The sequence below is a fragment of the Marinimicrobium alkaliphilum genome (assembly GCF_003259155.1).
Classification (GTDB): domain Bacteria; phylum Pseudomonadota; class Gammaproteobacteria; order Pseudomonadales; family Cellvibrionaceae; genus Marinimicrobium_A; species Marinimicrobium_A alkaliphilum.
Map to the genome: position 1 here is coordinate 395934 of NZ_QGMQ01000002.1, position 49395 is coordinate 445328.

Sequence of the window (49395 nt, forward strand, 5' to 3'; positions counted from 1 at the left end):
CTCCTTGCGGGTATTCCGTCCCTGGATTTCCTGCAAAAACGCCAAATCCACATTGGCGCCGCGCAGCTGCTCGCGCATCTGGTGCAGCATAAAGCGCAGATTGCCCGCCGCAAAGCCTTTGTGGATGTTGTAAGTCAGCATTCGTATCAGCATAAGCGGAAACATACACCAGCCATCCGGGAAAATCTCCCCTTTATTTTCGGGCAAATGACCCTATTTAGTCCGGGATTCCGGGCGCGGGCGCCGCGCCGCAGGTGCGGCTTTCTCGCAACCCCGCTCCTGAGGTATAATCCCCGCCTTTTGGTTGGAGGGCTAAGGCCCGTCAACCGGGCCCGGGTGTGACCCATTGGCAATCAGTGTTTTGAGGATTCTGTGATGCCCATATATGAATATCAGTGTAGCGCCTGTGGCCACCAGCACGAGGCCCTTCAAAAGTTGAGTGACGAGCCCTTGGTGGACTGCCCCGCGTGCAGTGCGCCAGCGCTCACCAAACTGATCTCTGCGGCGGGCTTTCGCCTCAAGGGCGGTGGCTGGTACGAGACCGACTTTAAAGGCGGTGACAAGAAAAAGAACCTGTTTGGCGCTCAGGAGAAAAAGCCCGAAACCAAGACTGTTGGCGGCCATACCCACAAGGGTGGTGGCAGCTGCTCGGCCTGCTGAAGCAGGCCCAACCCTATAGACCGAACGATTGACGGGAAAACACTATGCGCAGTGATTACTGCGGCGCCTTGCGCGCCGACCACATCGACCAGGAAGTAACCCTTTGCGGCTGGGTTGACCGCCGCCGGGATCATGGCGGGGTGATTTTTATCGACCTGCGTGATCGCGAGGGTATTGTGCAGGTGGTGTTCGATCCGGACGGCAAGGACAACTTTGCCCTGGCCGACAAAGTGCGGGGCGAATATGTGTTGCAGGTCACCGGTCGGGTGCGCGCCCGGGATGCAGCCACCGTCAATCCCAATATGGCTACCGGCGCGATTGAAGTCTACGGCACCGGCCTGCAGATTCTGAACGAGGCGGAAACCATCCCCTTTCCCCTGGACGAACACTCCAAAGTGGGCGAGGACGTGCGCCTCAAGTACCGCTATCTGGACCTGCGCCGCAGCGAGATGCAGCACAACCTGCGGTTCCGCTCCAAGGTGACCAACGCGGTGCGCAACTACCTGGACGATAACGGCTTCCTGGATATCGAAACCCCGATTCTGACCCGCGCCACGCCCGAGGGCGCGCGCGACTACCTGGTGCCCTCGCGCACACACGATGGCAAGTTCTTTGCGCTGCCGCAGTCGCCCCAGCTGTTCAAGCAGCTGCTGATGGTGTCCGGTTTTGATCGCTACTACCAGATTGCCAAGTGCTTCCGCGACGAAGACCTGCGCGCTGATCGCCAGCCGGAATTCACCCAGATCGACATCGAAACCGCCTTTATGGATCAGGACGGCATCATGGCGGTCACCGAAGGCATGGTGCGCTCGGTCTTCAAAAGTGCCATGGACGTGGAGTTCGGCGACTTTCCGCGCATGAGTTACGCTGAGGCCATCGCCAAATACGGTTCCGACAAGCCCGATCTGCGCATCCCGCTGGAACTGGTGGACGTCAAGGACCTGATGACCGAAGTGGATTTCAAAGTCTTCTCCGGCCCGGCCAAGGATCCCAAAGGCCGCGTGACCGCCCTGAAGGTCCCGGGTGGCAACGAGAAACTGACCCGCAAACAGATCGACGACTACACCAAGTTCGTGGGCATCTACGGAGCCAAGGGCCTGGCCTATATCAAGGTCAACGACAAGAGCGATCTGGAAGAAGGCCTGCAGTCCCCGATTGTGAAATTCCTGCCCACCGAGGTGCGCGCCGCGATCCTCGATCGCCTGGACGCCCAAAACGGCGACCTGATCTTCTTCGGGGCAGACAAGCACCGGGTCGTCACCGAAGCCTTGGGCGCACTGCGCTGCAAACTGGGGGAAGACCTCGATCTCTACACCGCCGAGTGGGCGCCCTTGTGGGTGGTGGACTTCCCCATGTTCGAAGATGATGAACAGGGTGGCTGGGCCGCCTTGCACCACCCATTCACCGCGCCCAACTGCTCGCCGGACGCCCTCGAAGCCAACCCGGGCGAAGCCCTGTCCAAGGCCTACGATATGGTGCTCAACGGCACCGAGCTGGGTGGCGGCTCGATCCGTATCCACAACCAGGCGATGCAGCAGGCGGTATTCCGGCTGTTGGGTATCGAGGCCGAGGAGCAACGGGAGAAGTTCGGCTTCCTGCTCGACGCCCTCAAGTACGGCGCACCGCCCCACGGTGGTCTGGCCTTCGGCCTGGATCGCTTGATCATGCTGATGACCGGCGCCAGCTCGATCCGCGACGTGATCGCCTTCCCGAAAACCCAGACGGCGGCCTGTGTCATGACTGATGCACCGGGAGCGGTGGATGAGGTGCAGCTGCGCGACCTCAACATCCGCCTCCGGAAGAAGGAAAAGCCGGCCGCTGCTGAGTAGCCCGATTCGACAGCGGTAAGGCGTGTCGGGAGTGGCCCGCCGCGCGGGGCCGGGGTAAACCTTTCGGGACACGCAGCAAGTACATCCTTGTATGCTCGAGAGCCGCATCCCTGCGGCTCACGGTCCCGAAAGGTTTACCCCGGCTCCGCGCTCACGCCTCCACGTAGTAGAGACTTTGTGAAAGTGGTTACTTGAAAGTGAGCGGGCCGGCTTAGGGGGGGGGAGGAAAAGGTTGCCCCCCATCACACCACACAACTGCAGACGTTTTGTGGGTTGGTCACGACAACGTGAGGAGGCTGGCTTAGGGGGAGAAGGGTTTCAAGACCGTGAGCCGCAGGGATGCGGCTCTCGAGCGTACAGGGAAGTATTCACAGCGAGTCTTGAAACCCTTCTCCCCCTAAGTCGGCCGGACCCCAAAAACACGAGCAAAAATTCAGCAGACCCAACAATACGGAGGCCCGAGATGGCAGGTCATAGTAAATGGGCGAACATCAAACACCGTAAAGCCGCGCAAGACGCTAAGCGGGGCAAGATCTTCACCAAAATGATTCGCGAACTCACCGTCGCGGCCAAATCCAGCCCCAACCCGGAAGACAACCCGCGCCTGCGTACCGCCGTCGACAAAGCCCTGGGCGCGAACATGAAACGCGACACCATCGACAAAGCCATCGCCCGCGGCGCGGGCGCCGCCGATGCGGACAACTATGAAGAGGTCACCTACGAAGGCTACGGCAATGCCGGCGTTGCCGTCTTGGTCGAATGCATGACCGACAACAAAAACCGCACCGTCTCCGAAGTCCGTCACGCCTTCAGCAAACGCGGCGGCAACCTGGGCACCGACGGCTCGGTTGCCTACCTGTTCAGCCGTATCGGCCAGATCAGCTACCCGGCGGGCACCGACGAAAACCGGCTGATGGAGGCGGCCCTGGAAGCGGGCGCCGAAGACGTGGTGACCAACAGCGATGGCAGCTACGACGTTCAGACCGCGTTTGAAGACTACTTCGTGGTCAAAGATGGGTTGATTGCGGCCGGTTTCGAGCCGGAGAACGCCGAAATCACGATGAAACCCTCGACTCTCATCGAACTCGACAAGGCCGGTGCCGAAAACCTGCTCGCCCTGGTGGACATGCTCGAAGACCTGGACGACGTCCAGAATGTGTACACCAACGCCGATATTCCCGATGCAGTGATGGAAGAGCTCAACAGCTGATGTCCTCTGCCCCCTGTGCAGCACCGTCAGGCGGCGCTACACTGGCTGCTCATACAGGACATTGACCATGAAGCGAATATTGGGCATCGATCCGGGCTCACGTAAAACCGGGTTTGGCATCATTGACGTCAGCGGTGCCAGCACCCGCTACGTCACCAGTGGCGTGATCCGGGTGCCCGAGGGCAGTCTACCGGAGCGGCTCAAAGTGATTTTTGACGCCATTACCCAAATCTGCCTGCAGCACAGCCCTGACCAGGTGGCGGTGGAGCAGGTATTTATGGCCAAAAACGCCAGCTCGGCCCTCAAGCTGGGTCAGGCCCGGGGGGCGGCCATCACTGCCGCGGTCAATCAGTCCCTGCCAGTGGCCGAGTACGAGGCACGCAAGGTCAAGCAGTCGGTGGTGGGTACCGGGGCGGCGGACAAGCTCCAGGTGCAGCATATGGTCAAGGTGCTCCTGCGCTTGCCGGCCACGCCCCAGGAGGATGCGGCCGACGCCTTGGCGGTGGCTCTTTGCCACGCCAACACTCAGGAGCAACTGATCGGCCTCGCCGGTCGCGGCCAGTTTCGGCGCGGACGCATGGTGTAACGCGACTGTGCACGCCGTCCGTGCGTCAGCATCGGCAATCCTGTATATTTCGTCACACACCCATAGCCATTCACGACCCGCCAAGACGGACTCCCATGATCGGACGCCTGCACGGAACACTACTGGAAAAACAGCCGCCTTACTTGCTGATTGACGTCAACGGCGTCGGCTACGAAGTGCAGGCGCCCATGACCACCTTCTATCAGTTGCCCGCATTGGGCGAGACCGCCACCCTCTACACTCACCTGGCGGTGAGCGAGACCGCCCAACAGTTGTTCGGCTTCGCCCAGGAGCGCGACCGGCGCCTGTTTCGCACCCTGATCAAGGTCAGCGGTGTCGGCCCCAAACTGGCGGTGGCCATTCTTTCGGGCATGGAAACCGATGATATCGTGCGCTGCGTGCGCGATGACGACGTCAAGGCTCTGGTACGGGTGCCGGGCGTGGGCAAGAAGACTGCCGAGCGGCTGATGATTGAGCTCGGTGACCGGCTCAAACAATGGGAACTGCCGCGCCACGATCTGCTGACCCCGGATGTGGCACCGGCGCCCGGCAACCAGGACAAGGACAATCAGGCTGAGGCCGAGAGCGCCCTGATTGCCTTGGGCTACAAGCCCACCGAGGCCGCTAAAATGATCGCGGCCGCTGTCCGTCAGGACCCGGTGGCAGGCAGCGAGACGCTGATCCGCCTGGCCCTGCGCAGCATGGTTTCGGGCTGAGTCCGAACAACGATAACCGCCGTGAGCGAGCACCACTGCCATGATTGAAACTGACCGTCTGATTGCCGCCGCCCCCCAGGAGCGAGAAGAACAATTTGATCGGGCCATTCGCCCGAAAACCCTGGCTGAGTACGTCGGGCAGCCTACCGTGCGCGAGCAAATGGAGATTTTTATCGGCGCGGCCCGGCAGCGGGGCGATTCTCTCGATCATACCCTGGTGTTTGGCCCACCCGGATTGGGCAAAACCACCCTTGCCAATATCATCGCCGCCGAAATGAGGGTGTCGCTCAAAAGCACCTCCGGGCCGGTGCTGGAAAAGGCGGGCGACCTGGCCGCCATGATGACCAACCTCGAGGCCGGCGACGTGCTCTTTATCGACGAGATTCACCGGTTGAGCCCGGTGGTCGAAGAGATCCTCTATCCGGCGATGGAGGACTTTCAGCTCGACATCATGATCGGCGAGGGCCCGGCGGCGCGCTCCATCAAACTGGACTTGCCGCCCTTCACCCTGGTGGGCGCCACCACCCGCGCCGGGCTCCTGACCTCGCCATTGCGTGATCGCTTCGGTATCGTTCAGCGCCTGGAGTTTTATAACATTGCTGACCTGAGCCATATCGTGGCCCGCTCGGCGAGCCTGCTCGGGGTGGAGATGGAGTCCGGCGGCGCCGAGGAGGTGGCCCGGCGCTCGCGCGGCACGCCCCGGATTGCCAACCGTCTGCTGCGCCGTGTGCGCGATTACGCCGAAGTCAAAAGTGACGGCCGGATCACCACCGACATCGCCGACCGGGCCCTGAATATGCTCAATGTCGACGAGCGCGGTTTCGATCATATGGACCGACGGCTGCTGCTGACCCTGATGGAAAATTTTGGCGGGGGCCCGGTGGGTATTGAGAGCCTCTCGGCGGCGATCAGCGAAGAGCGCGGGACGATTGAGGATGTGATTGAGCCTTACCTGATCCAGCAGGGCTTCCTTGCGCGCACCCCGCGTGGACGCGTGGTTACTGACCATGCCTACGTACACTTTGGCCTGCCCGTGCCGGGCAGTGCCACGCCCGACAACTGATTGTCATCAAACGGGAACCGCTGTATGGCATTTTCGATCCCCGTGCGCGTTTACATTGAGGACACCGACGCGGGCGGTATTGTCTATTACGTCAATTACCTCAAGTATATGGAGCGGGCGCGGACAGAACTTCTGCGGGCTTTGGGGTATGATAAGCCCGCGATTTTGGAGGGTGGTCAACTGCTGGTGGTGCACTCGGCCCAGATCAGTTACCGGCGTCCCGCGCGGCTCGACGACGCACTTGGCGTAACCGCCGATGTCGCCCGGCTGGCGCGCACTTACGTAGAATTCGAGCAGCGTGTGTGGCGAGGGAACGATTTGTTATGCGAGGGTCTAATCCGCGTTGCCTGTGTCAGCGGAGAGCGGATGAAACCCAGCGCCATGCCCAAAGATTTGCACGAAAATGTGGCGCGTTGGTGCGAACAGCACCAGGAACAGACCGACTGACAAAAATTTACATGATTTAACGCCCGGGACCGGGCCAACTGACGAGAAGCTTACTGATATGTCTGACGTTCAGCATTCCATGTCGATTTGGGGATTGATCGCCGATGCCGGCGTACTGGTGCAACTGGTGATGCTGTCACTGTTGCTCGCCTCGGTGTTTTCCTGGGTGGTGATTGTCCAGCGGGGTATCTATCAAACGCGGGCCCGGTCGCAGTTCCTCGCCTTCGAGAAGCAATTTTGGTCCGGCGTCGACCTGGGCAACCTCTACCGCCAGGGCAATGGTCGGGTGATTGATGGGGCGGAGACTATCTTTCGTGCAGGCTTCAAGGAATTCACTCGCCTGCGACAGCAATCCGGTGCCGACTCGGATGCGGTCATGGACGGTAGCCAGCGGGCTATGCGCGTGGCTTTGGCGCGGGAAGAGGAAAAGCTGGAGTCCGGCCTCCCGTTTCTGGCCAGTGTCGGGTCGGTCAGCCCCTATGTGGGTTTGTTTGGTACCGTCTGGGGGATCATGAATGCGTTTCGTGGCCTTGCCAGTGTGCACCAGCCGACCTTGGCGGTGGTTGCCCCGGGTATCGCCGAGGCCCTGATTGCTACGGCCATGGGCCTGTTCGCCGCGATCCCCGCAGTGCTTGCTTTCAACCGCTACTCATCCCGTGCCGAGTCGTTGCTAGGTAACTATCAGACCTTTGCGGAAGAGTTTTCCTCGATTTTGCACCGCCAGGTGCATCACAAAAACGTGTCCTCATAGGCAAAAGGGTAGCGGTTTATGGCGGAGTTCAGGCCCAGAGGCAAGAAAAAACGCTTTATGTCAGACATCAATGTGGTTCCCTATATTGATGTCATGCTGGTGCTGTTGATTGTGTTTATGGTGACCGCACCCATGCTGATGCAGGGTGTGCGCGTCGATCTGCCGCAATCGGCGGCCGAGGCTATCGAAACCAATGAAGACGAAGAGCCGATTATTGTGTCAGTACGTGCTGATGGCACTTACTATCTGAATGTCGGTGGCGATCAGGAAGAGGAAAAGCCCCTGGCGGACATTACTGAAATGGTCAGCCGGGTGCTGCGTCAACAGCCTCAGACCCAGGTGCTGGTGTGGGGCGATCGCAATGTCAGCTACGGTGTGGTGGTAAGCCTGATGAGTGAACTCCAGGGCGCCGGTGCTCCCGCCGTAGGCTTGATCACGGAGCCGCCACAGTAACCATGGGCTGGATAAGAGCGAACTGGCTATCGGCGAACAGCTATACACTGCCTGTGGTGGTGAGCTTGGTGATGCACAGCTTTTTGGTCGTAGTGATGGCCTGGGGCTGGGAGCCTTCGACACCGGAAATACGTCAGGTGCAGACGCCCCGCTATATTCAGGCCACATTGGTGGAAATGAGTGCCAGCGCGCCTGAGCCGGCCCAGCAGGAACAGAGTAACGTCATTGATATGCGTGAGCGGCAACGGGAGCGGGAGCGCCAGGAAGCGGAGCGTCAACGCCAGCAGGAGGCCGAACGTCAGCGCCAGCAGCAGCGTGAACGGGAACAGCGTGAGCGCGAGCAACGAGAACGCGAAGCCCGTGAGCGGCGGGAGCGGGAGGCTCAGGCCCAAGCCCAGCGCGAGCGCGAAGAACGGGAGCGTCAGGAGCGTGAACGTCAGGCCCGCGAGGCCCGGGAGCGTGAGGCTCGGCAACGCCTCGACGACGCTATGGCGCGCGAGGAAGAGTTTCTTGATGCCCAGCGCGCCCAGACGCTGGCGCAGAGCTATGTCGGCCAGATTGCGGCGCGTATTGAACAAAACTGGAGTCGCCCGCCCTCGGCCCGGCGCGATATGGAAGTGGAATTGTTGATCCAACTGGTACCCACCGGGCGGGTTGTCAATGTTACGGTGACCCGCAGCAGTGGGGATGCGGCTTTTGACCGGTCCGCCGAGCAGGCGGTCAACCGTGTAGAGCGATTTACCGAGGTGCAGGATATGCCCACCGATCTATTCGAGCGTCAATTTCGCCAGCTGCGGCTGGTATTCAAACCAGAGGACTTACGCTTGTGAGACATATGCTTGTCAGACAGTTTGTTGTGGTCGCACTGCTGCTGTGGGGGGCGAGCGCCCAGGCGCAGTTGACCATTGAAATCACCCGTGGGGTTGATAACCCGACCCCCATCGCGATCGTGCCCATGGGCTGGAACGGTCCGGCTCTGGACGAAGATATCAGTGCGATTATCTCCGCCAACCTGTTGCGCAGTGGTCTGTTCGACCCGCTGTCGCGAAATGATATGCTCTCCTTTCCCACCAGCGGCTCAGACGTGCACTTTCGCGACTGGCGAGTACTGGGCACGGAATACCTGTTGGTGGGTAATATCGAGCAGCGCGGCGATCGCTATCATGTCAGTTTTGAGCTGTTTGACGTGCTTGGGCAGAGCCGATTGATGGCCCGTCAAACCATTGATGGTAGCGCTGGCCAGCTGCGCGATATCGCCCACACCATCAGTGATCGCATTTACGAGACCCTGACTGGCGTACGCGGTGCGTTCGCCACCGAGATCGTTTTCGTCGAGGCATTTCACGAAGAAGGCACGGCCGAGCCAAGCTTGTACCGTTTGATGCTCGCTGATGCCGACGGCGCACGGCCGCGTATGTTGCTGGAGTCGAGCGAGCCGATTCTTTCACCGGCGTGGTCGCCGGACGGGGAGCGCATCGCCTATGTGTCCTTCGAAACCAGTCGACCGGCCATTTTTGTGCAGGACCTGGCCACTGGCGAGCGGCAGCAGATTACCGACTTCCAGGGCCTCAACGGTGCCCCAGCCTGGTCGCCGGATGGCACCAAGCTCGCCATGGTGCTGTCCCGTGACGGAAATCCGGAGATTTACACCATTGATGTGCGCACGCGCGAGCTGACCCGGATCACCAACCATTTTGCAATTGATACCGAACCCAGCTGGACGCCGGACGGAAAAGGGATTATTTTTACCTCAAATCGCGGCGGCCGTCCCCAGATTTATCAGGTGACGCTTGCCAACGGGCGGGTTGAGCGCTTAACCTTCGAAGGTAACTTCAACGCCAGCGCGCGTCTGACTGCGGATGGCAAGCATATGGTCATGGTGCACCAGCGTGGCGGCGTGTTCCACATTGCCGTGCAGGACCTGGAAACCGGGGTCGTACGCATTTTGTCGGAGACCGACTGGGATGAATCCCCAACCATCGCCCCCAATGGTGCCATGCTGATGTACGCGACTCGACAGAACGGTAAGGGTATTCTGGCGGCGGTGTCACTCGATGCCGGAACCCGTTTCCGCCTGCCGTCCGAGCAGGGCGATGTCAGGGAACCGGCCTGGTCGCCGTATTTTGATTAGTAGTAAGCCGGGGGCCGAAAAGCGCCCGGCCAAGGTTTTTCTACTGAGTGCAACACAACAAACACAGTCCAACACATTATTGGAGTCGACACATGATGATTAAATTAATAAAACAGGGTTTGAGTCTGGCCGTGGTTCTGGCCTTTTTGGCGGGTTGTTCCAGCACCGATACCGTTGACGAAGATGCGGCGGCAGCGGCGGAAGCTGAGCGCAGCGGCGTGACTACCGGTACCAGTGGTCGTGAAGGTATGGGCAGTCGCAGTGACCGCGACGAGGAAGCCGAAAGTCTGGAACGCATCGTGTACTTTGACTTCGACCAAGCCGTACTCAAGCCGCAAACCCGTGCGCTGTTGCTGGCGCATGCCGAGCGTCTGCGCAATAACCCGGTGAATGTCCGTCTGGAAGGCCACACTGATGAGCGCGGTACCCGCGAATACAACATGGCCCTTGGCGAGCGTCGTGCCAACGCTGTGCGTGACTTCCTGGTACTGCAGGGTGTGCCGCGCAACTCCATCGAAGTGGTCAGCTATGGTGAAGAGCGCCCGCTGGCCTCAGGCAGCAACGAACGTGCTTGGGGACAAAACCGTCGCGTTGAAATCAAATACTAAACCACAGGTTTGATCATGGTTAAATATCTGCTTGCAGCGGCCGTTCTGGCCGCTGCGCCTGTACTTCAGGCCCAGGTGGAAGTTCGCGAATCCACGCCTCAGGGTGTGCGTGCCTCTTCGGGCGCGCAATCCGGGCAGCCGCAGTCAGGTCAAGGCAGCGGTGCAGGCGAAGCATCCTCCATGCTGTCGGAACTCTATTTTCAGCTGCAAACGCTGCAGCAGGAAGTGCTTGAGTTGCGCGGTCAGGTTGAAGAGCAGGCACACGAAATCCAGCGTCTCAAACAGCAGCGCATGGATGACTACATGGACCTGGACCGACGCCTGAGTGAGCTTAGCGGTGGCGGAGCGCTGCCCGGTGGCAGTGTGGGGGCGGGTCGCGCCGGTGGTGGCAGTCTCGACAGTGATGCCGAGGCGGAAGTTTACCGCGCTGCCTATGACCGCCTGCGTCAACGGGACCTCGACGGTGCCGCAGAGGCGTTCAAGTCACATCTTGAGCGCTTTCCGGATGGTGACTTTACCGGCAACAGCTACTACTGGCTGGGTGAAATCTATCTTCTGAAAGACGAGCTGGGTGATGCCCGCGATTGGTTCAGCCGGTTATTGGAAGACTTTCCGGATGACCGCAAGGTGCCCGACGCCAAGTATAAGCTGGCACGGGTGTATCATTTGCAAGGGGATGACAATCAAGCCCGACGCCTGATGCAGGAAGTTGCCGATAGTGGCAGTGACGCGGCGCGTCTTGCGCAGCAGTACCTGCAGGAAAATTTTTAGCCCGGCGTTAATGGGCTTAAAACAAAAAAATCCCGGCAGTCGCCGGGATTTTTTGTTTCTGCCTTCGGGTGTCCGGCTTCAATCCTTGACGATGCGATAACAGGGTACATACTCCTTGCCGGGGAATTTCATCCGGTTCTGTGCGACAAAGGCATTCAGCAGATCGTCCAGCGAGGCCATCATGGTCGAATCGCCCCGCAGCTCGAAGTGCCCGTGAGCCTCGATCGCTCGTATGCCTTCCTCTTTTACATTGCCCGCCACGATTCCCGAAAATGCCCGGCGCAAGTTGGCGGCGAGCAGGTGTGTTGCCTGATCGCGATGCAGTGGTAGGGCGTGCATATTCTCGTGAGTAGGGTTAAAGGGCTGCTGAAAGTCTGGCTCAATGTGTAGCTGCCAATTGAAATAATAGGCATCGTCGGTATCGCGCCGGTGTTGGCGGACTTTCTTCATGGTTTCGCTCATGATTGAGGCGACCCGGGCCGGATCGTCAATCGCGATAGTGTAGAGCTTTTGTGCTTCGGGGCCGAGGGTATCGGCAATGAAGGCATCGATCTGTTCGAAATAGTCGGCTGAGCCGGAGGGTCCGGTAAATACCACCGGCAGAGGGATGTCGCGATTACTCGGGTGCAGGAGAACGCCGAGGATGTACAGAATTTCCTCCGCCGTGCCTACGCCCCCGGGAAAGATCACAATGCCGTGGCCGACACGCACGAACGCCTCCAGGCGTTTTTCGATGTCGGGCATGATCGCCAGTTCGTTGACAATTGGGTTGGGCGATTCAGCCGCAATGATGCCCGGCTCGGAAATGCCTAGATAACGTCCTCGCGTGATACGCTGTTTGGCGTGGCCTACGGCGGCACCCTTCATGGGGCCCTTCATGGCGCCGGGGCCACAGCCGGTGCAGATATCCAGTCCTCGCAGACCCATTTGGTAGCCCACTTCCTTGGAGTAGTCGTATTCGACCTGGGATATCGAGTGACCGCCCCAGCACACCACCAGACTCGGTTCGGTGCCCGGACGCAGAATGCGGGCGTTGCGGAGCATATGGAAGACCGCATCGGTGATGCCATCGGTGGTGCTCAGGTCGAAGCGCGGGTTGTCGTGAATCTCGTCATTGGCGTAAACCACATCGCGCAGTACCGCGAACAGGTGTTCGTTGATACCGCGGATCATTTTGCCGTCGACAAAAGCGCTGGCCGGGGCGCCGGTCAGTTGTAGCTTGATGCCCCGTTCTTTCTGAAGAATTTTGATGTCGAAATCTTTGAAGCGCTCCAGCAACTCCTTGCCGTCATCAATATAGTTCCCGGCGTTCATCACTGCCAGCGCACAGCCTCGCAGCATCGGGTAAAGCCTCCCGGTGGCCACATCGAGCAGCCGGCCGATTTCTTCGCGCGTGAGCAGGTTGAGTTGCCCGACCGGGGATACGGTGGTGTCGATCGTCTCATAGGGTTCACAGCCATAGTGGCCACGCAGATGGGGGGGGATGGTTTGTAGCTTTTGATTCATAGGACCTCGCACTTCTACGGTTGACGGGGGCAGACGCCATTTTGGGGGCTCGCGCGTCGGGGGAACCTCCAAGGGTGTGTTACCCTTCGGTTTTGTTATCCAAGTATAGTCGAGTCACGTGCTCGAGGCGGGAGAGCTTATGAAATATTTACCTTGTGTAGAGATGGAAGCCGGCGCTGCCGGTGCGGTTGATAGTGCTGTGATCTGGTTACACGGCCTTGGGGCTGACGGCCACGATTTTGCACCGTTGGTGCCGCAGTTGCGCTTGCCCGAAGGCGTTCGCACCCGCTTTGTCTTTCCCCATGCGCCCAAGATGCCGGTGACCATCAACGGCGGTTATGTGATGCCCGCCTGGTACGATATTCTGGAAATGAGCATCGATCGTCGGGTTGACGTTGCGCAACTGAGCGCCTCTTCTGAGGCTGTTCAGGGGCTGATTCAGCGGGAGCTGGACGCGGGGGTGCGCAGCGAGCGTATTGTCCTCGCCGGTTTTTCCCAGGGGGGCGCAGTGGCCTACGAGGCCGGTCTGAGTTTTGACAAGCCGCTGGCGGGATTGCTGATCCTGTCCAGTTACCTCGCCACGCGCGACAGTATTGCGCTGCACGCGGCCAATCGGAAAACTCCCATCCTGATTGAGCACGGCACCCGCGATCCGGTGGTGCCGGAAGCGCTGGGGGCTGCGGCCTATGAATGGTTGCGAGAGAAGGGTTATGCCGTGCGCTATCAGACTTACCCCATGGAGCACGGGGTATGCCCACAGCAAGTGGGCGCCATCAGCGAGTGGTTACAAGAGCGCCTGAAGAAAGGTTAGGCGGCGTTTTGCCACCGATCACTCGGTGGCAAAACGCTGTTGCATGTAGCGGTCAAGGTGCGGCGTGTCTACCTCGTGCAGGCCCATGGGGACACCGGACATATCCGGCAAGTGGTGGGCGATACCTTTGTGACAGTCGATGCAGGTTTTTTCACCACTGGCCAGATAGGTGGAGTGCATGGCGCGCGCCCGGGGTGCTTGTAGGGTAAAGTCCATGGATTCAAACTCGTGGCAGTTACGGCATTCGAGTGAATCATTCGCTTTAAGGCGGCGCCATTCCCGCTCGGCCAGTTCCCGGCGTTTCGCCTCATACTTTTCATGGGTATTGATGGTGCCAAAGATCCAGCCCCACACTTCCTTTGAAGCCTCCATTTTGCGTGCAATTTTGAAGGTCCAGTCGTGCGGCACATGGCAGTCCGCACACTCGGCCCGCACGCCGGAGCGATTGGTGTAGTGGATGGTGGAAATCAGCTCCTGGTAGGGTTTGGACTGCATCTCGTGGCAACTGATACAGAACTCCTGGGTATTGGTCACCTCCAGGGCGGTGTTGAACCCGCCCCAGAACATGATACCCATGATAAAGCCACCCATACTCAGCACACCCATGCTGATGTAGGAAGCCGGGCGGTTAAAAACCTGCCAGTAGGTTTTCAGGAATTTCAGCATAGGTGACCTCGTTAATTGTCCTGGCTTTCCCGAAAGACGGCGTCGATACCCTTAAAGCGGTTGTCGCTGGCTGCGCGGGTGTCGTGTTGGGGTACGTGGCACTGGGTGCAGAAGTAGCGTCGCGGCGATACTGCGCCGAGCGCCTGACCTTCGCGGTTCCAGTAGTGGGTAATGCTCACCATGGGCGCACCGGTCTGGACGCTCTGGCTGCGGCTGTGGCACACCAGGCATTGGTTGAAGTTCTTATCCACCTGGTACTCCCGAATCGGGTGCGGGATCATCGGGGGTTGCTCCGGGTAATTGCGCGTCGCGCGGTGAATGCCCGCGCGCTCCCCTGCCAGTGGTGGTGCCGGGTTGTCCTGTAAAATGGTGCCGCCGCGGCGCAAGCCGTCCGGTGCTGGCGGATCGACCAGCTCATTGGCAACGAGCGCGGCCGGTAGTGCGAGCAAGAGTGGAATCAACAGTTTTTTCACGCCAGCCTCCTTATGCCAAGCTGATCAGTTCGAGTTTAACGGCACACTTTTTGTAATCAGTCTGCAGTGAGATAGGATCGGTAGCATCCAGTATCAACTTGTTCACCAGGCGATTGGCGTCAAAGAAGGGGATGTACACCAGGCCCTTGGGTGGTTTTACCCGACCCCGGGTTTCTACCCGAGCGCGCATGGTGCCGCGCCGGCTGGTGATGCGAATCTCGCTGCCGCGCCGGAAGCCTTGGGCCCGTGCGTCGTCGTGATGCATATATACCAATGCGTGAGGCACCGCCAGATTCAGTTCCTCCACCCGTTGAGTCATGGTGCCGGTGTGCCAGTGCTCCAGAACCCGGCCAGTGCTGAGCCAGTAGGGAAACTCTTCGTCGGGCACCTCCGCCGGTGGCTCGTAGGGCAGCGCAAAAATGATCGCCTTGTTGTCCGGCTTGCCGTAAAACTGGACGCCGGAGCCCTTCTCGACATAGGGGTCGTAGCCCTCGCGGAAGCGCCAGAGGGTTTCCTTGCCGTCCACCACCGGCCAGCGCAGGCCGCGCACCTGGTGATAGGTTTCAAAGGGCGCCAGGTCGTGGGCCTTACCTCGACCGAACTGGGCATACTCTTCAAACAGGCCCTTGTGCACGTAAAAGCCGAAGTGGTGGGATTCATCGTTACGGTAATCCTTATTCACCTCGGACAGCGGGAAGCGATCCACCTGACCGTTGGCAAACAGAATGTCGAACAGGGTTTTGTCCCGGAAGTCCGGGGCTTTTGCCAGCAGCTCTTCGGGCCAGACATCTTTTACACCAATGCGGCGCGACAGCTCCATCATCTGCCACAGGTCAGAGCGGGCATCGCCCGGTGGCGATACCAGTTGATGCCAGAATTGGGTGCGCCGTTCGGCATTGCCATAGGCGCCTTCTTTTTCCACCCACATGGCGGCGGGCAGAATCAGATCGGCGGCCTGGGCCGAGACGGTCGGGTAGACGTCAGACACCACCACAAAGGCTTTCGGGTTGCGCCAGCCGGGCATGATTTCCTGCATGATATTGGGGCCGGCCTGGACGTTGTTGTTGACCTGGGTCCAGTAAAAGCGCAGCACCCCATCTTTGAGTTTGCGGCTTTGCTCGACCGCAGAGAATCCGACTTTTGAGGGCACGGCGCCCTCGGGCAGCTTCCAGACTTTTTCCGCAAAGGCCCGATGCTCGGCATTGGTCACCAGCATATCGGCGGGCAGGCGGTGGGCAAAGGTGCCCACTTCCCGGGCTGAGCCACAGGCCGAGGGTTGCCCGGTGAGAGAGAAGGGGCTGTTGCCCGGCTCGCTGATTTTACCGGTCAGCAAATGCAGGTTGTAGACCATGTTGTTGGCCCACACACCGCGGGTGTGTTGGTTAAAGCCCATGGTCCAGAAGGACATGACCTTTTTGTTCGGGTTGGCATAAATCTCCGCCAGGTGGCGCAGACGCTGAGCCGGTACACCGGTTTCGCGTTCGGCGCGCTCGACGGTGTAGGGGCGCACAAACGCGGCGAACTCCTCAAAGCTGATATCGCTCCAGGTGTTGGCCTTGCCGGCACCGGTAGCACGCTGCTGGCGCGGGTCTTCCGGGCGCAGGCCATAGCCGATGTCATCCTGGCCTTTGGCGAAGCGGGTGTATTTGTTGACGAAGTCCTCGTTGACCTTGCCTTCCTGAATGATGTAGTTGGCAATGTAGTTGAGGATGATCAGGTCGGTGTGCGGTTTGAAGATCATGGGCACATCGGCGAGTTCGAAACTGCGGGTTTCGTAGGGCGACATGGCCACCACTTCGACGTGGTCGAAGGACAGGCGGCGGTCGGCCACGCGGCTCCAGAGCATGGGATGCATTTCGGCCATGTTGGCGCCCCAGAGAACGAAGGCGTCGGCGTGCTCGATGTCGTCATAGCATCCCATGGGTTCGTCGATGCCAAAGGTGCGCATAAAGCCCGCAACCGCCGAGGCCATGCAGTGACGGGCGTTGGGGTCGAGGTTGTTGCTCAGCAGCCCGGCTTTGAACAGTTTGCTGGCGGCGTAGGCCTCCCAGATGGTCCACTGGCCGGAGCCGAACATGGCGACGCTCTCCGGGCCGTCCTCCCGGATGGCTTCCTTGATCTTGTCGGCCATCAGATCGAGCGCGTGATCCCAGCTGACCTCGGTAAACTGGCCCTGCTTGTCGTACTTGCCGTCCTTCATCCGCAACAAGGGTTTGTGCAGACGGTCCGGGCCGTACATGATCTTTGACAGGAAATAGCCTTTGACGCAGTTCAGGCCCCGGTTGACCTCGCTTTGAACGTCGCCGTGAGTGGCGACCACATGGTCGTTCTTGGTGGCAACCATCACACCACAGCCCACGCCACAAAAACGGCAGGGGGCCTTGTCCCACTTCAGGGAGGCCAGCTCCCGGTTGGTGACAACGTTAGTGGCACTGGCGGGTAAGGGCAGACCGACGGCGGCAGCGGCGGCGGCGGCAGCGTTAGCCTTGGCAAAATCGCGGCGGGTGAGTTTCATGGTGCTCAAAGCTCCTCATCGAGTATTTCGTGGTAAACCAGCGCGGCGCTGATAACACCGGGTCGCTCGCCGGTTTGGTCGATGGCGTCGAGAATGGCCTGGGGGTCGGCACACTCCATAACAACCACCAACTTGCCTGCGGGGTCCTGTGCGTGAATTTCGGTGGCTGGACGGGCCAGCAACCAGGTTTTGGTGTCTTCAAAGGCCTCTGGCCGGACATGCACCACATAGCTGGCGACGTGCATGGAATGCGGGTCAATCTCGGCCGTGGCGATACGCGTGGGCATCATGGCGGTAGTCTCCTAATTGTGTGGCCGACTATACGCCGGGCGGGCCCATGACGAGCTGGTACATCCAGATGCTGAAGCCCATGCCAGCGACCAGGAAAAAGGTCAACAGCGGAAAAAGGAGAACGATGATAAAGAGAAACAGCCGCCACTCGCGGCGTTTCTGTAGTTGTTGTTCCGGGGTCAGGGAATTGCTCTCACTGGCCACACGTACCTCCCGTACTCATCGTGGTTTTGAGTTCTTATGGTAATGATGCGATCGACGTCATCGTTTGATATGTATCAAGCGTAGATTCGATACGTGGGTAAGGCTAGTGGACCATCGGGGGTACCGCCAAGGGGGTAGGGCGGATTTTTGATGCGGATCAAATAGTCAGAGAATTTCGGCAGGAAGGTCGAGATGCGCGACGTGGGCTGGCATGAATAATGCCAGCCCGGGGCGCCTGGTTAGCGGGGAGCCCAGACGCTGCACCAGCCTTTGGCGGCAACACTTTTGCCCGGGAAGAGGTTACAACCCACCCAGTCTTCCGAAAGGTCGCCTGAGGCGTGGATGCAGTTGTCGCAATACTGGCCTTCGACTTCGCTGGTTTCAATGTACTGAAGGGCCTGCGCCTGAGGGTCATCGGTGGCGAGACGGGGCTTATCGGCCGCCGCGTAACCCACTGGGATATTCACCAGCGGAATCAGTCCGGCGGTGGCTGTGGACAGTTTGAGAAAATCTCTGCGTTTCATGGCTAACTCCTCACGGGTTATAGGTCGGGTTGCTTGGTTTCATAATTATACGTTGAGCTTAACCCTTGGATGCCTAAAACGTCAAAAAACTGTCGTAATAAGAATCTTTATTATTTAGATTTATGGCTGAAATGTATGGTTGAGAGAGACCCACTGTCTAGCCGGTATTTTCTATCCAAGCTCAATAATCTGACTGCGAAAATCCAGAGACTTGAAGTCTTCCTGGATGTCTTCACCGAATTCCAGAATTGTTTCATCGTCCTCGTCATAGAACCAGTTTAGCGTGATGTGATTTCCGTCGGCGGCAGAGTTGTTAAGAGCTTCAAAAAAGCTGAACAGTAGTTTAGTACTGGAACTGTTAAAGTAACCCAAAGAAATGTTTACCGTGATTGCGGAGCCTCCGCATTCGGCGAGGTAGGCGCGGGTGGCATCAATGATGGGCTGGTAGAACGCTGACGCGTTTTCCGGATAGGATTCACCTTTGATGGCCAGGCTGTGCGCGGAAAAGTCAAACTCAACCTCAGGTGTGGTGGGTGAGGCAGGTATGCGGAGGTGATTCATGTTGACTCCTTGGATATCAAATGATGGCTTTTACACAAAAGAGTATTGATGTCGGGTCATCGGGGGCCGGGGTAAAGTAAAAATCGAGTGGGGCGCTGGCGTCACGGGCAATGGTCAGAAACCCCAATCCCGCGCCTTTGCTGTTGGTATCCGGATTCTGTTCCTGCCGCAGTGCTGCACGGTAAGCCTGCTTGATGTCTGTGAGTGTCATGTCGCGCAAGGGCAATAGCCGTTCGCGAAGACGCTCGATATCGCTGTGTTTTATGGGATTGGTTGATAACAGGGTATAGCCGTCTTCACTCAAATGAATGCACAGCGATCCTCGCCGGATTTCACCGTCAGTGATTTCGCTGGGTGTCAGTGAATCTGCCGAGTAGTGAACAATGTTTTGAGACATTTCAACAAAAGACGAGAATATTTTCTTCCGTTGGGTATTCGAAATGTCGGAGCCGGCCAGACGGCTGCGTATGGTTTCAGCCATTGCGGCAATCACATTTTGAGAAAAGTAACCGGAATAGTAGAACAGCACATTGGCTTCTTGTGCGCTGGCTTTGAAGTCGGACAGGACGTCAAGGGACATGGTGGATCCTCAAACGTGGATTCGAAAGCAAAAGAATGTCAGGTCATCACGGCGCAGCTCTTCACCCTGCCAGAGTGACAGCTGATCAAGCAGTGATTTGCTGAGTGCAGCAGGTGTCGCCTGGCGCTGGTTCTGGAGCAGTGTTCGTATTGGACGTTTTCCGAAGGCGATGTTCTTGCGGTCACCGATTTGGTCGATAAGACCATCGGTTGTGACCAGTACTAGCGTCTCTGGTGGGAGGAAAAGCCGTTGATTATGCCATTTAAAATTGTCAGGTGTGTCGACATGGCCGACGCCCATTCTGTCGCCTTTGAAGTGCAATACCTCCTCGGAATCCGGTGAGAGTGAAAACAGCGCGGCTTTTGCGCCTGCGACAGTGAGCGCTTGACTACGTCTGTCAAACCACATAAACGTCGCATCAAAACCGTCATCAGATTCAGGGGTTATGCCGTTTGTCGAGCATTGGCCGAGTTGCGACTTGATGCTCTGGTTGACCTCTGCCAGTAAGGCGGCAGGGTCCTCAGGGCCGAGCTTCTCCAGTGCCTGTCCAAGGCAAGAAGATGCAATCAATGTCATGAATGCGCCGGGGACCCCGTGGCCGGTACAATCGGCAATGGCCGCAAACCAGCCCTCGGCACGATTGACGAAGTGGTAAAAATCACCGCCGACGGTATCTCTGGGTTGCCACTCCAAGTGAGCAGTGGGCAGGCTTTCGCTAAGGGCCTGATCCGATGTCCGAAGCATGGCGCGCTGTATGACACTGGCATAGTCAATGCTGTGCATGATCTGGCGGTTTTTTTCAGCTTGTAGCTCGGCCACCAGATTCATGAGGTCCATCCCCGAGCCCAGGCCCAGATAAGTGTTGTCATCGGTAATAATGAAACCGTCAGACAGGGCCTTTTCACCGCTGGCAACTGCCTGGAAGGTCAACGCTTCAATTGACAGGCCTTGATCGACGATCAGGGGTTCGGCGTCCATAAAAAGCGTGCAGTTCTTTCGACCGTACACTTCTTTGTGGAAGGGCTTGGCAACCTGTGTAAGAAAGCGGTCCCGATTTATCAGGCCAACCGGAAGGCCATTATCTACGACAGGCAGGCTGGTGACTTTGGCGTGTTGGTCGAAGAGGGCCTGAACATCCTGGTTGGTCAGATCGGGAGACACCTGGAGCTGATGAGCACACAGGTCCCGTGCGGAGACCTGCGTGGGGCGGGGCATAGTCGTGCGTGATGCATCGAAAGCGATGGTCATAATGGCTTCCCATTGGTGTAGATTTTGGTGCCATTATCGGGGCTGCCTATGACCGCTTTATGACAGGTTAACCGCCAGTGACCGGTGGAAAAAAAGCGACTTCATCGCCCGGGTTTACCGGTGCCGTGCGATCCACCAGGCTGTGGTTGACCGCGCACAGGAGCGAAGGCGAAGACAGAGCCGACATCCAGCCGCTGTCCCGCTGCCGCAAGTGCGTGAGGACCTCCGTGACGGTGGTGGGTTCGGTGATATCCAGTATCAGCTGATCGGTATCCAGCTGTTCGCGCAGACTGGCAAAAAAACAGACGGTAATCATGGGTGTTAGCCTCGGGTCTCGCAGGCGTTACTGCGCGTCAGATGCGGTACAAAGTTGCACGGGCCCTGGCGGGAATCGAGCTGGCGCGAAAGGATCTTCTGCCAGCCCGTACGGCAGGCACCGGTAGAGCCGGGCAGGCAGGCGATCAGGGTGCGGTTGGCGAGCCCGGCGAGGGCGCGGGACTGTACCGTGGAGGTGCCGATCTCGTCGTAGGACAGCTGGCGGAACAGCTCGCCGAAGCCTTCCACTTCTTTATCCAGCAAGGGCTTGATGGCCTCGGGGGTTGAGTCTCGCTCGGTAAAACCGGTGCCACCGGTGATGATCACAACCTGGACCTCGGGGTCGGCAATCCAGGCCGATACCTGAGCGCGGATCTGATAGATATCGTCTTTGACCAGCGCCCGTGCCGCCAGTTCGTGGTTTTCTCCAGTGAGCGCCTCGGCAAGATAGCCGCCCGAGGTGTCGTTATCAAAGGTGCGGGTGTCGGAGACGGTCAATACCGCAATATTCAAGGGGACTAAGGTGTCGGTCGTGTGCTGACCCATAGGGAAACTCCAAACAGGGAAAAGATTCGTCGGTGATCCATCTGCCGGGTGCCTATCCGCCGATCATGGCAAGTTGCCGGGTGGCGCCGGGGTTGCCCTGGTGCAGACCGTGAGTGGCGGACTTACCTGCGACAGCCTCCTGCAAAAAAGCCATGACTGGTTCCGGTTCGTCCGCCTGCAGCAGGTGGCGCAGGCTTTGATGGGCATCGGCAAACAGGCACAAAAACAGTTTGCCGTCGCTGGATACCCGCAGGCGGTTGCAGCTGGCACAGAAGTCCTTGCTGTAGGGCATGATCATGCCGATGCTGCCGGCGTAGCCCGGGTGCCAGAACTCGCGCGCGGGCCCGGCGTGACGGCTGCGTATTTTTTCCTGCCACCCCTGGGCCGTGAGCCGGGCGATGACGGTGTCACCGTCGACGTGGTGGCGCTCAAAGAAGGCCTGATTGTCGCCGGTCTGCATCAACTCGATCATACGCAGGGTTATGCGCCGGTCGCGCACAAAGGCGATAAAGTCGTCCAGAGCATCGTCGTTATATTCGCGCATCAGGACGCTGTTGATTTTGATGCTTTCGATCCCGAGCTCATCTGCCAGCGCCAGGCCGTCGAGGATTTTGGTGAGCTTGTCGTGACCGGTAATCATCTCAAAGCGCGCCGCGTCCAGACTGTCGACGCTGACGTTGAGCGCATCCAGGCCCGCCGCTTTCCACGCCGGCAGGTCCTGACTCAGGCGGTAGCCGTTGGTGGTCAGGGCGACGGTCTCGATGCCGGGGGTGGCTTTGCACAGGCGGATGATGTCGGGCAGGTCTTTGCGCAGCGAAGGCTCGCCCCCGGTTATACGCACCTTACGGGTACCCAAACGCGCGAAGGCCGCCACCAGACGGCGGATTTCATCCAGCGTCAGATCCTGAGCGCGGGCGTCGGGGCCACAATCGGTGCCATCGGGCAGGCAGTAATTGCAACGGAAGTTGCACACTTCCGTGACAGACAGGCGCAGGTAGGTAAACCGGCGCTGGTAGGAATCGGTCAGCATATGGAACACCTTTCCAAGTGTGGGAGGCCTGCCCGTTTCCCGGCAGACCCTGGCAAACGCACCCTTGTGGGGCTGGTTCGCGGCCCGCGCACCTTTCCGGCGCAGGCCGGGGCAGGTACAGGGGCTCGGTGTGTTTTAAAATGGGTCACTCACTGCCAGTATAGATCACTCTCGACACTGAACAAGCGGTAATGACGCCATGGTTGCACAGTAATAGCAGTCAAACTTTGTGCCAGATCAACCGCAGGGCGTTTGGGTCGCTATTGAATGAAGCGGTCAAAGGGCACGACGGTCACGGTTTCGCCCGCCTCAACCCGGCCGCGCTCGGCCTCCAGCACCACGTAGCAGTTGGCATCGAGAAATGACGTCATGACGCCCGAGCCCTGCGGTCCATTGCTGGTGACCCGGTTGTCGCCGGCGCTGCTTTCCAGGCGCGCGCGCTGAAAGTCCTGGCGCCCGGGGCGTTTTTTGTAGGTGCCTGCGGCGATGGCAGTGACGCTCAACGGCGCGGGCAGCTGCTCGCCCGCCAGGGTACGCAGCACCGGCAGGGCCAGTTGGTGCAGGGTCACCAGGGCCGACACCGGGTTGCCGGGCAGGCCAAAAAAGACGCTGTTCTGCAGGTGTCCGAAGGCAAAGGGCTTGCCCGGTTTGATGGCCACCTTCCAGAAGTTGATATGGCCCAATTGCCCGAGAATATCCTTGACGTAATCGGCGTCGCCCACGGATACGCCACCGCTGGAAATCACCGCATCGGCGCGGGCGTCAGCGCTTTCAAGGGCCGCGCGAATGGCGTCGGGCTCGTCGGGAATCAGCCCCAGGTCCAGAACGTCCACATTGAGTCGCCGCAGCAGCGCGCCAATGGCGTAGCGGTTGCTGTCGTAGATCTGGCCATCACCCAGAGGTTGTCCGGGAGGTACGAGCTCGTCGCCGGTCGACAGGATGGCTACGGTCAGCGGCCGGTAGACCGCGACCTGGGCAATGCCCACCGAGGCCAGCAGGCCGATCTCCACCGGCCCCAAGCGCTGGCCGCGGGCCAGCAGGGTATCGCCCTGGGTGATGTCTTCCCCCCGGCGGCGAATATTGGCGCCGGACTCGACGCTCTGGGTCAGGGTGAGGGTGTCGCCTTCGCGCTGGGTGTTTTCCTGCATCTGCACCGCGTCGGCGCCGGCCGGGAGCGGGGCGCCGGTCATAATGCGCACGCATTCGCCGGGTTTGAGCGTGCCGGTAAAGGGGTGGCCAGCGAGGGCCTCGCCGATCACTGTCAGCGGCTGACTGGCGTCGCTGCTACGCAGTGCGTAGCCATCCATGGCGGAGTTGTCGTGCCCCGGCACGGCGATGGGCGCGACTACGGCCTGGGCGAGCACCCGATCAAGGGCGTCGCTCAACGGCAGTACCTGTTCAGGCGGCGCTTGTCGTTCTACCGCCTTCAGCATGCGGGTAATGGCTTCGTCGACCGGTAACAGTGTCGGTTCGTCACAGCAACCCATATCAGCTCGCTTTGTCGTGATTGATCATCCAGACCGCCGCTTCCACCCGGGACCGCAGCCCGAGTTTTTTCAGCAGGTGTTTGACGTGTACTTTAACAGTGCCGTCGGAAATATCCAGCTCGCGCGCAATCAGTTTGTTGCTCAGACCTTTGGCGATCAGCTTGAGGATTTCCCGCTCGCGTCCGGTCAGTCCGTCGAGTTGGGCGGAATTCTGGCGCGGGCGTTGGTCAGGCTGGCGGATGGCATTGGCGAGCACGCGGGTGACCGATTCGCTCAGTACCATTTTGCCGGACAGGGCCTTTTCGATCTGCTCAAGTAATTCCTCCGGCTCCATGTCCTTGAGCAGGTAGCCGTCGGCGCCCCGGGCAATGGCTTCGAGCACATCGTCATCCGAGTCGGATACGGTCAGCATCACAATGCGCGAGTTGACACCCTGATCGCGCAGGCGCTTGAGGGTTTCCATGCCGTCCATGCCCTGCATGTTCAAGTCGAGCAGGATCAGGTCCGGGTCGAGTTCGGTGCCGAGTTTGAGGGCTTCGTCGCCGGAACCGGCTTGAGCCACGATACGCAGGTCGTCGGACAGGTCGATCAACTGTTGCAGGCCTTTGCGCAGCAGGGGGTGGTCGTCGACCAGCATGATGCTGGCAGGTTGACTGGTCATTGGCAGATCTCCACGGGTAGCCATTGTCTCACTGCCATACTAGGGCCTGGCGCCCGGTGTCATATTGACCTGCATCAAGTGACGTCCCTATTAAGGGGTAGATGAGCCTTCCCCGCGATGGAGATAGCGCGGCACAAAGGCGAAATAAACCCGGGTACCTGTGGGCACCCGATTGCTCAGGTGTAACTCGCCGCCCAGACTGTGGGCGCGTTCGCGCATGATGGTCAGGCCATAGTGGTTGGGTTTTTCCGGGGCATTGGCAATGCCGATACCGTCATCTTCAATCCGGACCTGGATCTGTTTGTCGTCGCTCTGGTGCAAGCGAATCGCCACCTGTTGGCCCTCGCTGTGATGAATGGCGTTCTGGGTGGCCTCGCGCACAATCTGAAGCAGATGGATTTCTTCATTCGGTGTAAGGGGCAGGTGGGTGATGCTGCACGCCAGGGTGATATGCATATCGGTCTGGGCGCTCAGTTGGTCCACGCTGGTCTGCAAGGCATTGATCAGGCCGGGCTCATCCACCTTGAGGCGGAAGGTGGTCAGGAGTTCGCGCAACTGCCGGTAGGCTGAGCCCAGACCTTCGTGCAGTTCGGCCGAGACACTTTCCAGGGTGGCCTTGTCGTCTTTGGCCAGGGCCCGGTTCAGGCGCGTGACCTGAATTTTCAGGTAGGACAGGGCCTGGGCCAGGGAATCGTGGAGCTCCCGCGCGATTACCGTGCGCTCGTGGATCAGCGACAGCCGCCGGGCGTTGTCTTCCTGCTGTTGCAGGCTCAGGGCCACGGCGAGCTGATCGGCCACTGACTGAATCAGCTGACGCTGCCAGGTGTCCAGCGCCTGGTCGTCCCGCAGGCGGCACACCAGCACACCGTAGTGGTGCTGCTCGTACACCAGCGGGAAGCTGTGGCGCACCACTGCGCCGTCTTCGTCCAGGGTACTGCCGCTGTAACCGGTCACCAGCTCACCCTTCAGGCAGCTGTAGCATTGCTGGGAGACGCAGGGCTGGTGCACAGAGTGGGACGGTGTGACCTGGAGATAGGGTGTATCGCCCGCGGACGTCATCAGGCACAGTTCCAGGTCCTCGGTGTTGGCCAGCTCGGACAGGCGCGTGACGATATGCCCGTAGTCCAGCCCCTCGGGCGGGTGTTTGATGATGGTGTTGGCCGTTTCATACAGAAACTGCAGGGCGGTGTTGCTGCGTTGCAGCTCCCGGGTAAGGTCGGTCAGGGGCTGGGCCACTTTGGTCTTCAGCCAGTAGATGGCGATCGCCGTCAGGCTCAGCATCAGTATAAGCGCGCCAATCTGCATACGGCGCAGAGTGCGGGCATTGTCCTGGGCGTGGTTCTGGATGGCGAGCACCAGGGCCTCAAGGGTGTCGACATAACGGTCCAGCGTGGCGGTGTCGATCTGGCCGGCCATCAGCGCCGGGTCGAGTGCCTGCCAGTGGCGCTCGGCGGCGCCGTAAGCCTCGGCCAGGGCCGGGTCGCGCGCACGCAGCTCGTGCAGGAGCGGGTGCGCCCAGGTGTTGGCCAGGCGCTCCCGGGTCTGGGAGACGGCCGGCTCGGGTACCGGCGTCTGATGCAGGAGCATGGCCAGCTTGTAACTGTTCATCCGCAGCGACCCGGCCAGATTGATGGCCTGGGCATCGCTGTCGGCCCGGTCGGCAATCCAGTAGGAGGTCAGCATGGTGGCCGCGGCGAGGGTGATGATCCCCGCCAGGGCCATGCTGATGCGCAGAACAATGGACGACTGGCGCATATCGCTTTTCAAACTGTCCTCAGACCTTGGCCAAGGCCTGATCGATGTCGGCGATGATGTCGTCCACGTGCTCGATGCCGATGGACAGGCGCACCAGATCTTCGGGCACCCCGGCACTGGCCAGCTCTTCGGGGTTGAGCTGACGGTGGGTGGTGGTGGCCGGGTGGCACGCCAGGGACTTGGCGTCACCGATGTTCACCAAACGCAGAATCATTTGCAGCGCATCGATAAAGGTCGTTCCCCCCGCCTTACCGCCCTGGATACCAAAGCTGAGAATACCCGAGGCCTGCCCGCCGGTGATCTTCTGACACAGACTCTGGTAGGGGCTGTCGGGCAGAGCGGCGTAGTTGACCCAGGTGACCTTGGGGTGGGCCTGAAGGTGTTGGGCCACTTTCAGGGCATTCTCGCAATGGCGCTCCATGCGCAGGCCCAGGGTTTCCAGGCCCTGCATGATCAGGAAGGCGCTGTGGGGTGACAGTGCCGAGCCGGTATTGCGCAGGGGCACTACCCGGCAGCGACCGATATAGGCGGCCTCCCCCAGGGCTTCGGTGTACACCACATTGTGGTAGGAGGGGTCCGGCTCGTTGAGCATGGGGTAACGGGCCTTCTGGGCGGTCCAGTCGAACTTGCCCGAGTCGACAATGATGCCGCCCACGGTCGTGCCATGGCCGCCAATGTACTTGGTCAATGAATGCACCACGATATCCGCGCCAAACTCAAAGGGCCGACACAGAAAGGGCGTGGCCACGGTGTTGTCCACAATCAGGGGGACGCCGTGTTTGTGCGCTATCTGGGCGAGCTTTTCCAGGTCGACAATATTGCCCGCCGGGTTGCCGATGGACTCGCAGAACAGGGCCTTGGTTCTAGCGTCGATCAGGCTTTCGAGCTTGGCGTAGTCGTCAAAGGAGGCCATACGCACATCAATGCCCAGGCGCGGCAGGCTATGGGCGAACAGGTTATAGGTGCCACCGTACAACTGGCTGGTGCTGACGATATTGTCGCCGGAGTCGGTAATACACTGGATGGCGTAGGTGATCGCCGCCATGCCCGAGGCCACGGCAAGCGCACCGATACCACCCTCCATTGCCGCCACCCGGGCTTCCAGTACGGCATTGGTGGGATTCATGATCCGGCTGTAAATATTGCCTTCGACCTTCAGATCAAACAGGTCCGCCCCGTGCTGGGTGTCGTCGAAGGTGAAAGAGGTCGTCTGGTAAATGGGCGTCGTTGCCGCCTTGGTGGTGGCTTCGGATTCGTAGCCGCAGTGCAGGGCAAGGGATTCCAGTTTCATGGTCTTGGGTCCTTTCGTCGCTCGTGTTTATTGAGTGCACCAATCTAGCACACTTTTGTCGTGCTGCTCAGTGGCCGGTTAGAAGCCGCCCCCGGGTTTGACCCACGTCAAGGCAGGAGACGGTTGTGGGGATTAAGCTGCATATAATCCTACTCCCTTTAGAGTAGCCCCACAGCGACCGAGCCGAGCCCGCCATGTCTTTATATAGTCAGCCCCTAAACTGGAACCCTGAGGTGATCGCCCGCTACGACCTGTCGGGCCCGCGCTATACCTCCTACCCGACGGCGCCCCAATTCAGTGAAGTGTTCAACGACGAAGACTATTCCCGCGCCGCCCGTCAGAGCAATCGCAGTGGCCGACCGCTGTCGCTCTATTTTCATATTCCCTTCTGCGAGACTCTGTGCTTTTACTGCGGCTGCAATAAAATTGTGACCCACAATAAAAGCCGGGCACAGCCCTATCTGGAGCGTGTGGCCAAAGAAATGGCGTTTCAGGCCGAGCTGTTTGATACCCGCCGACCGGTGACTCAACTGCACTGGGGCGGCGGCACGCCCACCTATATCACCGATGAGGAAATGACCTGGCTGATGCAGGCCACACGCCGGCACTTCCAGCTCCTTGATGACGATACCGGTGAATACGCGCTCGAGATTCATCCGGGCCAGGTCAGTACCCGGACCATGGGCCACCTGCGGGATCTCGGTTTTAACCGGGTCAGTATGGGGGTGCAGGACTTTGATCTGGATGTGCAGAAGGCCGTCAATCGCTACAACAGCTTGGCCGAAGTGGGCGAGCTGGTGCATGCAGTGCGCGATCAGGGCTATCGCTCCATTAGCATGGATCTGATTTACGGGCTGCCGCTGCAGACCCGCGCCAGTGTCAGCGATACCCTGGATAAAGTCATCGACCTGGGGCCGGATCGACTGTCCCTGTTCAACTACGCCCACCTGCCGCACCTGTTCAAAAGTCAGCGCCTGATTCGCGAGGAGGATCTGCCGTCGCCCGAGGCCAAACTCGAGATTCTGCAGATGGCCATCGAGCGGCTGCAACAGGCGGGTTATGTGTACGTGGGCATGGATCACTTTGCCAAACCGGAAGACTCCCTGGTCAAGGCCCAGGAGGCAGGTAAACTGCAACGCAACTTCCAGGGCTATGCCACCCACGGCGATACTGACCTGCTTGCCTTTGGGGTATCCGCCATCAGCCAGTTTGGCGGCGTGTATGTGCAGAATGCCAAGCGCGTGGAACACTACCAGGACCTGGTGGACGCCGGGCAGCGGCCGTTTATCAAGGGCTTTGCCCTGAGCAGCGAAGACCACCTGCGCCAGCACGTGATCAATCACCTGATCTGCCATTTTCAACTCAGCTTTGGCGACCTGCACGAGCAGTTCAATATCGATGCGCGCACTTACTTCGCCCATGAACTGGCACAGTTGCAGCCCATGGTGGACGACGGCCTGGTCAGTATTGATAGTACCGGGATCACCGTGCGCAATGCCGGGCGCCTGCTGATCCGGCGCATCTGCATGGTGTTTGATGAGTATCTGAACAATGGCAATCAGATTCGTTATTCGAAGGTGATTTGAGGGTTTTGGCGCTTGGTTTCATTGGTAGCCGGAAGCGCTGAAAAAGAATGGCAAGATGGAGTATCAGTGATATTATCAAGGCCTATAAATAACACTGAATAGCAGATGGTGGCACCGAGTCTCCCGTAGCAGGAGCGGGCCCATGTTCTGCGACAAGGAGTCATGTCATGAATATCAGGCCCCAGATTCTACCCTTCGTTCTCTCCGCAGTCCTCTTGGTCGGCTGCGGTAGCAGCTCCACCGGCAGCCCGGAAACGCCCCCAACGGGTAGTGCAGATTCCCAGTCGGCCCTCGTGGAACTGCATTTCCCCTGGCGTAATTCGGGACTCGCGTCGGAGAGTATTCACTTTCGCGGTGAAGTTTCCGGTATGCGCGACGGCTATAAACTGCTGATTGATGGAAACGTTGTCACCGCACTGACACGGCAAAGCGTTGCCAGCCGCACCCATTCCTCTGGCGACGAAAGGCTACCCAGTGGGGTTGTCTCTCAGTCGACGTATCGGTTTGAGTGGACCCTGAGTGACGTCGCGCCCGACGTTGGACAGTACCGGCTTCAGGTGGTGGATCGGGAAGGGAATCCCGTATCCTCTGAAACGGTTGTCAATATTGGGCAAACAGCCATACCCTCTATATTCGATTTTGATCCTGTCAATCGCCGGTTGATCGGTTTTTCCGGTACGGACTTGATAGTGCTGGCAATTGAAACCGGTGAGTTTTATCGCAAAGCTACTCTGGACGGGCTTCCCCTTGAAAGCTGTCACAAGCGCGATACCGACGAAGTCTACGTCATCGAAACAGGCTTTGATCCCGGCGATCCAGACGAAGCGATTTATACCTTTCGCCGTGTGGGTCTGTCGAGCGATACAGAGCCGCACATCTTTTTTACACATCCTCGGGGAGACTTGAATCGTTGGCATGTCGCCGCCTTGTGTCACCCGACCAGAAATTCCCTTTATGTCGTAAGTAGCGATAACTTTTTTACCGATCAGAAGCCGACTTACTCTGTTGTCTATGAGCTGGACTTGGATGCTCTTGAGGGCTCTGTATGGCGTGAGCTTTATCGCGGCGAACCTTGGGGGGAAGGGGGAATAAGATTTGCCGATGCGATTTTGGGCGAGGATCATATTTACCTTTACACCTACGGCGGGGACGGCGTTGTCGGAGTGTCCTATTCCGATGGCACGCTGACCAGCTTTGTGCCCGGTTATGAGAACTCCCCAACGCATTTGGCGCAGGGGTCTGGTGCTGATACTTTCTATGCCGTCAATTTCAGTGGCGTTGATATCCTGGAGCGCAACAGTAGCCAGTCACGCCGGATCAGCAATAGCACAGAAGCCCAGGGAGATTTTGCTTTTTCTCAGGTCATATCGGCTGCTTTCGATGCCGAAGAGAACCGCTTGCTGGTCGGTGATGAAGGTTTGAATATGATCATGGGTATTGATCTTGAGACCGGGCACCGAGAAGCCGTATTTGCGCCGGGTATCGGTTCAGGGCCACGCATTGTACTGCCCACAGCGGTTGCTTTTGACGCGTCCTTTGAGACAGCATTCATTCTCGATGGGGGTGGAAATACGGGCGAGAAAATTCTTCATATTGACATGAACACCGGAAACCGAAGAATACTGGCAGACCTCAAAATCGATGGTTTCAATCGAGGTACGGACGGACTGGCATTGGACGAATCCGCAGGGTGGCTTTACGCCGTTCGGGGTGACTCGATCCTGAAGGTCGATATTGAAACGGGTTCAGTTGAGACAATAAAATCCGCATTCCATGGGATTGGCGGAAGCTATGGGAATATCTCCGCATTGGCGCTGGATAGAGATGAGCAGCGGCTGTACTTCAGTAGTCCGTTGCACCCAGAGTCGGGAGAGGAAGAGGGCGGCGCTATCTATGCTATCGATTTGAGCAGTGATGATTATCATCATACACTGATTTCCAAGGCCGGATTGCAAGGTACCGGCCCCGGGTTTCAAACACTCAACGGACTGGTTTTGCCATCCGGAGGTGACACCCTGTATACCGTTGACCAGTACAACGGTAATCTATATCGGGTTGATATCGTCACCGGTAACCGCAGCAAGTTGCAAACCAGTTGCGCCGGTCAGGGACTAGGAGAAAATGAAACGACTCAAAGCCTGTCCTTGAGCAGTGATGAAAAAGCATTGCTGCTGACCTGGGACGGCGTGACGATGATTGACCGGGAATCAGGGCGATGCCTTGACCATTATCACGATATGATGACTCGGGGTTACACCCCCGCACCGGGGACCAGTTTTTTTAGCAGAGAGCAAGGTCGTTTGATGTTGGTTGACCCCGGAACGCTTCACAAGGTCATTGTTTCTCAATAGTCCAAAGGAGGTTTCGGTGCTTGCGTTGTACGCGGTTTTTTTGCTGGCGCTGGCTATCATTCTCGTAATTGCCTTGCCACCTTTAGTACGTCTGATGCGCAGGCAACGCCTGAATGAGCAACCACTCCCGCCGGGCTGGGAACGAATTCTGCGTGAGCACTGGAGACTCTATCCACGGCTTCCGGTCAACGTGCGTGTGCAGATCCATCAGCGGCTAAAATTGCTAATGAGTGAAACCCGCTTCTACGGCTGCGCCGGGCTGACTGTTACCGACGACATGAAGCTGCTGATCCTCGCCCAGGCGAGCCTCGTCTACCAGCATGCCAGCCTCGACGCCCCCCCTGCGGTTCTGCTCTATCCCAGCGCCTACGTCCGCGACGACGAGCAGGTTGACGAAGCGGGCGTGGTGACCCGCGATCGCCATGTCATGCTGGGGGAATCCTGGGAGCAGGGCAGAGTGATACTGTCCTGGGACGAAATCGAGCACGACCTGACGTCCCTCGACGGCCATAACCTGGTGCTGCACGAATACGCCCATCAAGTGGATGGCGAAAGCGGTGATATGGACGGCGCGCCGCTGTTTCTTGATCCGGACGCTCGACGGCAGTGGCAGGCGGTAATGAGCGACGCCTATGAGCATTTGGTCGCCAGCGTTGAGAGAGGTACTGAACCGGCGATTGACCCCTATGCAGCCACCGCCCCCGAAGAATTCTTCGCGGTGACAACGGAATACTTTTTCACGGCACCGATGACGCTTTACTCAACCTATCCGGCGGTTTATGAGCAGTTGCGCCAGTACTATGGGGAAGAAACCCGAGAGTGGTTCACACGTTGTCCAGCGTAATGCGGATGCTGGAGAGTATTTGGGGTCGTCGGTTGAGGTGGGAAACTCTGGGTTTGTTGTAGTGCGAAAACGTGACGGATCCGTGGGGAGTGCAGGCAAGGGAAGAGATGAGATATTTGAGCACGAGATGTCACATGTAGTTGATTCTATGCGGGGTGTCTCTGGCGGAGATATGATTGTTGAGGCAAGCGGGCGATCAGCTCCTGATACCGCTCCAAACGCTGGAGGCGAGGGCGGTGAATCGGACTAATGAATGTCGGCGAAGAAGGAATTACGAGTATAAGAGGATATCCTATTGATGAAAATTATACATACATGTTTCCTTATAATGCTTTCAATTCCTCTGTCGGTTAATGCTGAAGATGAGGGAAGGCATTGCTGTGTCATTGATTGTGACGCTAATTCTAATCCTCCCGTTGACCAAGTGCTGGAGAACAGCAGTTACGTCGGTGTTTATGAAATTATTGGCAGGAAACCCGCTTTGGAGCTTGACGGGAAGAGTACGCGCGCTAGAGAGCATATTAGAGACCGATTGGATGACTATGAAGGGGCAGGAGGCTTGCTGGTTGATGAGATGGTCGATGTTGAGCTAAGTCTAGTTGATAGGGTTAAGGGGGAGCCCCCTAGCTCCCTTTGGTTGAGAGGAAAATTGGTTTTTCGCCTGCTGCTGAACCAAGGGGTGTGGGAGGAAAGAGGCTATGAGCCTGCTGGCTTAATGCGGTCTATTACGTCGGAGAGTGCTTACCGGAAGATTTTGGATGATGGTACATGTACTTACCGTCCACATTTTTTTAGTCTTCCTGACAGGGGTTCGGGTTACTACGTTGTGTTCAGTCAACCGAGTTGGTTTAGTTACCAATGGATAGATACATTGAATGATGAGTGGCTTGAGCGGTTGAAATTGGCAGTCGATAAAAAGTAAGTGGTCCTTGGCCGCCTTGACAGCAAGTGGTGATGATTGAAGTGGGTATATTCCACGCCAGTACCTCAAAAACCATTTGTCATTCCCTATGGTGCACAGAACCGCCTGACCAGTCTGTACAGTACTGGCCAGTCGACCACTCGGTTCGTCTATGATGGTACAGATCTGATTGCCGAAACCAACACGAGTGGAACTGTGCTTCGGCGCCCCCCCCCCCCCCCCCCCTGTATGTCAATGCCTATGATGAGTATGGCGTTCCTGCTGAAAGTAATCAGGGGCGCTTCCAATATACCGGCCAGGTCTGGCTGCCGGAGGTGGGGCTGTACTATTACAAGGCCCGGATGTACGATCCCTATATAGGGCGTTTCTTGCAAACCGATCCGATTGGGTATGAAGATCAGATAAATCTTTATGCGTATGTTGGTAACGACCCAATGAACTTTACGGACCCGACCGGCTTGTACCGGCGTGGAGACGGATGGTCCGACGAGGAGTGGGTCGAGTTTGAGAGTCACCGGGATCAAATAGCCAACGATTTTTCAAGTGCCGCGTCTGCATTGGGGAACTTGGCTGATGAGCTTGCTGCAGGCGGGGATCTGAGTGCGGCGGCGCAAGCAGTGCAAAGCGTGGTTAGTGACGTCATGGGAACAGAACTTTCCGCTGGTGATCCTAAAACGATAGCCGAAAATTTCAGTAAGGCCGCGTCAGCTATGAATGATTCGAGTTATGTCGCCCACAGGGGTGGCTTTAGCGCAGGTTAGTACGGTCACGGCGACATCGGTGGAAAGTCGATAACTATAGATCCTACAGACTTATCTATGCGGGTCAGCTATGGTAATGGGGTCGCTCATGAAGTGTTACATAATATGGGCTACAAGGATCAAGTGCATGGCATGGGCACCCCGTATATGGGGACGAACGCATTTAGAAGTCTTCCGAGCAGTATGCGGCATAAAAATCCAGACCACTTAATCTTAATGCGAAATAGGATTAATAGATAATGATTATCAGATTTTTATTCGCTCTACTTATTAGCGCCTTCTCAGTTAGCGTTGTGATTGGAAATGAGTTAACTAAAGACGATCTCGATGAGATGTTGGGAGAGAATAGACCTGTTCCTGACGTAGACTTTACATTTTCCATTTTTGATAATCCGAAAAATCGTTTTTTTGAGGTCGTTCTAGAATCAAAAGTGGACGATAATCTTTGCTTTAGAGTAGAAATGTGGCCTAATACGGGACTGAATGGTTCTTTAGGACCAATAGGCGCTATACATTTTGCGTCGGAAAACGTTTATGTCGAGCAAGGTGATCGTATCTTTCCGATTGAGCAAACTCATACTGGAACCTGTCGCGGAAAGAACTTTAAAGATACCAACCTGTGTCATGTTGGAATTCAACCAGGCGGAAAAGTATCGGCGATAATACCATATGAGCGCTTTGAGCCAGGTTTTGTCGAAAGCGCTCCTAAGAATCTCATGTACTTCCCTTCAGTTCCGGGTATACATCCTTACTACTGCGATCTTCGAAGTAACTTCAGTCCGAATCAGTGGAAGGAATTAATGGACTATTTCGAATATCAGTTTGACCCGGACCATCCAGACAGAGAAAACTAGCGGGCTATCCAAGATATTAGGCAAGATATTAGGGACACCCAATGTTCGGGAACGATCAAGAAAGGGGACAGATCTATTTCTTTGGAATGGGTTGGAAGTGCTAAACCCCCGACTTACCCAAGAAAAGCAGGGGCGCGCGAAGCGCCCCTGCAAAGAGTAATAGTGGAGACCTAAAGTTTAGACAATCGACGGCCACAACCTGGTGCTGCACGAATACGCCCATCAAGTGGATGGCGAAAGCGGTGATATGGACGGCGCGCCGCTGTTTTTCGATCCGGACGCTCGACGGCAGTGGCAGGCGGTAATGAGCGACGCCTATGAGCATTTGGTCGACAGCGTTGAGAGAGGTACTGAGCCGGCGATTGACCCCTATGCAGCCACCGCACCCGAAGAGTTCTTTGCGGTGACAACGGAATACTTTTTCACGGCACCGATGACGCTTTACTCAACCTATCCGGCGGTTTATGAGCAGTTGCGCCAGTACTATAGGGAAGAAACCCGAGAGTGGTTTTACAGTGAATTTCCCTAGCTACACTCTAATGGAAGGAAAGAAAACAATAGATGATTCGCTCCCCATCCAGTTTTTCTCGTCGCAAAAAACACCAAAATAGGGTTGTGTGGAAGCAATTCCCAGTCGAGAAAATATGTAACTGAAAGGCTATAAGATGATGGTAAATTGGCCTCTGCATAATTGTACCTATTCAAAATGAAACTGATCAGTGGGGGCGGTATGGTGGTTAAAAAACTGTGGCTCTCTATTCTGTTTGTACATTTTCTGATTGCTGTATGGAGCTTCTTCTTTAATGAGTTAGGGGTTTGGGGGTTTGTGCTAGGGTGTTTTGTTGCGTATGGATCCCTTTCCCAAATGGTGGCCTACCTGAACAGAGATGTTATGTTTGGCTTGGGTGGGGGCAGCCTTGAGTCAGGTGATAGCCCATCTTTAAGATTTATCTTTTTCTGTATTGCGGTAGTTCTTTACATCATCGTCATGGCGATGTTTATCTGGCCTGGACAGGGCTGAGGATGGCCTAACTATTATTTATCGGTATGGAATGTTGGTTTGAGAATGGTTTGTGTCGCTATGTGAAGCCGAGCTTCAAGTATACTAAGTCTGGATTTACCGCAGTTTTATTTGCTTTTATGGGGTATCTTATTGGTAGGCTGGGATACCCAAATATTGGTTCTGTAATAGCCTTTGTCAGAATTTTGGTTAAGAGTTGTACGGTAGTTTTAGGGCAATTATCATTCTTTAGGTCAATAAGAAACTAGAATATTCAGGCACAGTACAAAGAGAATGAAGCGTGTAGCCAATTATGCAGCTGCTGATCCTTTTGCAAACCAGTCCCATTGACTACGAGGATGGGATGAATTGGTATGCGTATGTGAAAAATGATCCCGTGAACTTTGTTGATCCGACCGGGAACTGGCAGGTCGATTTAAGTGGTCGTAACAATCCACAGTTGCTTCAGCAGGCAAGAGTGATCCCTACCAGCAAGGCTGCCCGCGGAATCAACTTCAAAACCTGCCATTGCTGCACGACGCGCAGCAATGGTCGAGCGCAGACTAGAAATGGTCCAGCTTCGGCGCAACATGTTAATTAACATCTCGCCCGGTCCCGCCCCCTTAAATTCCTCCCCAAAACCCGCTAGTATACCCGCGATAATGATAACGCTAACTTGGAGCGCTTTATGTCTGCCAGTTTTCTGATTCTGCTCGCATTGTTGAGTATTGCGGCCCTGGTGCTGCTGATTGTGGTGTGCAAAGTTCATGCGTTCGTGGCCCTGTTGCTGGTCAGTGTCGGGGTGGCGATTGCCGGGGGCGTGCCACTGGTGGAGATCCCGGCCTTGGTGCAGGAGGGAATGGGGCGCACGCTGGGGTATATCGCAGTGGTGATCGGTATTGGCACCATGATTGGCGAGATTCTGCGGGTGTCCGGCGGTGCCCGGCAGATTGCCAATACCCTCGTGCGTCGGGTTGGGGAGCCGCGCGCGCCCTGGGGCTTGACGGTGATCGGGTTGATTGTGGCGATTCCGGTGTTTTTCGAAGTCGCGCTGATTCTGCTGATTCCTCTGGTTTACGACCTGGTGCGCCGCACCGGTCGCTCCATGCTGTACTACGGTATTCCGCTGGTGGCGGGTATTGCGGTCGCGCATTCGTTTATCCCGCCCACGCCGGGGCCGGTCACGGTGGCGGCACTGATCGGCGCGGATCTGGGCTGGGTGATTGTGTTCGGTCTGCTGGCCGGGATACCGGCGGCGATTATCGGCGGGGTCTATTTTGGCCGCTATATCGGCACGCGCATTCATACCGGGGTGCCTCACCATGTGCCGGCGGATGAGCCCGTGTCTGAGGACGGCGTCGAGCGCAAGGTGCCGGGCGTGGGTGTGGTGCTGGCGATCATTTCTCTGCCGTTGGTGCTGATTCTGCTCAACACGGCGGGCAATGTCTGGCTGGCTGAGGGCAGTGATCTGCGTCAGTGGTTGAGCTTTATTGGCCATCCGTTTACGGCATTGATGGCGGCGCTGCTGTTGTCGTTCTATTTTCTGGGGACGCGCCTGGGTTTTACCCGCAACGAGATGCAGCAGGTGGCGACCCGCTCCATGGAGCCGGTGGGGATGATCATTCTGCTGACCGGCGCCGGTGGGGTCTTTGGTCGGGTGCTGGTGGAAACCGGTGTGGGCGATGCGCTGGCCGATATGATGACCACCACCAACTTGCCCATCGTACTGTTCGCCTTCCTGATTGCGGCGGGTATTCGGGTGTTGCAAGGGTCGGCCACCGTGTCCATGGTGACCGCCGCCAGCCTGGTCGCGCCGTTATTGGCTATGGGGGATTACTCGGCGCCCCTGACCGGTGCGGTAGTGATCGCCATTGCCTCGGGCGCAACAGTGCTCTCGCACTTTAACGATACCGGCTTCTGGCTGGTGAAGCAGTTTATGGGCTTGACCGAGCGTCAGACGCTCTTGTCCTGGACGATTATGGAAACCATCATCGGCCTTGTTGGTTTAAGCGTTATTCTTGTTGTCAGCCTCTTCCTTTAACGTTCATTGTGAACGTGACGGATAAAAAAAGCCCGCGTCAGAACGCGGGCTTTTTTGGATGTGCAGTGTCGACTCAAAAATAGGGCTTGAGAAACGCCAATACCATGATCGTGATAAAAGTCGACAACGCCAGGAGGGCAAAAATCATGCGCTTTCCAAAACTGCCGGACTTCATCGCCGCGATACCGAACCCGATGTAGACCACAATCAGGATCAACTTGCCCATCAGCCAGGGGTGATCGCCGGGGGAGAAGCGCATCATGCCGGCGAGGGTAAAGCCGGTGACCAGCAACAGGGTGTCGATCACATGGGGGGCGATCCTGATCGGCTTGGTATGTACGAAGCCCGCACCCGCTTCGCGCGCCCCAAAGCGCACCAGAAAGAACACAATTGAAATCAGCGCGAGAGTGACGTGCAGGTGTTTTAAAGCAACAATATCCATCAATGATCAGCCTATGTTCAGTAATCGAGTCATGACCCGGGCCTTGCCGCCGGGGAGAATGTCCGCCAGTGTATACTGATCAAGCACGGCAAAAAAGCTTTCCAGAGCCTCTCCCAACACCCGCTTGAGTTGGCAGGCGGAGGTAATCACACAGCCGTCGCCTTCGCCGAAGCATTCCACCAGGGCAAAATCCTGCTCGGTATCCCGCACCAACGCGCCGATATTGATCGCCTCAGCGGCCCCGGCGAGCCGCAGCCCGCCATTCTTGCCGCGAATGGCCTGCAGGTAACCCTTGTTATTGAGCTCCTGGACCACCTTCATCAGGTGATTTTTGGAGATGCCGTAACTGTCGGCAATTTCACGAATGGTGCTCAGCTCATCGTCCTTGAGGGCCAGATACATGAGCACACGCAGTGAATAGTCGGTGTAACGGGTGATGTGCATAAACAATTCCTGGGTCTAGCCGGGCCGGCCATCGGCGCGCGGCTGTGTCAGTACCGGCCAGTAAAGTACCACAAACAGGCTGAAAGCCAGAATCCAGGCTACGCCCGACAGCGTAACCCCGAGACGATAGTCCAGCCACTGAAGCGCTGCGGCCATGCGCAGCAGGGCGGCGGCGATGATCGCCAGATAGATGATACTGCCAAAACGCACCAGCTTGAGCGGTCGGCCGGTGTGGCCCATGGCCACCCGGGTCATGACCCCGAGAATCAGAATGCCCATGGCGCCGACCCCGGCGGTGTGCTGCCAGAGGCTGTCGGTAATGCCCGGTACAAAGGGCGCGAGGCCGCGCAGCAGCAGCGCCAGTACCACCCAGACGTAGGCCAGGTGCAGAATCCACAGTAGCGGCTCGGCCGCAGTACGCCAGCCGGCCCACTGAATCAGGCGCACGCCATGCACCGCCGCCGCCAGCAGTGCGACGGCGCCAACCGCGACCGCAGGCACGGGCAGGAGGTCCAGCACCAGAAGCGCTACCAGGCTGCCCACGGCCAGGCGATCGGTAAGGGGAGAGCGGGTGACCACCGCCGGGTCGACACCCCGTGCGCGCAGCCAGTTGGCACTGAAGGCCGGGGTAATGCGCCCGGCAATGACCGCCATCAATAGCAGAATCAAGTTAAAGCCCAGCAGCTCGCCGGCGTTCAGCCACGCCATCTTACCGGTGATAAAGCCGATGTGCATCATCAGGTTGCCGAGGCTGAGCAAGGCCAACACCGCGACCATGACCAGGTTGCGTTTGTTGCCGTGGCGCAGGATGACCCGGGCCACATAGAGGCCCAACACCGGCAGGAACGCGAGGTCGACGGCGGCGACCACTCCCGCGGGCAGCCAGCTGGCACCCCACATCACCACGCGCCCGGCGAGCCAGAGCAGAATCAACGCGAGCAGCTTACCGCCGTCGAGCGGGCGGGCGCCAGTCCAGTTGGTGAGCGCTGTCAGCATAAAGCCCGCGATGGCGGCGGGTACAAAACCATAGAGCATCTCGTGGCTATGCCACTTAAACGGTGACCAGCCCAAGGGCAGGGGCAAGCCACCAAACAGGTAGCCCAGCCACCCCAAAACCACGAATGCGCCATAGGCGCCCGTGAGCAGAAAAAACGGCCGAAATGCAAAAGCCAGTAGTACCGGCGGGTTAGCGGTGGGCATGAAGTGACTCCTTGGGTGGAAATGATGGGCTCGGAGGTGCAAGGTGCTTTCCGGGGTTTGGGCGTGTTAACAGAAAGCTGGCGACAGCGACAAAAAGCACAGCGGTAAAGGCCAGGACCCAGGGTGAAGCGCGCAGCCACCACAGGGTGGCCCAACTCGCGGCCAACAATAAAAGCGCCAGACGCTTGGCGCCCGGGGGCACCGCCCGTTCGTGGCGCCAGGCGAGTAGGACCGGACCAAAGCGCGGGTGGGCCAGCAGCCAGCGCCCCAGACGGGGAGAGCCTTTGGGCGCCGCCCAAGCCGCAACCAACAAAAACGGGGTGGTCGGCAACAAGGGCACGATGGTGCCCGCCGCACCCAGGCCGACACAGCCCCAGGTCAGACACTGCCAGGGCAGGCGACGCAGGCGAACGAACAGGCGGCGGCGATGGAACAGCATGGCGCTTTCTCCTATAAGATGTATTTATTATATATCTTATAGGCGGCTAAGCCAATGCTTGAGGGTGGTAGGTGAAATACCTTGGTGGGGGTATCTCTTTATATAAGATTCATTATGTTTACATCTTTAGTGGGCGGGCGTATTTTTAAAAAGGTGTTTTTTCATTACATCTTATTGGCGGCGGGTCCGTCGCCGCTTTAGCCGCTGAGGAGTCGACAATGAACTGGGCAGAACAGATTGTTCACGAAGTTGTGTGTGAGCTGACCCATCCCGGGCAGTTCTCAGTACCGGTCGTGGGGGGCCAACAACATGGGTGAGTACAAAAAACTGTGGTGGACGCTGATCGGTATTCTGGCGTTCACCTTTGCCATTCTGGGTTACTTTGGTGCCGAAGTGTACCGCAAGGCGCCGCCAATTCCGGACCAGGTGGTCTCGGAAAGCGGCCAGCTGCTGATGACGAATAAAAGCATTCTCGATGGCCAGACCGCCTGGCAGTCCATTGGTGGCATGCAGCTCGGCTCCATCTGGGGGCACGGGGCCTACCAGGCGCCGGACTGGACCGCCGACTGGCTGCACCGGGAGCTCAACGCCTGGCTGGAGCTGGCCGCACTGGAAGAGTTCGGTGTGCCGTACGATGAACTTACGGGACGCGAACAGAACAGTCTCCAGTACGAGCTTAAGTCAGCCTATCGTACCAATACCTACGACGCGCCCACGGATACGCTGATCGTCTCGGATCGCCGCGCACAGGCCATTGCCCAAACGGCCGCCTACTACAGCCGCTTGTTCAGCGACGATCCGGAGCTGCAGACCCGGCGCGCCAACTACGCCATGAAGGAGAATACGCTGCCCAGTGCCGAGCGGCGCGAGCAGATGGCCCAGTTCTTTTTCTGGACCGCCTGGGCCGCTGGCACCGAACGCTACCCGGACGGTGCCACCTATACCAACAACTGGCCGCATGAACCGCTGATCGATAACCGCCCAACAGCGGAAAATGTGGTCTGGTCCATCGTCAGCGTGGTGTTGCTGATTGCAGGGGTGGGGTTCCTGGTGTGGGGCTGGGCGTTCCTGCGTCGTGAGGATGAGGAAGAGCCAAAAGTACCGGGCAAGGATCCGCTCACCAATTTCAGTTTGACGCCTTCGCAGAAAGCCTTGGGCAAGTACCTGTTCGTGGTGGTCGCACTGTTTACCTTTCAGGTATTTTTGGGAGGGTTTACGGCGCACTATACGGTAGAGGGGCAGGGCTTCTACGGAATCAACACCTCGGAATGGTTCCCCTATTCACTGGTGCGTACCTGGCATATTCAGGCCGCAATGTTCTGGATTGCCACCGGTTTTCTCGCCGCGGGGCTGTTCCTGGCACCCATTATCAACGGCGGTAAGGATCCCAAATTCCAGAAAATCGGTGTGGACATTCTGTTCTGGGCACTGATTGTCGTAGTGGTGGGCTCCTTTGCCGGTAACTTCCTGGCGATCGCACAGATCATGCCGGCCCACCTGAGCTTCTGGCTTGGCCATCAGGGCTACGAGTATGTGGACCTGGGTCGCCTCTGGCAGATCGCCAAATATCTGGGCATCGTTTTCTGGCTGGTACTGATGTTGCGTGCCATGGTGCCTGCACTGCGGGAGCCGGGTGACAAGAACCTGCTGGCACTGCTCGGTGCTTCGGTAGTGGCGATCGGGCTCTTCTATGGTGCGGGTCTCTTCTACGGTGAGCGCACGCACCTTTCAGTCATGGAGTACTGGCGCTGGTGGGTGGTGCATCTGTGGGTGGAAGGCTTCTTCGAAGTATTCGCAACGGCGGCACTGGCCTTTATCTTCTGCAGCATGGGATTGGTATCACGCAAGATGGCAACCGTTGCGGCGCTGGCCTCCGCATCGCTGTTTATGCTCGGTGGTGTGCCGGGCACCTTCCACCATCTTTATTTCTCGGGTACAACCACGCCGGTAATGGCCATCGGCGCGACCTTCAGTGCGCTGGAAGTGGTGCCGCTGGTGGTGTTGGGCTATGAAGCCTGGGAGAACTGGCGCCTGCAGCATCGGGCTGCCTGGATGAGCCGCCTTAAATGGCCCCTGCTGTTCTTTGTCGCCGTTGCGTTCTGGAATATGCTCGGTGCCGGCGTGCTGGGCTTTATGATCAACCCGCCCATTGCGCTCTATTATGTTCAGGGCCTGAATACCACACCAACCCACGCCCACGGTGCATTGTTTGGCGTGTACGGTTTTCTGGCACTGGGTTTTGTGCTGCTGATTCTGCGCTACATTCGCCCGACGCTCATCTTTGATGACAAGCTGATGAAAACGTCGTTCTGGTGGCTCAACATTGGCCTGGCGATGATGCTCTTTACCAGTCTGCTGCCTATCGGGATTATCCAGTTTGTGGCCAGCGCATCTGAGGGTCTCTGGTATGCTCGCAGCGAAGAAGTTCTACAGCAGCCGACACTGGTGGCATTGCGGTGGTTCCGTACCGTTGGCGATGTGATCTTTATCATCGGTGCACTGGCAGTGACCTGGCAGGTGATCAAGGGACTCTACTTCCCCGATGCGCCTGAGTGGGCAAAAGGCGCGGCGCCAGCAGGTCTTGGTGCGGCGCTGACTCAGCCCGGTGAAGTTCTGGCGGAAGTGGCGGATGATGCCGATGCCTGCTGCGGCTGCAACAGCGATCGGCCGGCATAAACCCAAAAACCGTCTACACTTACAGGAAAAGGGCGAGCGCCAGTCAGGCGCCCGCCCTGTTTTATGAGAGGAGTGGTTGAATGGTCAATACAGATGCACGCATCAACGAAATCTATGACGTGGTCCAGAAGCGTAACCCCGGTGAAAAAGAGTTTCATCAGGCGGTAAAGGAAGTGATCGAAACTCTGGGGCCGGTGCTGAAGAAACATCCGCACTATGCCGAGCAGAAAATCATCGAGCGCATCTGTGAGCCCGAGCGGCAGGTGATCTTTCGCGTGCCCTGGGTCGACGACAAGGGCGAAGTGCATATCAATCGCGGTTTTCGCGTGGGTTTTAACAGTGCCCTCGGGCCCTACAAGGGTGGTTTGCGTTTTCACCCCTCGGTGCTGCTCGATACCATCAAATTTCTCGCGTTTGAGCAAACCTTTAAAAATGCCCTGACGGGTCTGCCCATCGGTAGCGGCAAGGGCGGTTCCGATTTCAATCCCCGGGATCGCTCGGACAACGAGATCATGCGCTTTTGTCAGAGTTTTATGACGGAACTCTATCGTCATATCGGTGAAATGACCGATGTGCCTGCCGGTGATATCGGGGTCGGACTGCGCGAGATCGGGTTTCTGTTTGGTCAGTACAAGCGTATCACCAACCGCTACGAGTCGGGCGTGCTCACCGGTAAGAGTCCCACTTGGGGCGGCGCCCTGGTGCGCAAAGAGGCCACCGGCTATGGCGCGGTATTCTTTGCCGAGGAAATGTTGAAAGTCCGCGATCAAAGTATCGAGGGAAAAACCTGTATCGTTTCGGGTTCTGGCAATGTCGCCATCTATGCTATCGAGAAGCTTATTCACTTGGGGGCCAAAGTGGTCGCCTGTTCCGACTCCGGTGGTTACATTTATCACAAGTCCGGTATCAATCTTGAGACAGTCAAACAGCTCAAGGAAGTCGAGCGCAAACGCATCAAAGCCTATGTCAATGAGCACAGCGATGCCGAGTATCATGCCGAGGGTAGTATCTGGGATATTCCCTGTGAGATAGCTTTACCCTGTGCCACTCAAAATGAGTTGGGCGAGGAGGCGGCCAAAACCCTGATCGACAACGGCTGTATTGCCTTGAGTGAAGGTGCCAACATGCCCTGTACCCCGGAGGCGGCCAGACTGATCCAACACAGTAAAATCGCCTACGGCCCCGCCAAAGCGGCCAATGCGGGCGGTGTTGCGACCTCTGCCTTGGAGATGCAGCAGAACGCCAGTCGCGACGCCTGGACCTTTGAACATACGGAAAATCGCTTGCGCGAAATCATGTGCAATATCCATCAGGACTGCTACGAAACTGCAAAAGAGTTTGATCTGGAGGGGAATTACGCCGCTGGCGCCAACATCGCGAGTTTCCGTCGGGTCGCCGACGCGATGCTGGCCTTCGGCGTTATCTAACCGGCGCTGGCAGCGGACGGTTTGACGCTCTCGACCCGCACCAGCGTATTTTTTTCGCGGGTCAGGGGCCAGTCAATTTCGTCGCCCGCACGCAGGCCGATAATCGCGCTACCCACCGGGCTCAGAATCGACAGCTTGTGCTCGGTGCTGTCCAGCTCGGTGGGGTATACCAGCGTGTAGGTAAAGGTTTTTCCGGTCGCCTGCACGGTGAAGGTCACCTCGCTGTGCATATCCACCACGTCCTCGGGCAGGTCGGCGCCATCGACAATATCCGCCCGCTCCAGCTCGTCCAGCAACTGGTCGGTTATCATATTTTCGGGCACTGATTCCAGCAGTCGCGATAGCTTCTGGTAGGTGGTCTTGCTTAAGGTAATAGCGGGTTTGGCAGACATACTGACTCCTTTTGGTCAATACTAGGCTTTAGATATTAATGGGGTACAGACAGTACAGTGGGTGCTAAAGAGCACTCACGCAAACGAGGGGGTGGGAGGGCATAGCCTCCCGGTCAGCACGGTCAGGGAAGTGTTCACACATACACTCTTAAGTACGGATATGCGTCAGAGACTACGCCAACCACCCGGAAAGTCAAGGCTGAACATACGTGAACCTTGAGCGAGGTCAAAGCGCTGCCGACTTCGGCTGATAAAATGCCGCGCCAACCCGTCAACCCGGAGAACCAGCCCGTGACCCCTATCCCCGAACTTTTGAGCCCGGCGGGCAGCTTGCGCGCCATGCGCCTGGCATTTGCCTACGGCGCCGATGCCGTGTACGCGGGCCTGCCGCGCATGAGCCTGCGGGTACGCAACAACAGCTTTGATCCGCCCGCGTTGGCCCAGGGCATCAGCGAAGCCCATGCGCTGGGCAAGCGTTTCTACCTGGTCACCAATATTGCGCCGCACAACAACAAAGTCCGAACGCTCATGAAGCACCTCGCTCCCCTGGTGGAGATGGGCCCGGACGCACTGATCGTGTCGGACCCCGGCGTCATCTGGCTGGTGCGCGAGCAGTTTCCCGATGTACCACTGCATCTGTCGGTTCAGGCCAACACGGTCAATTGGGCCGCCGTCAAATTCTGGCAGGCACAGGGGATCGAACGGATCATCCTGTCGCGCGAGCTGGCAGTCGAGGAAATTGCAGAGATTCGTGCTGAAGTGCCGGACATGGAGCTGGAGGTGTTTGTGCACGGGGCTCTGTGCATGGCGTACTCCGGGCGTTGTATGCTGTCCGGGTACTTCAATCACCGGGACCCAAATCAGGGCGCCTGTACCAATGCCTGCCGCTGGCAGTATGAGGCCAAGCCGGCGCGTGAAGACGAGGTGGGGCAGTGGCAACCGGTGCTGATTGAAGACCGCTCCCGCCCCGGCGAACTGATGCCGATGGATGAAGATGAGCATGGCAGCTATATCCTCAACTCCAAAGACCTGCGCGCCGTCGAATATGTGGCCGAGCTCGCCCGTATCGGGGTGCATTCGCTCAAGATCGAAGGGCGCACCAAGTCTCCTTACTATGTTGCGCGCACCGCGCAAGTGTACCGCCGGGCCATTGATGACGCCGTGGCGGGGCGGCCCTTTGATGCCTCCCTATTTGACGAACTGGAAGGCCTCGCGAATCGCGGTTACACCGCCGGCCTGCTTGACCGCCACGCCCGCCCGGAAAAGCTCCAGAATATCGAACGCGCCCACGGCCAGGGCCGCCAACAATGGGTGGCCGAGCCCGTGGCAGAACAGGGCGGCTGGACCGAGGTGGATGCCAAAAACGGCTTTACAGTAGGTGACCGCTTGACCTTACTGACCCCCGCAGGCAATCATACCTTCACCCTGACTGCATTGCGGGACAAGACCGGCCAACCGATTGAGCGCGCGCCGGGTTCCGGTCACCGGGTGCAGCTCCAGTTGCCGGTGGCCTGTGAGCCCGGTACCTCCCTGCTGGTTCGAGAGCTCTAGTGCGTTGAAAATAACCACGACCCGGGCAATAATGCTTGGTAGCGCCAAGTTTGACACAAGAGATTTATGTAACATATCGGCCTATTTGCGGAGGGGGGGGTAGGTTATCCCCTTAAAAAGTTATGAGAATAATAAAGATTTTCGGTTTCATTTTTCTGCTGCTAGCCGGCGGAAATTGCCTGTCAGGCGATGCCAACCTTAGTGACTATCAATACATAGATATATCGAGTATTCGGGGAAACGAGAAGAGTATTGAGGGTAAGAAAATCGCGGTTTCTGGTTTCGTCTCTACCGGGGGGATAGCGTTATTATCCGGACTAGATGAGTGGATAAAATCTATCCCGGATGAAGGACTTGTCGTGGATGCTCCTTCCCATGAAATGGCAAGGCTATACGGTTGCTATGTATGGATGTATGGGACACTTAAGCGGTCCCATCCAACAGTTGAAACATACTTCTTGACTGACGTGGTAAAAGTTCGGCGGTCAGGTCGACCATATTTTGACAGCAAAGATCGGTTGCAGAACCTTGGTGAAGAAAGAGAGCCTAGGTGTTTTGGACAGGTGATAGTCGATTTGATGTAGGTGCGCGGCCAGCATGTAGGCCGCGTTACGTGAACGTCCAAGACCCCTTGAGCTGGGTGTTCTTATGGGGGTAACTCATGAAATATATTTTATCTTTGGCTCTGATCTTCTATTCGACACTTGCTTTCGGAACAACATATTCAGTTGGGGAGGAGTTGAGTCTGCTTGACAAAGATATTGATTTCCTTACTGACGTTGGTTTAGAGGTTGGTCTTGGTGGTTTGGTGTGTGAGGAGATCCTCGAGGTGAAATTTACACCCAACAATTCGTATCTTGAGAGCCGGTACGACATTATTGTTTTTCTTGTCGACGCGGAGAATAACTCCGGACTATCAGTTTCCAGGTTTGCTCATTGTGAGGGTTGTGAAACAAGGTTTTACGTGGAAAAGGGGTATGGCTTAGTCGTGGTGTTACATAAGTACGAGAGGAGAAGTCGCGTTTCATACCGAGTAACTATTGATAATTTCGATGGCAGGGCAAATCCCAACTTCAGTGAGTTTTCTTGCGCCAATTAGGGGGGATCTTCTACAGATGATGTTTGGAAAGGATACGTTTCGCGCCATTCGACTGACCATGACGAAATAGTAAGGTCACGCTGTTATGAAAACCAAAATATTTTTCAAGGCTGAAAATAGAAGGTCGATTATATCAATAATTCTGGTTGTTGCCCTCATGTTAACTGTAAGTCGGCTGGCATCGGCTGAATCGAGTGTCGTTGAGATTTCATATGGTCAATGTGATTCAAGAAAGATAACTCTAAAATTAGTTGAAACCCCTGAATCCTCAGTTTTCCCAGAGAGCGACTTCTTGAGTGATACAGTTTTTCTGAGGTACATAAAAGTCAAGGATGACTGGTTGCTTGATCAGAGCGTTAGCGATAGTAGCAAAAAATATTCTCGTCAGGCAGTTTTATTGGTGGAGAATCATGTGCTGAATTCTGCTGTGGAATTGGACTGCTTGGATTTTAATGTTCGATTTAATTTTTAGAATGCTTGAATTCAAGTTCTATAAATTTTTCAAGGTTGAAATTACGGCTACCGGAACCGATGCAGTGAAGAGTAATACTGGTAAAAATAGGTAGTCATTGTTGCTCATGTAATTACAATTTGGTTTTAGTTCATTAATGAAAATAAGTAATGAATAGGTTAGTCCTGGGAACAGGAATACGTGATTAATGTAGCGTAGATTGCAGATTTCGCATATCCAGTAATTGATATTCGTAATTGTTAAAAGGGTATGAAGTATTAGAAACGATATTCCAAGTACTCTTATTAACGGGTTTCTATTTGTATTCTCTAGCGTCCCAGTACAATATTGGTAGAGAAAAACAAAAAAATCCGATTAGCGGAAAAATCCAGAGATTTAGGAGAGCTTCGTTTATCACTATCAATACCCATAGGGTGGAGCATGCAAATAAAGTTGTATAAATCTCAAATTCAGAATCTTTCCCAGCCTCTTGAATCGACAATGTAAGGCAGGACGAGAATATGAAGGAGCTAACGACAGGTCTTGGGCTCTCAATGGTCGGAATCGCTGGACTCGGGGGTGCTCCCGTAGTTACTAGAAATGCATTTGCGGGGGTGCTGAGTACTGCGGGTTTGAATCATGCTACAGGGTCGGAACAGACTGTAAGGTCTCTGGCGGCCGGAGCTATCCTTGGAGGTTCCGTTGGGACAGGAGTACGGATGATGGCTAACCTGGCGGGCGGAGGTAGAGGTGCTATATTTATTTGGGCAAGAAATAGCGAAGCGATAAATATACCAGCAGGTCTTATAATTTCGAATTATTAGGTTAATAGAGTTATGAATTGGATTGCAGTGGCTGTAATCTTCGTTTTGATATTAGGGCATGATGCGATAGTTGATTATGCGGTTAGGAAGAAGTTTTCAACAAAAAAAGTGTTTTTAAGTGGTTTTTTGTTTGGGGCTATTCCATCTTTGATTATTTTTTTAAGTGATTTGTATAGATTTTTATTTGATGGCAAGGTTTCCAGCCTTGGAAGTTGGGTGGGTTGGTTGCTTATCGTTATTTTTCCTCTGTGGTTTGGTGTACTTTCGTTAACCAGATACGAGAAAAGAGTTTGATGAAATGTGATGGGTATAGGGAGTTACCCTTCCTTGTCTCTCCAAGGTCAATGCCCTGCCTTAACGGGACGCACTACTCAGGAGCAACCGGCCATCACAATCTCGCCT

At 57.0% G+C, this 49395-nt stretch carries 53 protein-coding genes and 1 riboswitch (1 of these 54 cut by a window edge); of the genes, 30 read left to right on the forward strand and 23 right to left on the reverse strand.

Going from position 1 to position 49395, the window contains the following annotated elements; translation table 11 throughout:
• Positions 1–153, reverse strand: the 5' portion of a protein-coding gene (locus DKW72_RS05275) for an endonuclease/exonuclease/phosphatase family protein (protein ID WP_111641350.1). The gene continues 588 nt to the left of window position 1, outside the view; the window shows 153 of its 741 coding nt (coding positions 1–153); it begins with the start codon at positions 151–153; its stop codon lies beyond the left edge, outside the window.
• A 222-nt stretch (positions 154–375) separates the two neighbouring features.
• On the opposite strand from DKW72_RS05275, the gene DKW72_RS05280 reads away from it, so the two are divergent.
• The 13 genes from DKW72_RS05280 to DKW72_RS05340 all read left to right on the forward strand — a co-directional run bounded on the left by DKW72_RS05280 (position 376) and on the right by DKW72_RS05340 (position 11225).
• The gene (locus DKW72_RS05280) at positions 376–660 is read left to right on the forward strand and encodes an FmdB family zinc ribbon protein (RefSeq protein WP_111641277.1); all 285 of its coding nucleotides are present in this window, start codon (positions 376–378) and stop codon (positions 658–660) included.
• A gap of 44 nt (positions 661–704) precedes the next feature.
• On the forward strand, positions 705–2489 hold the full coding sequence (aspS, locus tag DKW72_RS05285) for an aspartate--tRNA ligase (RefSeq protein ID WP_111641278.1): 1785 nt from the start codon (positions 705–707) through the stop codon (positions 2487–2489).
• Positions 2490–2952: 463 nt separating this feature from the next.
• Positions 2953–3699, forward strand: coding sequence for a YebC/PmpR family DNA-binding transcriptional regulator (locus tag DKW72_RS05290; RefSeq protein ID WP_111641279.1), 747 nt, complete (start codon positions 2953–2955; stop codon positions 3697–3699).
• Between the two features lie 67 nt (positions 3700–3766).
• Positions 3767–4285, forward strand: coding sequence for a crossover junction endodeoxyribonuclease RuvC (gene ruvC, locus DKW72_RS05295; RefSeq protein WP_111641280.1), 519 nt, complete (start codon positions 3767–3769; stop codon positions 4283–4285).
• Positions 4286–4380: 95 nt separating this feature from the next.
• Positions 4381–5001 (forward strand): Holliday junction branch migration protein RuvA, encoded by a 621-nt coding sequence (gene ruvA / locus DKW72_RS05300; protein ID WP_111641281.1) that lies wholly within the window; start codon positions 4381–4383, stop codon positions 4999–5001.
• Positions 5002–5041: 40 nt separating this feature from the next.
• Entirely contained in the window at positions 5042–6064 is a 1023-nt protein-coding gene (ruvB, locus tag DKW72_RS05305) for a Holliday junction branch migration DNA helicase RuvB (protein ID WP_111641282.1), read from the forward strand.
• 24 nt (positions 6065–6088) lie between these two features.
• Positions 6089–6511, forward strand: a complete 423-nt coding sequence (gene ybgC, locus DKW72_RS05310; protein ID WP_111641283.1) for a tol-pal system-associated acyl-CoA thioesterase — start codon at positions 6089–6091, stop codon at positions 6509–6511.
• A gap of 58 nt (positions 6512–6569) precedes the next feature.
• On the forward strand, positions 6570–7262 hold the full coding sequence (gene tolQ, locus DKW72_RS05315) for a protein TolQ (RefSeq protein WP_111641284.1): 693 nt from the start codon (positions 6570–6572) through the stop codon (positions 7260–7262).
• A 57-nt stretch (positions 7263–7319) separates the two neighbouring features.
• Positions 7320–7715 carry a protein TolR gene (tolR, locus tag DKW72_RS05320; protein WP_232522319.1) on the forward strand — a complete coding sequence of 132 codons (396 nt, stop codon included), beginning with the start codon at positions 7320–7322 and terminating at the stop codon, positions 7713–7715.
• A gap of 71 nt (positions 7716–7786) precedes the next feature.
• Positions 7787–8545: a cell envelope integrity protein TolA gene (gene tolA, locus DKW72_RS05325; protein WP_157960399.1), complete on the forward strand. Its 759-nt coding sequence runs from the start codon at positions 7787–7789 to the stop codon at positions 8543–8545.
• 5 nt (positions 8546–8550) lie between these two features.
• Entirely contained in the window at positions 8551–9846 is a 1296-nt protein-coding gene (gene tolB, locus DKW72_RS05330) for a Tol-Pal system beta propeller repeat protein TolB (RefSeq protein WP_111641287.1), read from the forward strand.
• A gap of 92 nt (positions 9847–9938) precedes the next feature.
• On the forward strand, positions 9939–10454 hold the full coding sequence (gene pal, locus DKW72_RS05335) for a peptidoglycan-associated lipoprotein Pal (protein WP_408631101.1): 516 nt from the start codon (positions 9939–9941) through the stop codon (positions 10452–10454).
• Positions 10455–10469: 15 nt separating this feature from the next.
• Positions 10470–11225: a YbgF trimerization domain-containing protein gene (locus DKW72_RS05340; protein WP_111641288.1), complete on the forward strand. Its 756-nt coding sequence runs from the start codon at positions 10470–10472 to the stop codon at positions 11223–11225.
• A gap of 78 nt (positions 11226–11303) precedes the next feature.
• Here the strand turns inward: DKW72_RS05340 and ppnN are convergent, their stop codons facing one another.
• Complete coding sequence (gene ppnN / locus DKW72_RS05345) at positions 11304–12731, reverse strand: nucleotide 5'-monophosphate nucleosidase PpnN (RefSeq protein ID WP_111641289.1); 1428 nt, start codon at positions 12729–12731, stop codon at positions 11304–11306.
• A gap of 139 nt (positions 12732–12870) precedes the next feature.
• Between ppnN and DKW72_RS05350 the strand changes: the two genes are divergently transcribed.
• Positions 12871–13542 carry an alpha/beta hydrolase gene (locus tag DKW72_RS05350; RefSeq protein WP_111641290.1) on the forward strand — a complete coding sequence of 224 codons (672 nt, stop codon included), beginning with the start codon at positions 12871–12873 and terminating at the stop codon, positions 13540–13542.
• Positions 13543–13560: 18 nt separating this feature from the next.
• On the opposite strand, the gene DKW72_RS05355 is transcribed toward DKW72_RS05350, so the two are convergent.
• The 16 genes from DKW72_RS05355 to DKW72_RS05430 all read right to left on the reverse strand — a co-directional run bounded on the left by DKW72_RS05355 (position 13561) and on the right by DKW72_RS05430 (position 27689).
• The gene (locus DKW72_RS05355) at positions 13561–14208 is read right to left on the reverse strand and encodes a NapC/NirT family cytochrome c (RefSeq protein WP_111641291.1); all 648 of its coding nucleotides are present in this window, start codon (positions 14206–14208) and stop codon (positions 13561–13563) included.
• A gap of 11 nt (positions 14209–14219) precedes the next feature.
• A complete protein-coding gene (locus DKW72_RS05360) occupies positions 14220–14681 on the reverse strand; it encodes a nitrate reductase cytochrome c-type subunit (RefSeq protein WP_111641292.1) in 462 nt (153 codons plus the stop codon).
• Positions 14682–14691: 10 nt separating this feature from the next.
• Positions 14692–17196: a nitrate reductase catalytic subunit NapA gene (gene napA / locus DKW72_RS05365; RefSeq protein ID WP_111641293.1), complete on the reverse strand. Its 2505-nt coding sequence runs from the start codon at positions 17194–17196 to the stop codon at positions 14692–14694.
• A 5-nt stretch (positions 17197–17201) separates the two neighbouring features.
• On the reverse strand, positions 17202–17486 hold the full coding sequence (locus DKW72_RS05370; protein WP_198411225.1) for a chaperone NapD: 285 nt from the start codon (positions 17484–17486) through the stop codon (positions 17202–17204).
• A gap of 28 nt (positions 17487–17514) precedes the next feature.
• Entirely contained in the window at positions 17515–17691 is a 177-nt protein-coding gene (locus DKW72_RS05375; protein WP_111641294.1) for a periplasmic nitrate reductase, NapE protein, read from the reverse strand.
• Positions 17692–17930: 239 nt separating this feature from the next.
• Positions 17931–18215 (reverse strand): high-potential iron-sulfur protein, encoded by a 285-nt coding sequence (locus DKW72_RS05380; RefSeq protein WP_111641295.1) that lies wholly within the window; start codon positions 18213–18215, stop codon positions 17931–17933.
• Positions 18216–18386: 171 nt separating this feature from the next.
• The gene (locus tag DKW72_RS05385; protein ID WP_111641296.1) at positions 18387–18776 is read right to left on the reverse strand and encodes a DUF1987 domain-containing protein; all 390 of its coding nucleotides are present in this window, start codon (positions 18774–18776) and stop codon (positions 18387–18389) included.
• 16 nt (positions 18777–18792) lie between these two features.
• Entirely contained in the window at positions 18793–19356 is a 564-nt protein-coding gene (locus DKW72_RS05390; protein WP_111641297.1) for a SiaB family protein kinase, read from the reverse strand.
• Between the two features lie 9 nt (positions 19357–19365).
• Positions 19366–20604 carry a SpoIIE family protein phosphatase gene (locus tag DKW72_RS05395; protein WP_198411226.1) on the reverse strand — a complete coding sequence of 413 codons (1239 nt, stop codon included), beginning with the start codon at positions 20602–20604 and terminating at the stop codon, positions 19366–19368.
• Positions 20605–20671: 67 nt separating this feature from the next.
• Positions 20672–20920 carry a molybdopterin converting factor subunit 1 gene (gene moaD / locus DKW72_RS05400; RefSeq protein WP_111641298.1) on the reverse strand — a complete coding sequence of 83 codons (249 nt, stop codon included), beginning with the start codon at positions 20918–20920 and terminating at the stop codon, positions 20672–20674.
• A 5-nt stretch (positions 20921–20925) separates the two neighbouring features.
• Positions 20926–21465, reverse strand: a complete 540-nt coding sequence (moaB, locus tag DKW72_RS05405) for a molybdenum cofactor biosynthesis protein B (RefSeq protein ID WP_111641299.1) — start codon at positions 21463–21465, stop codon at positions 20926–20928.
• Between the two features lie 52 nt (positions 21466–21517).
• Positions 21518–22495 carry a GTP 3',8-cyclase MoaA gene (gene moaA / locus DKW72_RS05410; RefSeq protein WP_111641300.1) on the reverse strand — a complete coding sequence of 326 codons (978 nt, stop codon included), beginning with the start codon at positions 22493–22495 and terminating at the stop codon, positions 21518–21520.
• Positions 22486–22638, reverse strand: a riboswitch (molybdenum cofactor riboswitch). It overlaps the preceding gene by 10 nt.
• 117 nt (positions 22639–22755) lie before the next feature.
• On the reverse strand, positions 22756–23982 hold the full coding sequence (moeA, locus tag DKW72_RS05415; protein ID WP_111641301.1) for a molybdopterin molybdotransferase MoeA: 1227 nt from the start codon (positions 23980–23982) through the stop codon (positions 22756–22758).
• A 1-nt stretch (position 23983) separates the two neighbouring features.
• Positions 23984–24643, reverse strand: coding sequence for a two-component system response regulator NarL (gene narL, locus DKW72_RS05420; protein ID WP_111641302.1), 660 nt, complete (start codon positions 24641–24643; stop codon positions 23984–23986).
• 90 nt (positions 24644–24733) lie between these two features.
• The gene (locus DKW72_RS05425) at positions 24734–26410 is read right to left on the reverse strand and encodes an ATP-binding protein (RefSeq protein WP_198411227.1); all 1677 of its coding nucleotides are present in this window, start codon (positions 26408–26410) and stop codon (positions 24734–24736) included.
• Between the two features lie 7 nt (positions 26411–26417).
• Positions 26418–27689, reverse strand: a complete 1272-nt coding sequence (locus tag DKW72_RS05430; RefSeq protein WP_111641304.1) for an O-acetylhomoserine aminocarboxypropyltransferase/cysteine synthase family protein — start codon at positions 27687–27689, stop codon at positions 26418–26420.
• 194 nt (positions 27690–27883) lie between these two features.
• On the opposite strand from DKW72_RS05430, the gene hemN reads away from it, so the two are divergent.
• The 10 genes from hemN (at position 27884) to DKW72_RS05480 (ending at position 38048) form a co-directional block, all read left to right on the forward strand.
• Positions 27884–29275, forward strand: a complete 1392-nt coding sequence (gene hemN / locus DKW72_RS05435; protein ID WP_111641305.1) for an oxygen-independent coproporphyrinogen III oxidase — start codon at positions 27884–27886, stop codon at positions 29273–29275.
• A 167-nt stretch (positions 29276–29442) separates the two neighbouring features.
• Positions 29443–31626: a YncE family protein gene (locus tag DKW72_RS05440; RefSeq protein ID WP_111641306.1), complete on the forward strand. Its 2184-nt coding sequence runs from the start codon at positions 29443–29445 to the stop codon at positions 31624–31626.
• A gap of 16 nt (positions 31627–31642) precedes the next feature.
• Complete coding sequence (locus DKW72_RS05445) at positions 31643–32470, forward strand: M90 family metallopeptidase (RefSeq protein WP_111641307.1); 828 nt, start codon at positions 31643–31645, stop codon at positions 32468–32470.
• A 298-nt stretch (positions 32471–32768) separates the two neighbouring features.
• Positions 32769–33392 carry a hypothetical protein gene (locus DKW72_RS05450; protein WP_111641308.1) on the forward strand — a complete coding sequence of 208 codons (624 nt, stop codon included), beginning with the start codon at positions 32769–32771 and terminating at the stop codon, positions 33390–33392.
• Positions 33393–33616: 224 nt separating this feature from the next.
• Positions 33617–34153: an RHS repeat-associated core domain-containing protein gene (locus DKW72_RS05460; protein WP_111641310.1), complete on the forward strand. Its 537-nt coding sequence runs from the start codon at positions 33617–33619 to the stop codon at positions 34151–34153.
• A gap of 239 nt (positions 34154–34392) precedes the next feature.
• Positions 34393–35007, forward strand: a complete 615-nt coding sequence (locus tag DKW72_RS05465; protein WP_111641311.1) for a hypothetical protein — start codon at positions 34393–34395, stop codon at positions 35005–35007.
• Between the two features lie 199 nt (positions 35008–35206).
• Positions 35207–35536, forward strand: a complete 330-nt coding sequence (locus tag DKW72_RS05470) for a zinc-dependent peptidase (RefSeq protein WP_269777881.1) — start codon at positions 35207–35209, stop codon at positions 35534–35536.
• A gap of 177 nt (positions 35537–35713) precedes the next feature.
• Complete coding sequence (locus DKW72_RS05475) at positions 35714–36028, forward strand: hypothetical protein (protein ID WP_111641313.1); 315 nt, start codon at positions 35714–35716, stop codon at positions 36026–36028.
• A 292-nt stretch (positions 36029–36320) separates the two neighbouring features.
• The gene (locus DKW72_RS16335) at positions 36321–36608 is read left to right on the forward strand and encodes an RHS repeat-associated core domain-containing protein (protein ID WP_157960401.1); all 288 of its coding nucleotides are present in this window, start codon (positions 36321–36323) and stop codon (positions 36606–36608) included.
• Between the two features lie 87 nt (positions 36609–36695).
• The gene (locus DKW72_RS05480; protein WP_111641314.1) at positions 36696–38048 is read left to right on the forward strand and encodes a GntP family permease; all 1353 of its coding nucleotides are present in this window, start codon (positions 36696–36698) and stop codon (positions 38046–38048) included.
• 73 nt (positions 38049–38121) lie between these two features.
• On the opposite strand, the gene DKW72_RS05485 is transcribed toward DKW72_RS05480, so the two are convergent.
• From DKW72_RS05485 to DKW72_RS05500, 4 genes are read right to left on the reverse strand one after another with little or no spacing between them, the layout of a single operon-like run.
• A complete protein-coding gene (locus tag DKW72_RS05485; RefSeq protein WP_111641315.1) occupies positions 38122–38490 on the reverse strand; it encodes a SirB2 family protein in 369 nt (122 codons plus the stop codon).
• 6 nt (positions 38491–38496) lie between these two features.
• Positions 38497–38934, reverse strand: coding sequence for an RrF2 family transcriptional regulator (locus DKW72_RS05490; protein ID WP_111641316.1), 438 nt, complete (start codon positions 38932–38934; stop codon positions 38497–38499).
• Positions 38935–38949: 15 nt separating this feature from the next.
• Positions 38950–40134, reverse strand: coding sequence for an NnrS family protein (locus DKW72_RS05495; RefSeq protein ID WP_111641317.1), 1185 nt, complete (start codon positions 40132–40134; stop codon positions 38950–38952).
• A complete protein-coding gene (locus DKW72_RS05500; RefSeq protein WP_111641318.1) occupies positions 40121–40573 on the reverse strand; it encodes a YbaN family protein in 453 nt (150 codons plus the stop codon). Before DKW72_RS05500 ends, DKW72_RS05495 begins: the two co-directional genes overlap by 14 nt.
• A 309-nt stretch (positions 40574–40882) precedes the next feature.
• On the opposite strand from DKW72_RS05500, the gene DKW72_RS05505 reads away from it, so the two are divergent.
• Together DKW72_RS05505 and gdhA are read left to right on the forward strand one after the other, a co-directional pair.
• Positions 40883–43249: a nitric-oxide reductase large subunit gene (locus DKW72_RS05505; RefSeq protein WP_111641319.1), complete on the forward strand. Its 2367-nt coding sequence runs from the start codon at positions 40883–40885 to the stop codon at positions 43247–43249.
• A gap of 80 nt (positions 43250–43329) precedes the next feature.
• Positions 43330–44676: an NADP-specific glutamate dehydrogenase gene (gene gdhA / locus DKW72_RS05510; RefSeq protein WP_111641320.1), complete on the forward strand. Its 1347-nt coding sequence runs from the start codon at positions 43330–43332 to the stop codon at positions 44674–44676.
• Here gdhA and rnk read toward each other — a convergent pair.
• Positions 44673–45068: a nucleoside diphosphate kinase regulator gene (rnk, locus tag DKW72_RS05515; RefSeq protein WP_111641321.1), complete on the reverse strand. Its 396-nt coding sequence runs from the start codon at positions 45066–45068 to the stop codon at positions 44673–44675. The two genes, gdhA and rnk, sit on opposite strands and share 4 nt — an antisense overlap.
• A gap of 255 nt (positions 45069–45323) precedes the next feature.
• Between rnk and DKW72_RS05520 the strand changes: the two genes are divergently transcribed.
• The 4 genes from DKW72_RS05520 to DKW72_RS16340 all read left to right on the forward strand — a co-directional run bounded on the left by DKW72_RS05520 (position 45324) and on the right by DKW72_RS16340 (position 49287).
• Positions 45324–46619 carry a peptidase U32 family protein gene (locus DKW72_RS05520; protein ID WP_111641354.1) on the forward strand — a complete coding sequence of 432 codons (1296 nt, stop codon included), beginning with the start codon at positions 45324–45326 and terminating at the stop codon, positions 46617–46619.
• A 661-nt stretch (positions 46620–47280) separates the two neighbouring features.
• Positions 47281–47718, forward strand: a complete 438-nt coding sequence (locus DKW72_RS05530) for a hypothetical protein (protein ID WP_111641323.1) — start codon at positions 47281–47283, stop codon at positions 47716–47718.
• Positions 47719–47803: 85 nt separating this feature from the next.
• Positions 47804–48190 carry a hypothetical protein gene (locus DKW72_RS05535; protein WP_111641324.1) on the forward strand — a complete coding sequence of 129 codons (387 nt, stop codon included), beginning with the start codon at positions 47804–47806 and terminating at the stop codon, positions 48188–48190.
• 815 nt (positions 48191–49005) lie between these two features.
• Positions 49006–49287, forward strand: a complete 282-nt coding sequence (locus DKW72_RS16340) for a hypothetical protein (RefSeq protein WP_157960402.1) — start codon at positions 49006–49008, stop codon at positions 49285–49287.
• Positions 49288–49395: the final 108 nt, after the last annotated feature.

Bases quoted from the DNA above. Each gene is read 5' to 3' on its own strand.
- DKW72_RS05465 (WP_111641311.1), top strand. From the start codon at position 34,393: ATGATTATCAGATTTTTATTCGCTCTACTTATTAGCGCCTTCTCAGTT.
- DKW72_RS05520 (WP_111641354.1), top strand. From the start codon at position 45,324: ATGCCGCGCCAACCCGTCAACCCGGAGAACCAGCCCGTGACCCCTATC.
- moaD (WP_111641298.1), bottom strand. From the start codon at position 20,920: ATGATTACCGTCTGTTTTTTTGCCAGTCTGCGCGAACAGCTGGATACC.
- tolR (WP_232522319.1), top strand. From the start codon at position 7,320: ATGTCAGACATCAATGTGGTTCCCTATATTGATGTCATGCTGGTGCTG.
- DKW72_RS05355 (WP_111641291.1), bottom strand. From the start codon at position 14,208: ATGCTGAAATTCCTGAAAACCTACTGGCAGGTTTTTAACCGCCCGGCT.
- DKW72_RS05480 (WP_111641314.1), top strand. From the start codon at position 36,696: ATGTCTGCCAGTTTTCTGATTCTGCTCGCATTGTTGAGTATTGCGGCC.
- DKW72_RS05505 (WP_111641319.1), top strand. From the start codon at position 40,883: ATGGGTGAGTACAAAAAACTGTGGTGGACGCTGATCGGTATTCTGGCG.
- gdhA (WP_111641320.1), top strand. From the start codon at position 43,330: ATGGTCAATACAGATGCACGCATCAACGAAATCTATGACGTGGTCCAG.
- DKW72_RS05280 (WP_111641277.1), top strand. From the start codon at position 376: ATGCCCATATATGAATATCAGTGTAGCGCCTGTGGCCACCAGCACGAG.
- moaA (WP_111641300.1), bottom strand. From the start codon at position 22,495: ATGCTGACCGATTCCTACCAGCGCCGGTTTACCTACCTGCGCCTGTCT.
- moaB (WP_111641299.1), bottom strand. From the start codon at position 21,465: ATGGGTCAGCACACGACCGACACCTTAGTCCCCTTGAATATTGCGGTA.
- DKW72_RS05475 (WP_111641313.1), top strand. From the start codon at position 35,714: ATGAAACTGATCAGTGGGGGCGGTATGGTGGTTAAAAAACTGTGGCTC.
- DKW72_RS05390 (WP_111641297.1), bottom strand. From the start codon at position 19,356: ATGTCCCTTGACGTCCTGTCCGACTTCAAAGCCAGCGCACAAGAAGCC.
- DKW72_RS05385 (WP_111641296.1), bottom strand. From the start codon at position 18,776: ATGAATCACCTCCGCATACCTGCCTCACCCACCACACCTGAGGTTGAG.
- narL (WP_111641302.1), bottom strand. From the start codon at position 24,643: ATGACCAGTCAACCTGCCAGCATCATGCTGGTCGACGACCACCCCCTG.
- hemN (WP_111641305.1), top strand. From the start codon at position 27,884: ATGTCTTTATATAGTCAGCCCCTAAACTGGAACCCTGAGGTGATCGCC.
- DKW72_RS05430 (WP_111641304.1), bottom strand. From the start codon at position 27,689: ATGAAACTGGAATCCCTTGCCCTGCACTGCGGCTACGAATCCGAAGCC.
- tolB (WP_111641287.1), top strand. From the start codon at position 8,551: ATGCTTGTCAGACAGTTTGTTGTGGTCGCACTGCTGCTGTGGGGGGCG.
- napA (WP_111641293.1), bottom strand. From the start codon at position 17,196: ATGAAACTCACCCGCCGCGATTTTGCCAAGGCTAACGCTGCCGCCGCC.
- DKW72_RS05485 (WP_111641315.1), bottom strand. From the start codon at position 38,490: ATGGATATTGTTGCTTTAAAACACCTGCACGTCACTCTCGCGCTGATT.
- DKW72_RS05340 (WP_111641288.1), top strand. From the start codon at position 10,470: ATGGTTAAATATCTGCTTGCAGCGGCCGTTCTGGCCGCTGCGCCTGTA.
- rnk (WP_111641321.1), bottom strand. From the start codon at position 45,068: ATGTCTGCCAAACCCGCTATTACCTTAAGCAAGACCACCTACCAGAAG.
- DKW72_RS05290 (WP_111641279.1), top strand. From the start codon at position 2,953: ATGGCAGGTCATAGTAAATGGGCGAACATCAAACACCGTAAAGCCGCG.
- DKW72_RS05450 (WP_111641308.1), top strand. From the start codon at position 32,769: ATGAAAATTATACATACATGTTTCCTTATAATGCTTTCAATTCCTCTG.
- DKW72_RS05535 (WP_111641324.1), top strand. From the start codon at position 47,804: ATGAAAACCAAAATATTTTTCAAGGCTGAAAATAGAAGGTCGATTATA.
- ruvB (WP_111641282.1), top strand. From the start codon at position 5,042: ATGATTGAAACTGACCGTCTGATTGCCGCCGCCCCCCAGGAGCGAGAA.
- DKW72_RS05380 (WP_111641295.1), bottom strand. From the start codon at position 18,215: ATGAAACGCAGAGATTTTCTCAAACTGTCCACAGCCACCGCCGGACTG.
- ppnN (WP_111641289.1), bottom strand. From the start codon at position 12,731: ATGAATCAAAAGCTACAAACCATCCCCCCCCATCTGCGTGGCCACTAT.
- DKW72_RS05495 (WP_111641317.1), bottom strand. From the start codon at position 40,134: ATGCCCACCGCTAACCCGCCGGTACTACTGGCTTTTGCATTTCGGCCG.
- moeA (WP_111641301.1), bottom strand. From the start codon at position 23,982: ATGGGTTGCTGTGACGAACCGACACTGTTACCGGTCGACGAAGCCATT.
- DKW72_RS05350 (WP_111641290.1), top strand. From the start codon at position 12,871: ATGAAATATTTACCTTGTGTAGAGATGGAAGCCGGCGCTGCCGGTGCG.
- pal (WP_408631101.1), top strand. From the start codon at position 9,939: ATGATGATTAAATTAATAAAACAGGGTTTGAGTCTGGCCGTGGTTCTG.
- DKW72_RS05530 (WP_111641323.1), top strand. From the start codon at position 47,281: ATGAAATATATTTTATCTTTGGCTCTGATCTTCTATTCGACACTTGCT.
- DKW72_RS05490 (WP_111641316.1), bottom strand. From the start codon at position 38,934: ATGCACATCACCCGTTACACCGACTATTCACTGCGTGTGCTCATGTAT.
- DKW72_RS05395 (WP_198411226.1), bottom strand. From the start codon at position 20,604: ATGACCATCGCTTTCGATGCATCACGCACGACTATGCCCCGCCCCACG.
- aspS (WP_111641278.1), top strand. From the start codon at position 705: ATGCGCAGTGATTACTGCGGCGCCTTGCGCGCCGACCACATCGACCAG.
- DKW72_RS16335 (WP_157960401.1), top strand. From the start codon at position 36,321: ATGCAGCTGCTGATCCTTTTGCAAACCAGTCCCATTGACTACGAGGAT.
- DKW72_RS05440 (WP_111641306.1), top strand. From the start codon at position 29,443: ATGAATATCAGGCCCCAGATTCTACCCTTCGTTCTCTCCGCAGTCCTC.
- ruvC (WP_111641280.1), top strand. From the start codon at position 3,767: ATGAAGCGAATATTGGGCATCGATCCGGGCTCACGTAAAACCGGGTTT.
- DKW72_RS05370 (WP_198411225.1), bottom strand. From the start codon at position 17,486: ATGATGCCCACGCGTATCGCCACGGCCGAGATTGACCCGCATTCCATG.
- ruvA (WP_111641281.1), top strand. From the start codon at position 4,381: ATGATCGGACGCCTGCACGGAACACTACTGGAAAAACAGCCGCCTTAC.
- ybgC (WP_111641283.1), top strand. From the start codon at position 6,089: ATGGCATTTTCGATCCCCGTGCGCGTTTACATTGAGGACACCGACGCG.
- tolA (WP_157960399.1), top strand. From the start codon at position 7,787: ATGCACAGCTTTTTGGTCGTAGTGATGGCCTGGGGCTGGGAGCCTTCG.
- DKW72_RS16340 (WP_157960402.1), top strand. From the start codon at position 49,006: ATGAATTGGATTGCAGTGGCTGTAATCTTCGTTTTGATATTAGGGCAT.
- DKW72_RS05500 (WP_111641318.1), bottom strand. From the start codon at position 40,573: ATGCTGTTCCATCGCCGCCGCCTGTTCGTTCGCCTGCGTCGCCTGCCC.
- tolQ (WP_111641284.1), top strand. From the start codon at position 6,570: ATGTCTGACGTTCAGCATTCCATGTCGATTTGGGGATTGATCGCCGAT.